52 protein-coding genes, 2 tRNA genes and 4 pseudogenes (1 of these 58 running past the window's edge) are annotated in these 55,493 nt (G+C 70.5%); 21 read left to right on the forward strand and 37 right to left on the reverse strand.

What is annotated here, in order from left to right; all coding sequences use genetic code 11:
* Window positions 1-116: 116 nt before the first annotated feature.
* On the reverse strand, window positions 117-920 hold the full coding sequence (locus ACZ7GZ_RS32090) for an exodeoxyribonuclease III (protein WP_471029546.1): 804 nt from the start codon (window positions 918-920) through the stop codon (window positions 117-119).
* 78 nt (window positions 921-998) lie between these two features.
* On the opposite strand from ACZ7GZ_RS32090, the gene ACZ7GZ_RS32095 reads away from it, so the two are divergent.
* The gene (locus ACZ7GZ_RS32095; RefSeq protein WP_471029548.1) at window positions 999-1,475 is read left to right on the forward strand and encodes a GNAT family N-acetyltransferase; all 477 of its coding nucleotides are present in this window, start codon (window positions 999-1,001) and stop codon (window positions 1,473-1,475) included.
* 49 nt (window positions 1,476-1,524) lie between these two features.
* Here ACZ7GZ_RS32095 and ACZ7GZ_RS32100 read toward each other — a convergent pair.
* From ACZ7GZ_RS32100 to galU, 7 genes are all read right to left on the reverse strand, one after another.
* Window positions 1,525-1,598: transfer RNA gene (locus ACZ7GZ_RS32100), tRNA-Ala, on the reverse strand.
* 91 nt (window positions 1,599-1,689) lie between these two features.
* The gene (gene sepX / locus ACZ7GZ_RS32105; RefSeq protein WP_471029550.1) at window positions 1,690-2,979 is read right to left on the reverse strand and encodes a divisome protein SepX/GlpR; all 1,290 of its coding nucleotides are present in this window, start codon (window positions 2,977-2,979) and stop codon (window positions 1,690-1,692) included.
* A 173-nt stretch (window positions 2,980-3,152) separates the two neighbouring features.
* Complete coding sequence (locus ACZ7GZ_RS32110) at window positions 3,153-3,776, reverse strand: GNAT family N-acetyltransferase (protein WP_471029552.1); 624 nt, start codon at window positions 3,774-3,776, stop codon at window positions 3,153-3,155.
* Window positions 3,777-3,796: 20 nt separating this feature from the next.
* A complete protein-coding gene (locus ACZ7GZ_RS32115; RefSeq protein ID WP_471029553.1) occupies window positions 3,797-4,297 on the reverse strand; it encodes a MogA/MoaB family molybdenum cofactor biosynthesis protein in 501 nt (166 codons plus the stop codon).
* Window positions 4,294-4,773, reverse strand: coding sequence for a cyclic pyranopterin monophosphate synthase MoaC (moaC, locus tag ACZ7GZ_RS32120; protein WP_471029555.1), 480 nt, complete (start codon window positions 4,771-4,773; stop codon window positions 4,294-4,296). The genes ACZ7GZ_RS32115 and moaC overlap by 4 nt, the downstream gene beginning before the upstream one ends.
* 84 nt (window positions 4,774-4,857) lie before the next feature.
* Window positions 4,858-6,180 (reverse strand): molybdotransferase-like divisome protein Glp, encoded by a 1,323-nt coding sequence (gene glp, locus ACZ7GZ_RS32125; RefSeq protein WP_471029557.1) that lies wholly within the window; start codon window positions 6,178-6,180, stop codon window positions 4,858-4,860.
* Entirely contained in the window at window positions 6,177-7,088 is a 912-nt protein-coding gene (galU, locus tag ACZ7GZ_RS32130) for a UTP--glucose-1-phosphate uridylyltransferase GalU (protein ID WP_471029558.1), read from the reverse strand. The genes glp and galU overlap by 4 nt, the downstream gene beginning before the upstream one ends.
* A 132-nt stretch (window positions 7,089-7,220) precedes the next feature.
* Between galU and ACZ7GZ_RS32135 the strand changes: the two genes are divergently transcribed.
* Complete coding sequence (locus tag ACZ7GZ_RS32135) at window positions 7,221-7,802, forward strand: 5-formyltetrahydrofolate cyclo-ligase (protein ID WP_471029679.1); 582 nt, start codon at window positions 7,221-7,223, stop codon at window positions 7,800-7,802.
* 81 nt (window positions 7,803-7,883) lie between these two features.
* Here ACZ7GZ_RS32135 and ACZ7GZ_RS32140 read toward each other — a convergent pair whose 3' ends face one another.
* On the reverse strand, window positions 7,884-10,700 hold the full coding sequence (locus ACZ7GZ_RS32140) for a penicillin acylase family protein (protein WP_471029561.1): 2,817 nt from the start codon (window positions 10,698-10,700) through the stop codon (window positions 7,884-7,886).
* Between the two features lie 212 nt (window positions 10,701-10,912).
* Here ACZ7GZ_RS32140 and ACZ7GZ_RS32145 point away from each other — a divergent pair, with 212 nt between their 5' ends.
* The 6 genes from ACZ7GZ_RS32145 to mscL all read left to right on the forward strand — a co-directional run bounded on the left by ACZ7GZ_RS32145 (window position 10,913) and on the right by mscL (window position 16,718).
* Window positions 10,913-12,418 carry a potassium/proton antiporter gene (locus tag ACZ7GZ_RS32145; RefSeq protein WP_471029681.1) on the forward strand — a complete coding sequence of 502 codons (1,506 nt, stop codon included), beginning with the start codon at window positions 10,913-10,915 and terminating at the stop codon, window positions 12,416-12,418.
* 275 nt (window positions 12,419-12,693) lie between these two features.
* Complete coding sequence (locus ACZ7GZ_RS32150) at window positions 12,694-13,992, forward strand: MFS transporter (RefSeq protein ID WP_471029562.1); 1,299 nt, start codon at window positions 12,694-12,696, stop codon at window positions 13,990-13,992.
* A gap of 67 nt (window positions 13,993-14,059) precedes the next feature.
* On the forward strand, window positions 14,060-14,380 hold the full coding sequence (locus ACZ7GZ_RS32155) for an FmdB family zinc ribbon protein (RefSeq protein ID WP_471029564.1): 321 nt from the start codon (window positions 14,060-14,062) through the stop codon (window positions 14,378-14,380).
* Window positions 14,381-14,479: 99 nt separating this feature from the next.
* A complete protein-coding gene (locus tag ACZ7GZ_RS32160) occupies window positions 14,480-15,313 on the forward strand; it encodes an S-methyl-5'-thioadenosine phosphorylase (protein ID WP_471029565.1) in 834 nt (277 codons plus the stop codon).
* 145 nt (window positions 15,314-15,458) lie between these two features.
* Window positions 15,459-16,121 carry a hypothetical protein gene (locus ACZ7GZ_RS32165; RefSeq protein ID WP_471029566.1) on the forward strand — a complete coding sequence of 221 codons (663 nt, stop codon included), beginning with the start codon at window positions 15,459-15,461 and terminating at the stop codon, window positions 16,119-16,121.
* A 138-nt stretch (window positions 16,122-16,259) separates the two neighbouring features.
* A complete protein-coding gene (gene mscL, locus ACZ7GZ_RS32170) occupies window positions 16,260-16,718 on the forward strand; it encodes a large conductance mechanosensitive channel protein MscL (protein ID WP_471029567.1) in 459 nt (152 codons plus the stop codon).
* 19 nt (window positions 16,719-16,737) lie between these two features.
* Here mscL and ACZ7GZ_RS32175 read toward each other — a convergent pair whose 3' ends face one another.
* Window positions 16,738-16,914, reverse strand: a complete 177-nt coding sequence (locus tag ACZ7GZ_RS32175; RefSeq protein WP_471029568.1) for a hypothetical protein — start codon at window positions 16,912-16,914, stop codon at window positions 16,738-16,740.
* 135 nt (window positions 16,915-17,049) lie between these two features.
* Here ACZ7GZ_RS32175 and ACZ7GZ_RS32180 point away from each other — a divergent pair, with 135 nt between their 5' ends.
* The 4 genes from ACZ7GZ_RS32180 (at window position 17,050) to ACZ7GZ_RS32195 (ending at window position 21,677) form a co-directional block, all read left to right on the forward strand.
* On the forward strand, window positions 17,050-18,288 hold the full coding sequence (locus ACZ7GZ_RS32180) for a low temperature requirement protein A (RefSeq protein WP_471029570.1): 1,239 nt from the start codon (window positions 17,050-17,052) through the stop codon (window positions 18,286-18,288).
* A gap of 40 nt (window positions 18,289-18,328) precedes the next feature.
* Complete coding sequence (locus ACZ7GZ_RS32185) at window positions 18,329-19,360, forward strand: P1 family peptidase (protein WP_471029571.1); 1,032 nt, start codon at window positions 18,329-18,331, stop codon at window positions 19,358-19,360.
* Window positions 19,361-19,555: 195 nt separating this feature from the next.
* Entirely contained in the window at window positions 19,556-20,773 is a 1,218-nt protein-coding gene (locus ACZ7GZ_RS32190) for a L,D-transpeptidase (RefSeq protein ID WP_471029573.1), read from the forward strand.
* Between the two features lie 157 nt (window positions 20,774-20,930).
* Window positions 20,931-21,677 carry a DUF6227 family protein gene (locus ACZ7GZ_RS32195; RefSeq protein ID WP_471029574.1) on the forward strand — a complete coding sequence of 249 codons (747 nt, stop codon included), beginning with the start codon at window positions 20,931-20,933 and terminating at the stop codon, window positions 21,675-21,677.
* A gap of 55 nt (window positions 21,678-21,732) precedes the next feature.
* On the opposite strand, the gene ACZ7GZ_RS32200 is transcribed toward ACZ7GZ_RS32195, so the two are convergent.
* From ACZ7GZ_RS32200 to ACZ7GZ_RS32220, 5 genes are all read right to left on the reverse strand, one after another.
* Window positions 21,733-21,984, reverse strand: a complete 252-nt coding sequence (locus tag ACZ7GZ_RS32200) for a hypothetical protein (protein ID WP_471029575.1) — start codon at window positions 21,982-21,984, stop codon at window positions 21,733-21,735.
* Between the two features lie 123 nt (window positions 21,985-22,107).
* Entirely contained in the window at window positions 22,108-24,357 is a 2,250-nt protein-coding gene (locus ACZ7GZ_RS32205; RefSeq protein ID WP_471029577.1) for a PTS fructose transporter subunit IIABC, read from the reverse strand.
* A 160-nt stretch (window positions 24,358-24,517) separates the two neighbouring features.
* Entirely contained in the window at window positions 24,518-25,465 is a 948-nt protein-coding gene (gene pfkB / locus ACZ7GZ_RS32210) for a 1-phosphofructokinase (protein WP_471029579.1), read from the reverse strand.
* On the reverse strand, window positions 25,462-26,223 hold the full coding sequence (locus ACZ7GZ_RS32215; RefSeq protein ID WP_471029580.1) for a DeoR/GlpR family DNA-binding transcription regulator: 762 nt from the start codon (window positions 26,221-26,223) through the stop codon (window positions 25,462-25,464). The genes pfkB and ACZ7GZ_RS32215 overlap by 4 nt, the downstream gene beginning before the upstream one ends.
* 218 nt (window positions 26,224-26,441) lie before the next feature.
* Complete coding sequence (locus tag ACZ7GZ_RS32220; RefSeq protein WP_471029682.1) at window positions 26,442-27,872, reverse strand: MFS transporter; 1,431 nt, start codon at window positions 27,870-27,872, stop codon at window positions 26,442-26,444.
* A 267-nt stretch (window positions 27,873-28,139) separates the two neighbouring features.
* On the opposite strand from ACZ7GZ_RS32220, the gene ACZ7GZ_RS32225 reads away from it, so the two are divergent.
* Window positions 28,140-29,138, forward strand: coding sequence for a helix-turn-helix transcriptional regulator (locus ACZ7GZ_RS32225; RefSeq protein ID WP_471029583.1), 999 nt, complete (start codon window positions 28,140-28,142; stop codon window positions 29,136-29,138).
* A 63-nt stretch (window positions 29,139-29,201) separates the two neighbouring features.
* On the opposite strand, the gene ACZ7GZ_RS32230 is transcribed toward ACZ7GZ_RS32225, so the two are convergent.
* Window positions 29,202-29,834, reverse strand: coding sequence for a TetR/AcrR family transcriptional regulator (locus ACZ7GZ_RS32230; protein ID WP_471029683.1), 633 nt, complete (start codon window positions 29,832-29,834; stop codon window positions 29,202-29,204).
* A 1,343-nt stretch (window positions 29,835-31,177) separates the two neighbouring features.
* On the reverse strand, window positions 31,178-32,176 hold the full coding sequence (locus ACZ7GZ_RS32235; protein WP_471029585.1) for a sigma-70 family RNA polymerase sigma factor: 999 nt from the start codon (window positions 32,174-32,176) through the stop codon (window positions 31,178-31,180).
* Between the two features lie 214 nt (window positions 32,177-32,390).
* On the opposite strand from ACZ7GZ_RS32235, the gene ACZ7GZ_RS32240 reads away from it, so the two are divergent.
* On the forward strand, window positions 32,391-32,921 hold the full coding sequence (locus ACZ7GZ_RS32240) for a GNAT family N-acetyltransferase (protein WP_471029587.1): 531 nt from the start codon (window positions 32,391-32,393) through the stop codon (window positions 32,919-32,921).
* Between the two features lie 46 nt (window positions 32,922-32,967).
* Here the strand turns inward: ACZ7GZ_RS32240 and ACZ7GZ_RS32245 are convergent, their stop codons facing one another.
* Window positions 32,968-33,783 carry a dioxygenase family protein gene (locus ACZ7GZ_RS32245; RefSeq protein WP_471029590.1) on the reverse strand — a complete coding sequence of 272 codons (816 nt, stop codon included), beginning with the start codon at window positions 33,781-33,783 and terminating at the stop codon, window positions 32,968-32,970.
* Between the two features lie 244 nt (window positions 33,784-34,027).
* Here ACZ7GZ_RS32245 and ACZ7GZ_RS32250 point away from each other — a divergent pair, with 244 nt between their 5' ends.
* Window positions 34,028-34,537 carry a MarR family winged helix-turn-helix transcriptional regulator gene (locus ACZ7GZ_RS32250; RefSeq protein WP_471029591.1) on the forward strand — a complete coding sequence of 170 codons (510 nt, stop codon included), beginning with the start codon at window positions 34,028-34,030 and terminating at the stop codon, window positions 34,535-34,537.
* Window positions 34,538-34,558: 21 nt separating this feature from the next.
* Here ACZ7GZ_RS32250 and ACZ7GZ_RS32255 read toward each other — a convergent pair whose 3' ends face one another.
* Window positions 34,559-36,115 (reverse strand): MFS transporter, encoded by a 1,557-nt coding sequence (locus tag ACZ7GZ_RS32255; protein WP_471029593.1) that lies wholly within the window; start codon window positions 36,113-36,115, stop codon window positions 34,559-34,561.
* Window positions 36,116-36,247: 132 nt separating this feature from the next.
* Window positions 36,248-36,895: a TetR/AcrR family transcriptional regulator gene (locus ACZ7GZ_RS32260; protein WP_471029595.1), complete on the reverse strand. Its 648-nt coding sequence runs from the start codon at window positions 36,893-36,895 to the stop codon at window positions 36,248-36,250.
* A 619-nt stretch (window positions 36,896-37,514) separates the two neighbouring features.
* Between ACZ7GZ_RS32260 and ACZ7GZ_RS32265 the strand changes: the two genes are divergently transcribed.
* The 3 genes and pseudogenes from ACZ7GZ_RS32265 (at window position 37,515) to ACZ7GZ_RS32275 (ending at window position 39,694) form a co-directional block, all read left to right on the forward strand.
* A complete protein-coding gene (locus ACZ7GZ_RS32265) occupies window positions 37,515-38,732 on the forward strand; it encodes a M6 family metalloprotease domain-containing protein (protein WP_471029598.1) in 1,218 nt (405 codons plus the stop codon).
* A gap of 127 nt (window positions 38,733-38,859) precedes the next feature.
* Window positions 38,860-39,544, forward strand: a pseudogene (locus ACZ7GZ_RS32270) (IclR family transcriptional regulator domain-containing protein); the annotation flags it as partial.
* A gap of 74 nt (window positions 39,545-39,618) precedes the next feature.
* A tRNA-Arg gene (locus tag ACZ7GZ_RS32275) sits at window positions 39,619-39,694 on the forward strand.
* Window positions 39,695-39,760: 66 nt separating this feature from the next.
* Here ACZ7GZ_RS32275 and ACZ7GZ_RS32280 read toward each other — a convergent pair.
* From ACZ7GZ_RS32280 to ACZ7GZ_RS32340, 13 genes are all read right to left on the reverse strand, one after another.
* Window positions 39,761-40,909, reverse strand: coding sequence for a tyrosine-type recombinase/integrase (locus ACZ7GZ_RS32280; RefSeq protein WP_471029600.1), 1,149 nt, complete (start codon window positions 40,907-40,909; stop codon window positions 39,761-39,763).
* The gene (locus tag ACZ7GZ_RS32285; RefSeq protein WP_471029602.1) at window positions 40,909-41,109 is read right to left on the reverse strand and encodes a helix-turn-helix domain-containing protein; all 201 of its coding nucleotides are present in this window, start codon (window positions 41,107-41,109) and stop codon (window positions 40,909-40,911) included. The genes ACZ7GZ_RS32280 and ACZ7GZ_RS32285 overlap by 1 nt, the downstream gene beginning before the upstream one ends.
* A 184-nt stretch (window positions 41,110-41,293) precedes the next feature.
* Complete coding sequence (locus tag ACZ7GZ_RS32290) at window positions 41,294-42,442, reverse strand: DUF3631 domain-containing protein (RefSeq protein ID WP_471029604.1); 1,149 nt, start codon at window positions 42,440-42,442, stop codon at window positions 41,294-41,296.
* Window positions 42,439-42,870, reverse strand: a complete 432-nt coding sequence (locus ACZ7GZ_RS32295; protein WP_471029606.1) for a hypothetical protein — start codon at window positions 42,868-42,870, stop codon at window positions 42,439-42,441. Before ACZ7GZ_RS32295 ends, ACZ7GZ_RS32290 begins: the two co-directional genes overlap by 4 nt.
* Window positions 42,867-43,769: a bifunctional DNA primase/polymerase gene (locus ACZ7GZ_RS32300; RefSeq protein WP_471029608.1), complete on the reverse strand. Its 903-nt coding sequence runs from the start codon at window positions 43,767-43,769 to the stop codon at window positions 42,867-42,869. Before ACZ7GZ_RS32300 ends, ACZ7GZ_RS32295 begins: the two co-directional genes overlap by 4 nt.
* A gap of 89 nt (window positions 43,770-43,858) precedes the next feature.
* Window positions 43,859-44,311, reverse strand: a complete 453-nt coding sequence (locus ACZ7GZ_RS32305) for a hypothetical protein (protein WP_471029611.1) — start codon at window positions 44,309-44,311, stop codon at window positions 43,859-43,861.
* Window positions 44,312-44,327: 16 nt separating this feature from the next.
* Window positions 44,328-44,828 (reverse strand): hypothetical protein, encoded by a 501-nt coding sequence (locus ACZ7GZ_RS32310; protein WP_471029614.1) that lies wholly within the window; start codon window positions 44,826-44,828, stop codon window positions 44,328-44,330.
* Window positions 44,829-45,036: 208 nt separating this feature from the next.
* Window positions 45,037-47,160 (reverse strand): ATP-binding protein, encoded by a 2,124-nt coding sequence (locus ACZ7GZ_RS32315; protein ID WP_471029617.1) that lies wholly within the window; start codon window positions 47,158-47,160, stop codon window positions 45,037-45,039.
* A 99-nt stretch (window positions 47,161-47,259) separates the two neighbouring features.
* On the reverse strand, window positions 47,260-47,565 hold the full coding sequence (locus tag ACZ7GZ_RS32320) for a hypothetical protein (protein WP_471029620.1): 306 nt from the start codon (window positions 47,563-47,565) through the stop codon (window positions 47,260-47,262).
* Window positions 47,562-47,879, reverse strand: a complete 318-nt coding sequence (locus ACZ7GZ_RS32325) for a hypothetical protein (protein ID WP_471029622.1) — start codon at window positions 47,877-47,879, stop codon at window positions 47,562-47,564. The genes ACZ7GZ_RS32320 and ACZ7GZ_RS32325 overlap by 4 nt, the downstream gene beginning before the upstream one ends.
* A gap of 2 nt (window positions 47,880-47,881) precedes the next feature.
* Entirely contained in the window at window positions 47,882-48,229 is a 348-nt protein-coding gene (locus tag ACZ7GZ_RS32330; RefSeq protein WP_471029624.1) for an RRQRL motif-containing zinc-binding protein, read from the reverse strand.
* Window positions 48,229-49,374 (reverse strand): conjugal transfer protein, encoded by a 1,146-nt coding sequence (locus tag ACZ7GZ_RS32335; protein ID WP_471029627.1) that lies wholly within the window; start codon window positions 49,372-49,374, stop codon window positions 48,229-48,231. The genes ACZ7GZ_RS32330 and ACZ7GZ_RS32335 overlap by 1 nt, the downstream gene beginning before the upstream one ends.
* Entirely contained in the window at window positions 49,374-49,643 is a 270-nt protein-coding gene (locus tag ACZ7GZ_RS32340; RefSeq protein ID WP_471029629.1) for a DUF6284 family protein, read from the reverse strand. Before ACZ7GZ_RS32340 ends, ACZ7GZ_RS32335 begins: the two co-directional genes overlap by 1 nt.
* 457 nt (window positions 49,644-50,100) lie before the next feature.
* On the opposite strand from ACZ7GZ_RS32340, the gene ACZ7GZ_RS32345 reads away from it, so the two are divergent.
* The 3 genes from ACZ7GZ_RS32345 to ACZ7GZ_RS32355 all read left to right on the forward strand — a co-directional run bounded on the left by ACZ7GZ_RS32345 (window position 50,101) and on the right by ACZ7GZ_RS32355 (window position 53,299).
* Entirely contained in the window at window positions 50,101-50,859 is a 759-nt protein-coding gene (locus ACZ7GZ_RS32345; RefSeq protein ID WP_471029631.1) for a GntR family transcriptional regulator, read from the forward strand.
* Complete coding sequence (locus ACZ7GZ_RS32350) at window positions 50,856-51,533, forward strand: P-loop nucleotide/nucleoside kinase family protein (protein WP_471029634.1); 678 nt, start codon at window positions 50,856-50,858, stop codon at window positions 51,531-51,533. The genes ACZ7GZ_RS32345 and ACZ7GZ_RS32350 overlap by 4 nt, the downstream gene beginning before the upstream one ends.
* Before the next feature lie 173 nt (window positions 51,534-51,706).
* Window positions 51,707-53,299, forward strand: coding sequence for a hypothetical protein (locus ACZ7GZ_RS32355; protein ID WP_471029637.1), 1,593 nt, complete (start codon window positions 51,707-51,709; stop codon window positions 53,297-53,299).
* Between the two features lie 318 nt (window positions 53,300-53,617).
* Here ACZ7GZ_RS32355 and ACZ7GZ_RS32360 read toward each other — a convergent pair.
* From ACZ7GZ_RS32360 to ACZ7GZ_RS32375, 4 genes and pseudogenes are all read right to left on the reverse strand, one after another.
* Window positions 53,618-54,022 (reverse strand): annotated as a pseudogene (locus tag ACZ7GZ_RS32360) (tyrosine-type recombinase/integrase); the annotation flags it as partial.
* A gap of 43 nt (window positions 54,023-54,065) precedes the next feature.
* Window positions 54,066-54,140, reverse strand: a pseudogene (locus ACZ7GZ_RS32365) (SCO3933 family regulatory protein); the annotation flags it as partial.
* Between the two features lie 32 nt (window positions 54,141-54,172).
* A pseudogene (locus tag ACZ7GZ_RS32370) lies at window positions 54,173-54,391 on the reverse strand (helix-turn-helix domain-containing protein); the annotation flags it as partial.
* A 195-nt stretch (window positions 54,392-54,586) separates the two neighbouring features.
* Window positions 54,587-55,493, reverse strand: partial view of an IS481 family transposase gene (locus ACZ7GZ_RS32375; RefSeq protein WP_471029638.1) — the 3' portion only. 905 nt of this gene lie beyond the right edge of the window; 907 of the gene's 1,812 nt are visible here — the last part of the coding sequence; its start codon lies off the right edge, out of view; it ends in the stop codon at window positions 54,587-54,589.

Raw genomic sequence — 55,493 nt, forward strand, 5'->3', positions numbered from 1 at the left:
GCACCCAAGGTGGGGGAAAAGGGGACCTCCCCTTCGCTCTCCCCCTTCCCCCCCCCAGGAAAACAGGCAAACAACCCCCCCCCCCCCCCCCCCCCCCCCCCCCCCCCCCCCCCCGCCTAGAGGTCGTAGACGACGGTCACCGGCGCGTGGTCGGACCAGCGCTCGGCGTGCGTGGCCGCGCGCTCGACGAAGCCCTTGACGGCCTTGCCGGCGAGACGGGGCGTGGCGACGTGGTAGTCGATACGCCATCCGGAGTCGTTGTCGAAGGCGCGCCCCCGGTACGACCACCAGGTGTAGGGCCCGTCGACGTCGGGGTGCAGGGCCCGCACGACGTCGACATAGCCGCCCTCCTCGGCGGCGAGCACCTGGCCGAGCCACTCGCGCTCCTCGGGCAGGAAGCCGGAGTTCTTGGTGTTGGCACGCCAGTTCTTGAGGTCGGCCTGCTGGTGGGCGATGTTCCAGTCACCGCACACGACCACCTCGCGGCCGTCGGCGGCGGCCCGCTCGCGCAGTTCCTTGAGGTAGCCGAGGAACTCGCCCATGAAGCGGACCTTCTCGTCCTGCCGCTCGGTACCGACCTCACCGGAGGGCAGATAGAGGGAGGCGACGGTGACGCCGGGCAGGTCGGCCTCGACGTAGCGCCCGCTGCCGTCGAACTCGGCCGAGCCGAAACCGACGCGGACGCGGTCGGGCTCACGCCGGGTGTAGAGGGAGACACCCGCGCGGCCCTTGGCGGCCGCCGGGGCGTGCACGACGTGCCAGCCGTCGGGCAGCCGCACCTCCTCGGGCAGCTGGTGCGGCTCGGCGCGCACCTCCTGCAGGCAGACGACGTCCGCGGAGGTCTGCGCGAGCCACTCCACGAAGCCCTTCTTGGCGGCGGCTCGCAGTCCGTTCACGTTCACCGAGGTCACAGTCAGCACCAGGGCACGATACCGGCACACTGGTCGGGGCCCGGAAAGCCCCGTACCCGACCTCCGCATAGAAGTACGATGCCCAGCATGCATATACGCCGTGTCCGTTTCGACCACCCCGATGCCTTGAAGCTCAACGACGAGGTCCAGAGCGAGTACGCCGAGCGTTACGGCGACGCCGGGGACGCCACCGTTCTCGACACGGCGGACTTCGACCCGCCCCACGGCGTCTATCTGATCGCGTACGACGACTTCGACCGCCCCGTGGCCACCGGCGGCTGGCGCAGCCAGGACCGCAACGAGGAGGGCAACGAGGACGGCGACGCCGAGCTCAAGCGCATGTTCGTGATCGCGGAGATGCGCGGGCGGGGTCTCGCACGCCGCATGCTCACGGCCCTGGAGGAGGACGCCCGCATGGCCGGACGCGTCCGCATGGTCCTGGAGACGGGCTCCAAGCAGCCGGAGGCCATCGCCCTGTACACCTCCAGCGGCTACGAGCCGTGCGCCAAGTTCGGCTACTACCGCCACCACGAGGAGAGCCGCTGCTTCGCGAAGAAGCTGTAGACACGATGAAGCCCCAGTCGGCTCTCGCCGACTGGGGCTTCATGCTGCGTGGACCTGAGGGGATTTGAACCCCTGGCCCCCTCGATGCGAACGAGGTGCGCTACCGGACTGCGCCACAGGCCCTTGCAACGAGTGAAACTTTAGCATCCCGATCGGGGTGCTTGGAAATCCGCTCCCTGACTGGTCAGCGCGCCTTCCCGAAGTGTGGCGGCCGTCACTCGTTGGCCGCGCGCGGGCGGTCGCCGTCCTCGTACTGGTCGAAGAGGGGCGTGCCGCCACGCTCGCGCGCCCGGCGCGCGGAGGCCGCGCGGCGCGCGTCGCTGCGACCGCCGGCCGGCCTGCCCTCGGCCGCGGGCGCCGGCTCGGCCGCCCCGGCCTGCGGCGCGTGGCTCGCCTCGTGCTCCGGAGCGACCGAGCTGGAGCGCGCCGAACTCCATGTGCCGGGTGCTCCCAGATCCACGTCGGACGTGGCACGCGGCGCGACCGGCGCGGTCACATACGTCGGCAGGGGCACCGGCACCGGGTCCCAGCTGTCCCCTCCGGGGCGCCGCTGCCGCTCGCGCTGCTGGTCGACCCACTCGGCATGGTCCGTCTGCTCGACCAGGGCGCGCCGGTCCGCGGCGAGCGCGGCGAGCCCGGTGTCCGTCTCGGCCTGATGGGCCTCCCCCGTTTCGTCCGCCCCGGGGCCCGTCTCGATGGGCGCGCGCCGACGCGGCTGGCGCTCACGCAGCCGCTGGGCGGCGTCCTCGGCGCGCTGGCGGTCCATCTGGTACGCGAAGCGACGGCGCTCCTGGGAGCGCAGATAGGCGATGTACGCGCTGAGCAGCATGGCCGGTACGGCCGGTGCCCACAGGAAGGTGAGCCCGCCGACGGCGGCGACGATGGCGCCGAACGTGAAGGCGAGGAAGAGCATCACAGTGGTGCGCCGGCGGCGCGCGAGGACCTTCGAGCGCTGGGCACGCGCTGCGGCCGCCTGCGCCGAGGGCGAACGCCGCGCGGGCGGTACACGCTTCTGCGCGGGCACGGTGACGGACGCGGGCGCGGGCGCGGTGCCGGACGGGGACGCGGGCGCGGTGCCGGACGGGGACGCGGGCGCGGTGCCCGGCGCGGGTACAGCGCCGGACGCGGGCGCGGACTTTGGCTTCGGCGCCGGCCCGGCGGCCTTCTCGCGCGCCGGTTCCGCTCTCACGGGCGCGTCGGGTTCGACGTCGGCGTGCACCTGACGGCGAGTCGGAGGCATGGCGAAGGCCCGGACGTCCACCGAGTCGGTGACGGCGTCCGGGTCGCCGGTGTCCGGCTCCCCCTCCTGGGTGGAGCGCGCCCGCAGGTCCTTGGCGTACCGGCGCTCCATTCCCGCCCGTCCGGACAGCAGCCGGATGGCGGTGCTGAAGCGTTCCGTCGGACGGGCCTCGTTCAGCTCGTCCTGCCTACGGAGCCACATCGGCACCAAGTAGGCGGCCCAGGCCCCGACAATGACTGCGTAGATGAGGCCGCTGCTGCTCACGTCTCACACCGTAGAGGGGTTTGCGTGAGGCCATCTGCCAATTGGGCCGGTGTGTCGCACGATCTGGCTGATATTTCCAGCTTCTTTTGCGACCGATGCGATCAGCGGACCGCCGCAGGCACGAATTGAATGACCCTGAGATGGTCAACGGCCGATCAATTTCGAACAGACATTCAATTTCCTGTGCTCTGGGGTTTCTGCCGCACCTGCTGGGATCGTGCCCGCTGCCACCGCGCGAGCAACCCGTCGGGCACCTCTTCCGCGGTGAGCGCGAACACCAGATGGTCGCGCCAGGCCCCGTCGATGTGCAGATAACGCGGCCGGAGCCCCTCCTCCCGGAATCCGAGTTTCTCCACGACCCGGCGGCTGGGCCGGTTCTCGGGGCGAATGCAGACCTCGATGCGGTGCAGTCCGACCGCGCGGAAACAGTGGTCCACCACGAGCGCGACGGCCGTCGGCATCACCCCGCGACCGGCCACGGACTCGTCCACCCAGTAGCCGATGTGCCCCGAGCACATCGACCCCCAGGTGATCCCGGCCACCGTCAACTGCCCGACGAGCTGCCCCTGGTACTCGATGACGAACGGCAGCATCCGGCCCGCGTGAGCCTCGGAGCGCAGGTGCCGGACCATCTGGCGGTAGGTCGGCCGGTGCGCGATCGGCCCGCTCGGCGTGGGCGGCGGAATGGTCGCCTCCCAGGGGCGCAGCCAGTCCCGGTTGCGCCGGTTCACCTCGCGCCAGGCCCGCTGGTCGCGCAGCTTTATCGGCCGGAGGACGACATCGCCGTCCGCCAGCACGACGGGCCACGAAGGGCTGTTCAGCTCGCACCCCCGCTACTGGGTCTGGGATGGTCGCCGCCGCGGATCTGGTCGACGGCATGGACCAGCAGGGGCTCCAGCACGGCGAGGCCGTCCTTCACCCCGCCCGCGGAGCCCGGCAGATTGACGATCAGGGTCCGTCCCGCCACCCCGGCCAGGCCCCGGGAGAGCGCCGCGGTCGGGACCTTCTCCCGTCCGAACGCCCGGATGGCCTCAGCGATGCCCGGCACCTCGTGGTCGATCACCGCGCGGGTCGCCTCGGGCGTGCGGTCGGTGGGCGAGATACCGGTGCCGCCGGTGGTGACGATGACGTCGTACCCGGCGTCGGCTCCCGCGCGCAGGGCCGCCTCCACGGGATCTCCGTCCGCGACGATCCGAGGGCCGTCGACGTCGAACCCCAAGCCCTTCAGGCCGTCGGCGACCAAGGGGCCGCCCTTGTCCTCGTAGACGCCCGCGGCAGCCCTGTTGGAGGCGGTGACCACCAGAGCTCGGTAGGTCATGCCCGGCTCCAGTCGCCCGACTTGCCGCCTGTCTTCTCCTCCACCCGTACGTCCGTGATGACCGCTCCCTTGTCGACCGCCTTGACCATGTCGATCACGGTGAGCGCGGCGACCGTCACGGCGGTGAGGGCCTCCATCTCGACGCCCGTACGGTCCGTCGTCTTCACGGTGGCCCCGATCTCCACGGCGTCGTCCGCGACCGACAGATCCAGTTTCACACCGGACACCGACAACGGGTGGCACAGCGGGATCAGGTCCGGGGTGCGCTTGGCGCCCATGATGCCGGCGATACGCGCGGTGGCGAGTGCGTCCCCCTTGGGCATCCCCTCGCCGCGCAGCAGCTCGACCACGCGGGGTGAGACGAGGACGCGGCCGCTGGCGCGGGCGGTGCGCGCAGTCACGTCCTTCCCGGATACGTCGACCATGCGGGCGGCGCCCGCGTCGTCGATGTGCGTCAGTCGGTCCTCGGTACTCATGGCTGTGGCGCTCCCGGTCCGGGCCCGTCACAGTGCGGTGCACGGGCCTGCTGTGCGCGACACGGTACCGCCAACCAGCAGGGCTCAGCCGAGCAGGACCACTTCCACCTCGGCGCCGGACTCGACGGACTCCACGTCCTCGGGAACGACGATCAGCGCGTCGGCGTGCGCCAGCGCGGCGATCAGGTGCGAGCCGGTACCGCCCACGGGGGTCACCTCGCCGTCGCCGTACGCACCGCGCAGGAACTGCCGGCGCCCGTGGGGCGAGCGCAGCGGCTTGTCCGCCTTCAGGGTGGCCCGGACCCGGGGCCGGTGCACGTCCGTGAGGCCCATCAGGGCGCGGATGGCGGGACGGACGAACAGTTCGAAGGAGACGTACGACGACACGGGGTTGCCCGGCAGAGCCAGCAGCGGCGTGTGGTCGGGGCCGATGGAGCCGAACCCCTGGGGCTTGCCGGGCTGCATGGCGAGCTTGCGGAACTCCACGCCACTGCCCGCCTCGTCCTCGTCACCGGCGTACGACAGCGCCTCCTTGACCACGTCGTACGCCCCCACGCTCACCCCGCCCGTGGTCACCAGCAGGTCGGCGCGGATGAGCTGGTCCTCGATGGTGGAGCGGAGGGTCTCGGCGTCGTCGGCGACGGCACCCACCCGGTAGGCGATGGCGCCGGCGTCCCGCGCGGCCGCGGTCAGGGCGAAGCTGTTGGAGTCGTAGATCTGGCCGCCGGCCAGTTCCTCGCCGGGCTGGACGAGTTCGCCGCCGGTGGACACGACGACCACGCGCGGGCGCGGGTGTACGCGTACCGTCCCGCGGCCGATCGCGGCCAGCAGCGCGATCTGCGGCGGGCCGAGGATCGTCCCGGCCTGAAGGGCGCGGTCGCCGGCCTTCACGTCGCTGCCCTTGGCGCGCACGTGCGCGCGTGCCTCGGCGGGGCGGTGCACGCGGACGTGGCCCTCGGCGCCCTCGGGGGCGAGGCTGCGCGCCCGCATGCCGCTCACCGGGCCTTCGCCGAGTCCGCCGTCGGTCCACTCCACCGGGACGACGGCCTCGGCGCCGGGCGGCAGCGGGGCGCCGGTCATGATGCGGGCGGCCTGGCCGGGGCCCACCCGGACCGGGTCGGCCGCGCCCGCCGCGACGTCACCGACGACCTCCAGGACGGCCGGGAACTCCTCGCTGGCACCGGCGACGTCCGCGACCCGCACCGCGTACCCGTCCATGGAGCTGTTGTCGAACGGCGGCAGGGACACCGGCACCGTGACGTCGTCGACCAGGACGCAGCCCTGGGCGTCGAGCAGTTGCAGCTCGATGGGTTCGAGGGGGTGGACCGTCGAGAGGATGTCCTCCAGGTGGTCGTCCACCGACCACAGCTGGTCCGGCCCGGCGGGGTGGGTCGCGGCGCTGCTCAAGATTGCTGCATCTCCTCGGCTACGTAACTGCGGAGCCAGGACCGGAAGCCCGGGCCCAGGTCTTCACGTTCGCACGCGAGTCTGACGATGGCACGCAGATAGTCGCCCCGGTCGCCGGTGTCATAGCGGCGGCCCTTGAAGACGACACCGTGCACCGGGCCGCCGGCCTTCTCGTCCGTCGCGAGCTGCTGGAGCGCGTCGGTGAGCTGGATCTCGCCACCGCGGCCCGGCTCGGTCTCGCGCAGTACGTCGAAGATGTGCGGGTCGAGGACGTAACGGCCGATGACCGCGTAGTTCGACGGGGCATCCGCCACCTCCGGCTTCTCGACCAGACCGGTGACCCGTACGACGTCACCGTCGGCGGTCGGCTCCACGGCCGCGCAGCCGTAGAGGTGGATTTGCTCGGGCGCGACCTCCATGAGGGCGATCACGCTGCCCCCGTGCCGCTCCTGCACCTCGATCATGCGCTGCAGAAGCGGGTCGCGCGGGTCGATCAGGTCGTCGCCCAGGAGCACCGCGAACGGCTCGTGGCCGACGTGCGGGGCGGCGCACAGCACCGCGTGGCCCAGGCCCCTGGGGTCGCCCTGGCGCACGTAGTGCATGGTCGCCAGGTCGCTGGACTCCTGCACCTTGGCGAGCCGTTCGGCGTCGCCCTTCTTCCCGAGCGCCGACTCCAGCTCGTAGTTGCGGTCGAAGTGGTCCTCGAGCGGGCGCTTGTTGCGTCCGGTGACCATGAGCACGTCGTCGAGCCCCGCCGACACGGCCTCCTCGACCACGTACTGGATCGCCGGCTTGTCCACGACCGGCAGCATCTCCTTGGGAGTGGCCTTGGTCGCCGGCAGGAACCGGGTACCCAGGCCGGCCGCGGGAATGACAGCCTTGCTGATCCTCGGGTGCGAGTGAGTCATGCCCGCAACCTTATCCGGTGCCTTTGCAGGGAATCTGTGGCTCTGGTTGGTTGACCCTTATATGGCCGCATCGGAAGGGTGCAAGGACGAGCCGTGGAACACGACGGACGCGCGAGCGAGCCTGACAAGCGGATGTTGCGGCGGGAGTTCCTCTCGGTGAGGAACAGGTTGACGGCCGATGACGTCGACGAGACGGGCCGCGCGCTGGCGGAGCGCGCGCTGGAACTGCCCGAGCTGGCGCGTGCGCGCACGGTGGCGGCGTACGTCTCGGTGGGCGGCGAGCCCGGCACGGGGGCGCTGCTGGACGCGCTGCGCGCGCGGGGCGTACGGGTCCTGCTCCCGGCGCTCCTGCCCGACAATGACCTGGACTGGGGCGCATACGCCGGCCCGGGCTCCCTTGCGCGGGTCCAACACGGCGGGAAGATGGCGCTTCTCGAGCCCTCCGGCGCGCGTCTCGGTCCGGACGCCGTGACGGCCGCGGACGTGGTGCTGCTGCCCGGGCTCGCGGTCGACGCGCGCGGGATGCGGCTGGGACGCGGCGGAGGATCGTACGACCGCGTACTGGCCCGTCTCGAGCGCGCGGGCGCACGCCCCCGGCTCGTGGTGCTCCTGTACGACTCGGAGGTCGTCGCACACGTCCCTGCGGAGGCGCACGACAAGCCGGTGCACGCGGTGGTGACACCCTCCGGCGTGCGCCGCTTCCCGAGCGCCTGACCGGACGCACGGTGCGCGAAACGGCCCTCCACGCGTGTGTGGAGGGCCGTTTTCCGCCGCCGTGCCGGTGCCGTCAGCAGCTCACGGCTTGAGGACGAGCGTGTCGCTCGTGCTCTTGTCGACCGCCTTGTCCGAAAACGACCAGGGCAGCAGTTCGCCCTTGGCCCACAGGCCCGTCTGGTCCGTGTAGTGCGCGCTGAACGCGTGCCCGGAGGCACCGGTCAGGTTGATCCACCTGGACTTGTCGAAGTCGGCGAGGCTGACGACCATCCGCATGGACGGCACCCAGACGACGTTGTAGCCGCCGGCGGCGTTCCAGCCGGTCGCGTTCACCGTGGCCTCGCCGCCGCTGAGCTTCCACGGGCCGCGGTTGAGGATGTACTGCAGCACCTGGGGGCCGTCGGTGCCGAGCGTCTGGTTCTTCAGGAACAGGCGGTGCAGCCGGCCCCAGCTCCAGGTGTCGATGTCCTTGCCGAGCTTGGCGGTCAGCTCCCAGCGGGCGTCGATCATGGCGCGGGCGAAGAGCTGGTCCACGTTGTTCGCCGCAGGACGCGTGCCCGACTTGGGCGTCTTCCACCAGTCGCTGTTCGGCTTCTCCATCAGGGTGCGCACGACCTCGAACCAGCGGTCGCCGCCGTCCGGCTGCGCCTGGTCGGCGTCACGCTGGCCGCATTCGCGCACCTTGGCGTCGTCGTCGACCGGACCGGTGCTGTCGATCTTGTCGACCCACAGGCACTGTCCCTTGACGCGCAGCTCCTTGGGGAGCTTGTTGCCGAAGGAGAGCTTGAGGATGTTGCGCCAGACGGCGTTGAAGTAGGCGGCTGCCGCCGAGTCGGCGTCCTGGGTGTAGTCCCAGCCCTCCAGCAGCTTCTGCGCGTCGCGCACGTCCTTGTCGTCGAGGTTGATCTTCAGCAGCTTCGGCACCAGGAGCTTGGCGATCTCGCTGCTGTTGTCCAGCTGCATCTGCCGCATGTCGTCGGGCGAGATCTTGCCACCGTTGTTGATCTTGGATTCGATCAGGTCGGCGATGCGCTGGCTGCGGGTGCCGTAGCCCCAGTCGGTGGTGAGGGTGTACGGGTACTTGCCCTTGTCGACCACGGCCTGGTTGGCGGTGACGATGTAGCCGCGCTTGGGATCGAACTCGTAGGGCAGCTCGTCCTGCTTGACGAAGCCGGTCCAGCGGTACTTCGACTCCCATCCCGGCGCCGGGACGGAGCCGTCGTCGGCGGCGGAGCGCGTGGGGATCCTGCCGGGCAGCGTGTAGCCGATGTGGTTGTCGGTGTCGGCGTAGACCAGGTTCTGCGAAGGCACGTCGAACAGGGCGGCCGCCTGGCGGAAGTCGCTCCAGTCCGCCGCCCTGTCGAGGGCGAAGACGGCGTCCATGGAGGTGCCCGGGTCGAGCGCGGTCCACCTCAGGGCGATGCCGTAGCCGTCGCCGCGGTCGGGTGCGGCGGTGTTGACGGTGGCCTTCTTGCCGACCTCGACGAGTTCGTCGTCACGGTCGGACAGCAGTGGCATCCCGTCCTGCGTCTGGCGCACGACGATCGTCTTGGCGGCGCCGCCGGCGACCTTGATGGTCTCCTCGCGGGTCGTGAACGGCCGGACCTTGCCGTCGTACAGGTATCCGTTCGCGCTCACCTTCTCCAGGTAGAGGTCGCTCACGTCGACCCCGGAGTTGGTCATGCCCCAGGCGATGTTCGCGTTGTGGCCGATGACCACACCGGGCATCCCGGCAAACGTGTAGCCGGTGACGTCGTACTGGCACTTGCTGGAGACGCTGCGGCAGTGCAGGCCCATCTGGTACCAGACGGACGGCAGCGACGCCGACAGGTGCGGGTCGTTGGCGAGCAGCGGTTTCTTGGTGATCGTGTACTTCCCGGCCACCACCCAGGAGTTGGAGCCGATGCCCTGGCCGTTCACACCGACGGCGGTAGGAACGTCGTCCAGGACGCTGTAAAGGCCCCCCAGCTGGCTCCTGAGCGTCGATCCGGTCGCACCCGAGGAGGAAGAGCCTCCCGAGCCCGCCGTGCGCCCAGAGGCGCCCGTGGCGCCGCCGGTCGTGCCGGACGCGGCTGTCGTGCCGGCGCCCTGGGAGGTGCCTGCGGCGCCACCCTGCTGGAAGGACTTGGTCAGCGCGTTGTACTGGCCCTCCTGCACGATCGGCTTGTTGCGGCTGTAGGGGTACTCCGGGTACAGGTCCTGGATCTGCTGCGGGCCGAGCCGGCTGGCCATCAGGGCCCGGTCGATCTCGTCCTGCATGTTGCCGCGCAGGTCCCAGGCCATCGCCTTCAGCCAGGAGACGGAGTCGACCGGGGTCCACTTCTCCGGCATGTAGTCGTTGGTGAAGCCCAGGGCGGCGTACTCCAGGGAGATGTCCTTGCCGCCCTTGCCCTGGAGGTAGGCGTTGACCCCCTTGGCGTACGCCTGGAGGTTCTTCTTCGTGGAGGCCGACAGCTTGGTGTCGTACTCCCGCTTGGCGATCCGGTCCCAGCCGAGCGTGCGCAGGAACTCGTCGTTCTTGACCTGGCTCTTGCCGAACATCTCCGACAGGCGCCCGGACGTCATGTGCCGGCGTACGTCCATCTCCCAGAACCGGTCCTGCGCCTGGACGTACCCCTGCGCCATGAACAGGTCCTCGTCGGAGGACGCGTAGATCTGCGGGATGCCGTTGCCGTCCCGCTTGACGTCGACCGGCCCCGACAGGCCGTCGAGCGTGATCGAACCCGTGGTCTGCGGGAAGGAGGCGCGGACGGTGCTGATCGACCAGTACGCCCCGTAGGCGATGCCTCCGATGATGGCCAGTACCAGCACCAGCACGACCAATCGGGCTTTGCGCCCCTTCTTCCTGCCGGACTTGGCGGGCTTGTCACCCGTTGTGGCGGTGGTGTTGGGGGGCATCGCTGTCCTTGCTGTCCTAACGCGAGCGGCAGGTCGGGCTGTGACTTTGAATGAGCGCTGGAGCAACCATAGGCGCAGGGCCCCGTCCCGCTTGACGCGGAGTCGGGAACCAGCGCGCACGAGCGTTCGATCTTGCCTCGCCGAGCGTCAAGAAAGCGTCAAGAGTTAGGTAAGGTAACGAAGTAACCGGAGATCTCAGGGAGGGACCGCCACTGACTGTTCACCACCTCAACCAGCTCCTGCTCGTCTGCTCCGTGGTCCTGCTCGTCGCCGTGGCGGCCGTGCGGATCTCCTCCCGCAGCGGGCTCCCCAGCCTGCTCGTCTACCTGGCGATCGGCGTCCTCATGGGCCAGGACGGCATCGGCGAGATCCACTTCAACAGCGCCGCGCTGACCCAGGTCATGGGGTACGCGGCTCTGGTCGTGATCCTCGCCGAGGGCGGTCTCGGCACGAAGTGGAAGGCGATCAGGCCGGTCCTGTCGTCCGCTTCCGTCCTGGCGACCGCCGGAGTCGCCGTGAGTGTGGGGGTCACCGCGGCGGGCGCCCACTATCTGATCGGGCTGGAGTGGCGGCAGGCGCTCATCGTCGGCGCTGTGGTGTCGTCGACGGACGCGGCGGCGGTCTTCTCGGTGCTGCGCCGAGTTCCCCTCCCCGCGCGCGTGACGGGCACGCTGGAAGCGGAGTCCGGCTTCAACGACGCCCCGGTGGTCATCCTGGTCGTCGCCTTCTCCACGGCCGGCCCGGTCGAGCATTGGTACGTCCTGCTGGGCGAGATAGCCCTGGAGCTGGCCATCGGCGCCGCCCTGGGGCTCGCCGTGGGCTGGTTCGGCTCCTGGGGACTCAAGCACGTGGCCCTGCCCGCCTCGGGTCTCTATCCGATCGCCGTGATGGCCATCGCCGTCACCGCGTACGCCGCCGGCGCCCTGGCGCACGGCAGCGGCTTCCTGGCCGTCTACCTGGCCTCGATGGTCCTCGGCAACGCCAAGCTGCCCCACTGGCCCGCCACACGCGGCTTCGCCGAGGGGCTCGGCTGGATCGCGCAGATCGGCATGTTCGTTGTACTCGGCCTGCTGGTCACCCCGCACGAGCTGGGCGACGACGTGTGGCCCGCCCTCGTCATCGGGCTCGTCCTGACCATGGTGGCCCGTCCGCTGAGCGTGGTGCTCAGCCTGGCGCCGTTCCGCATGCCGTGGCAGGAGCAGACCCTGATGTCGTGGGCGGGACTGCGCGGCGCCGTGCCCATCATCCTGGCAACCATCCCGATGGTGAACGGCGTCACCGGCAGCCGCCGCATCTTCAACATCGTCTTCGTGCTGGTCGTGGTCTACACCCTCGTCCAGGGGCCGACCCTGCCGTGGCTGGCGCGCACGCTGCGCCTGGGCGAGCAGGGCGAGGCCTCCGACCTGGGGATCGAGTCGGCACCGCTGGAGCGGCTGCGCGGGCACCTGCTGTCCATCTCGATCCCGGAGGGCTCCCGGATGCACGGTGTCGAGGTCAGCGAGCTGCGCCTGCCGCCCGGGGCCGCCGTGACGCTCGTCGTCCGCGAAGAAGAATCGTTCGTTCCGATGCCCACGACCGTGCTGCGCCGGGGCGACGAGTTGCTCGTCGTCGCCACCGACCCGGTGCGCGACGCGGCGGAACGGCGTCTGCGCGCGGTCGCCCACGGCGGCAAGCTGGCGGGCTGGCTGGGCACCGACGGGGCGGGCAGCTTGCGTTAAGGGCGCGTTTCGGGCGGTTCACACCCCGTGAAATCACAGGTGACCCCCGCTCGTGGTGCTCGTTTTCACAGCCTTGGGCGGCGCTGATCCCTGTAGCATGAAGGCGCACCCTGATCGAACCAACTCTGCCTGACGCAGAGCTGGCGCGACCGTATGGCGGCCGGGTCCCCCCACCCGCAGTGGGCGCCGGCATCTACCGCAGTCCGCGCAAGAGGACAGCTCTCGGCACCCGGGCCCACACGGCCCGCGCTACCAGGCGGCAGAAAGGCACGGCCGTGGGATCCACGGTCACCACCACCGAACCGGAGAAGACCTCGCCGGCCTCTTCCCGCCCGGGATACGGACAGCTGCTGCGCACCCGCGGCGCCTGGACCTTCCTGCTCCCCGGTTTCGCGGCGCGCCAGCCGTTCGCGATGCTCACCCTCTCCATCGTGCTGCTCGTGCAGCACACCACCGGCTCGTACGGCGCCGCGGGCGCCACGGCGGCCGTCACCGGTGTCTCGATGGCGCTGTTCGCGCCGTACAGCGGTCGCCTCGCCGACCGCTACGGCCAGCGCGCCGTGCTGGTCCCCGGCGTCCTCGTGCACACCCTGGCGGGCCTGTCCCTGACGGCGCTCGCGCTGGCGCACGCGCCCCTGTGGGCGCTGTTCCTGGCGGCCGTGCCCACGGGTGCCTCGGTGCCGCAGGTCGGCCCCATGGTGCGTGCACGCTGGGGCGTGAAGCTGCAGGGCTCGCCCCTGATGACCACCGCGGCGGCGTTCGAGTCCGTCACGGACGAGCTGACCTTCGTCTTCGGTCCGCTGCTGGCGACCGCGCTGTGCACCACCGTGGCTCCGGCCGCGGGTCTGGTCACGGAGGGCGCGCTGACCCTCGTCGGCGGGCTGCTGTTCGCCGCGCAGAAGGGCACGCAGCCGCCGGTGAGCGGTGGGAGCGGGCACGCACGCGTGCAGCACGCCTCCGCCCTGCGCGTGCCCGGCGTGCGCGTCCTGGTGGTGACCTTCCTGGGGATCGGGTCCGTGTTCGGCGGCATGCAGGTCTCGCTGGCGGCGTTCACCGAGTCGATCGGCGAGCCCGGCCTGAACGGTGTCCTGTACGGCGTCTTCGCCGCCGGAAACATGCTGTCCGGCATCGTCTGCGGCGCGATCGCCTGGAAGGTCGCCCCCCAGCGCCGCCTGGTCGTCGGCTACACGGCGCTCGCGATCGTCGCGTCCGCGCTGTGGACGGCGCACTCGGTGCTGCTGCTCGCCGGGCTCGGCCTGCTGGTCGGCATGTGCATCGCGCCGGCGCTGATCACCGGCTACACGCTCGTCGAGGGCCTGGTCCCGGCCGGCGCCCGCACGGAGGCCTTCACCTGGCTGACCGGCGCGGTCGCGCTCGGTCAGGCGGCCGCCGTCACGGTCTCCGGGCAGCTGGAGGACCGGCTGTGGGGCGGTGCGGGGTTCCTGGTGCCGATGGCGGGCACCGTGCTCGCGCTGGTGACCCTGCTGGCGCTGCGGTCGCGGCTGGTCGCGCGGCAGCAGAACCGAACGGTCGCACGTGGCGTCGGTCACCGCGTGCCGGTGACGGTGGACTGATCCCCGGGAATGCGTCACTATGGACCGTCGTTAGCACTCATTGAGTGAGAGTGCCAGGAGGAAGACAGTGCCGACCTACCAGTACCAGTGCACCGAGTGCGGCGAGGGCCTTGAGGCGGTGCAGAAGTTCACCGATGACGCCCTGACCGAGTGCCCGAACTGCAGTGGCCGCCTGAAGAAGGTGTTCTCCGCGGTCGGCATCGTCTTCAAGGGCTCCGGCTTCTACCGCAACGACTCCCGCGGCTCCACGTCGAGCAGCAGCCCGGCGTCGAAGTCGTCGAGCTCGTCCAGCACGTCTTCGTCCGACTCGAAGTCGTCCACGGCATCGTCGTCGACGTCGTCCTCGACGTCGTCCTCGACCGGCTCCACCAGCAGCTCGGCCGCCTGACATCGCTTTCCCGGACCCTGCCGTCGTACGACGGCAGGGTCTTCGGCACTGGTCGGCACCGGCTCCCCCGCGGTTTCGCCGCCCGCTAGTGTGCTGGTCATGGCGAACGCAGAGATCGGCGTAATCGGCGGCTCGGGCTTCTACTCGTTCCTCGACGACGTGACCGAAGTCCAGGTGGACACCCCGTACGGGCCGCCCAGTGACTCCCTCTTCCTCGGCGAGATCGCCGGTCGGCGGGTCGCCTTCCTGCCCCGGCACGGCCGCGGCCACCATCTGCCGCCGCATCGCATCAACTACCGCGCCAACCTGTGGGCGCTGCGCTCCATGGGCGTACGGCAGGTTCTCGGTCCCTGCGCGGTGGGCGGGCTGCAGCCGGAGTACGGGCCCGGCACCCTGCTCGTGCCGGACCAGTTCGTGGACCGTACGAAGTCCCGGGTGCAGACGTACTTCGACGGGTTGCCGCTGCCCGACGGCACCGTGCCGAACGTCGTCCACGTGTCCATGGCCGACCCCTACTGCCCCACCGGACGGGCTGTCGCCCTGAAGGCCGCCCGGGGGCGGGACTGGGAGCCGGTGGACAGCGGCACGCTGGTCGTGATCGAGGGACCGCGCTTCTCTACACGTGCCGAATCGTTGTGGCACCAGGCACAGGGCTGGTCGGTCGTGGGCATGACCGGTCACCCGGAAGCGGCGCTCGCCCGGGAACTGGAGCTGTGCTACACGTCACTGACCCTGGTCACCGACCTGGACGCCGGCGCCGAGACCGGCGAGGGCGTCTCCCATGAAGAGGTGCTGCGGGTGTTCGCGGCCAACGTGGACCGACTGCGCGGCGTGCTGTTCGACGCGGTGGCGGCACTGCCGGAGACCGCGGCACGGGACTGCCTGTGCGTGAACGCGCTCGGCGGAATGGATCCTGGTTTCCAGCTGCCGTAGGGCGCACGCACACCGAGTGGAATTCCCCGTTCGAGTGGGCGAGTTGTCCACAGTCCGTCGGTGATCCACCGGCTCGGGTGGGATTCGGCGCGAGGCCTCATCGTGGCATCGCAAACCGAATTCCTCGTCGCAGGCGGTGATCCCCATGCCCCGGTCCTCGTCGTCCCCCAATCCGCCCTCGCCTCCTCCTCCCCCTCCTTCGCCTTTTCCGTCCATTGCGCCCTCTCCGCGCTCGCGCCCTTCGCACCCGCCGGCCGGCTCGCCCTTCCCGCCTCCCCTCCGGCTCCCGCGTCCGCTGGGCACGGACGCGCCGGCGACCTGTGAGATCCCGCAGTTCCCTCCGGTGCGCGTGCGCGGCGGGCGGTATCAGCTGCAGCGGCTCGTACGGCACCGCAGGCGGGCCATCGCTGCCGGTCTCGCGGTGACCGCGGCCGCGCTCGTCGCCGCAGGGCCGCACAGCAAGGCCGAACCGGACCGCGTGGAACAGTCCCGCGGTCACCGGGTCACGGAGCCCGTACGCCGGCGTGCGGCGGCAAACGTGGTGACAGCGCCGGTGCGGATCGCCGACGCGGCCACGGTCCGCCTCCTACGGCCCGGCGACCGTGTCGACGTCATCGCCGCGGAGGACCCGTCGGCCGGGGGCGTCGCCCGGGTGCTCGCGCGCGGTGTGCGGGTGACCCAAGTGCCCGAGCCCCTGGAGGGCGGGACGGAGAGCGGGGCGCTGGTCGTGTTGTCGGTGCCGCGCACCACGGCGGCACGGCTGGTCGGCGCGAGCGCCACGGCACGCCTGGCGGTGACACTGTGCTGAACCGACTCGGACACTTTCTGCGCGGCTTGCTGCCAAGTCGCTTGACCGAGCGAGGGCACTGGACAGAACGGCGTCACCGTGGCGTAGGTTGCGGAGCGTTTCGTTCCACACCCTGTGCATACGAGGAGAGTCCCCTAGGTGAGCGCGAAGCAGGAACCGAGCGTCTGGCAGGGCTTCAAGGCCTTCCTCATGCGCGGCAACGTCGTCGACCTGGCTGTGGCAGTGGTGATCGGCGCGGCCTTCTCGAACATCGTCAACTCCGTGGTGAAGGGGATCATCAACCCGCTGGTCGGCGCGATCGGCACACAGAACCTGGACAACTACAGCTCGTGCCTGAGCGCCAAGTGCCAAGGGACACACGGCATCCAGCTGATGTGGGGCTCTGTTCTCGGTGCCACGCTGACCTTCCTGATCACCGCGACGGTGGTGTACTTCCTGATGGTGCTGCCGATGTCGAAGTACCTGGCCCGGCAGGCGGCCCGCAAGGCGGCACGGGAGGGCACGAGGGAGGTCGTCGAGGTGACCGAGCTGGAGGTGCTCAAGGAGATCCGCGACGCGCTGGTCGCACAGCGTGGATCGGGGCACGTCGAGCGCTAGCGGCGCTGCTGCGGACGGCTCAGAGGTGGTGGGGCGGCTTCTCGTCGAGGAACCGCTTCAGGTCGGCGGCGCTGTCGCCGTCCGTGCGGTCGCCCCATCCGCGATCGGTGTCGTCCGAGGACTGCTGGTCCAGCGGGTCGTCGAAGACCAGCGCGGGCTTCGGGTCGCGGGGCTCGGATTCCGGGGCGGTGCTCATTCCTCAAGCGTACGGCGCCGGTCCACGCGCCCGTGCACGTCCGGTGCCCCCGGCCGAAGCCGCTTGTGAATGCGTTCACTGTCTGCAGGTGCCTTTACAAGGCCTTCCGGCCGCATTTCTGGTGTGCTGAGAGGCATGACGTCGAGTTCCACTCCGGCGCCCGCCCCCTCGGGCGCGCCGCACTCCTCCGGGCCGCTGCGGCGGCTCACCGCGCGCGGGCGCGACGAGGCGCACCGGGTCTCCTCGCCGCTCGAGCTCTTCTTCGACCTGTGCTTCGTCGTGGCGATCGCGCAGGCGGGTGGGCAACTGGTGCACGCCGTCGCCGAAGGACACGCGGGCGGTGGAACCCTCAACTACGCCATGCAGTTCTTCGCCATCTGGTGGGCCTGGATGAACTTCACCTGGTTCGCCTCGGCGTACGACAACGACGACGCGCTCTACCGGGTCGTCACCCTGGTGCAGATCGCCGGTGTCCTGGTACTGGCGGCCGGCATCTCACGGGCCTTCCAGCAGCACGACTACCTCGTGGTCTGGCTCGGCTACATGATCATGCGGCTGGCCATGGCAACGCAGTGGCTGAGAGTCGCGAGATCCGCCGAGGGCGCGGAGAGAACCACGGCGTTGCGGTACGCCTGCGGCGTGCTGTTGTGCCTGGTCGGCTGGCTCGGACTGGTGCTGTTGCCCGCGCCCGCGCGGCCCTGGGTGTTCCTCGTGATGGCGATCGCGGAGATGTGTGTGCCGCTGTTCGCCGAGAAGGGCCACGGGATCTCCTGGCATCCGCACCACATCGCCGAACGGTACGGTCTGTTCACCATCATCGTGCTCGGCGAGACGATCTCCGCGGCGACCGTCGCCGTGAAGTCGGCCGTGGACGAGCACGACGCACTGGGCGAGTTGCTGCCGATCGCCGCGGGCGGGCTCCTGATCGTCTTCTGCGCATGGTGGATCTACTTCGTGGTGCCCATCCACGGCCACCTGCGCTCCAACAGGCAGGCGTTCCTGTGGGGCTACGGGCACTACCTGATCTTCGCCTCGGCCGCGGCGATCGGCGCCGGCCTGGAGGTGGCGGTGGAACACGCGGTCGGCAAGGCCCACATCTCCGCACTGTCCGCGTCGGCTGCCGTCACGCTGCCCACGGCGCTGTATCTGCTGACCGTCTGGGCGCTGCACTCAAGGCACTTCAAGGTCGGCATCGCCCAGCAGCTGGTACTGCCGGTCACGGCGCTGCTGGTGATCTGCTGCACCTTCCTGGGCGGCTGGGCGGTGCTCGCGGCGGGGCTCGTGGCCTCGGCCGCGGTGGCGACCGGAGTGACGCTGACGGCGCGCATGGTCAACCGGGAGCGTGGGGCGAGCGCCCCCGCTCCGGCAGGCTGAGCCCTCCTCCCCGGTGCCGCGGCAGGCGAGACTGGCCTTCATGACAGTTGACGCAATCACCGACATCGCCGGGGTGCGGGTGGGTCACGCGACCCGCACCGGGGACGGCTGGCTCACCGGCACCACGGTCGTCCTCGCTCCGGAGGGCGGCGCGGTCGTCGCCGTGGACGTGCGCGGCGGTGGCCCCGGTACCAGGGAGACCGATGCACTCGACCCACGCAACTTGGTGCAGCGGGTCGACGCGGTGGTGCTGACCGGTGGCAGCGCATACGGGCTCGACGCGGCGTCCGGGGTGATGGGCTGGCTGGAGGAGCAGCGGCGCGGGGTGCGGGTGGGGGCGGACCCGGCGCACGTCGTGCCGGTCGTGCCCGCCGCGTGCGTCTTCGACCTGGGGCGCGGCGGGAACTTCCGCGCGCGGCCGGACGCGTCCACGGGGCGCGCGGCGGTGGAGGCCGCCGCGGCGAGCGCGCCGGGCGCCCGGGTGGTGCAGGGGTGCGTCGGGGCCGGCACGGGCGCCGTGGCGGGGCGGATCAAGGGCGGGGTGGGCACCGCGAGCACGGTGCTCGACTCTGGGATCACCGTGGCCGCGCTGGTGGTGGTGAACGCTGCGGGGTCGGTGATCGAGCCCGAGACGGGGGCGCTGTACGGGGAGTTGCTTCAGGGGCGCGTGGAGTATCCCGAGGGGCGCGTTCATGAGGACGCACGCCGGCGCCTCGCCGAAGCCGCCGCCGCCGCCAACAGCGCGCCGCCCCCGCTCAACACGACGCTGGCCGTGGTCGCGACCGATGCCGGCCTCTCCAAGGCGCAGGCGCAGAAGCTAGCGGGGACGGCGCACGACGGGATTGCGCGCGCCGTACGGCCGGTACACCTCATGAACGACGGGGACACGGTGTTCGCGCTGGCGACCGGCGCACGCTCGCTGTCTGAGCACCCGTTGGAGCTCAATGACATCCTCGCCGCCGGCGCGGATGTCGTGACGCGCGCGATCGCAGGGGGCGTGCGCGCCGCCGAGTCGGTCGTGGGGCCCGGCGGGACGTGGCCGTCGTACAGCGAGTTGTACGGGGCGCGATAGAGGTGGTGAGGGCGCAGGACCGCGCCCCCATTGCCCGTGCACTCCGCGCGCGTGCCGTGCCGACGGGCTTGAAATGTCGCGGTTCTGTCACGTGATGGCGTTTACGGGGGTTGGAGGGAACCTTCCCGAGCGCCAGTGCGCTCTTTCTTCACGCACTGGAACGGATCACGCACATCACATGAACTGGAGCAGCCCGTGACAACGCCGGACATTGCAGCGCGGCGCGCACTGGGGGCCTGTGCCGCCATGATGGTCGGCGCCCTCACCCTGACCGCCTGCGGTGGCAGCGCCAGCACGACCAGCGACGGCAAGGGTGGCAAGGACTCCCCCAAGACGTCGACGGCGAAGATCGTGATCTCGGCCAAGGACGGTTCGACCGGCGCGTCCATCAACGCGACCGGAGTGAAGGTCAGCGGCGGCAAGCTGACCGACGTGAAGATGACCGTGGCGGGGACGGGGCAGACCGTGGCCGGGGAGGTATCGGCGGACGGCAGCACCTGGAAGCCGAAGCAGCAGTTGGACCGCGGGACGAAGTACGAGATAGGCGCGACGGCGAAGGACGCCGACGGGCGTACCGCTGCGGCCAACTCCATCTTCACCACTGTCACGTCGGCGAACAGCTTCATCGGCACCTACACACCGGACAACGGCAGCACGGTCGGTGTGGGTATGCCGGTGTCGTTCACCTTCGACAAGTCGATCACCGACAAGAAGACCGTGCAGTCGCACATCTCGGTCAACTCCAGCAGTGGTCAGCAGGTGGTCGGGCACTGGTTCGGAGACCGGCGGCTGGACTTCCGGCCGCAGGAGTACTGGAAGGCCGGTTCCAAGGTCACGATGAACATCGACCTGGACGGGGTCGAAGGCGCGAACGGCGTCTACGGGGTGCAGAAGAAGACCGTCTCCTTCACCGTCGGGCGGTCGCAGGTCTCCACGGTCGACGCCAACACGCAGACCATGACCGTGGTGCGGGACGGCAAGACGATCAAGACGGTGCCGATCTCCGCGGGCAGCCCCCAGCACACCACGTACAACGGACAGATGGTGATCGCCGAGAAGTTCGTGCAGACGCGCATGAACGGCTCGACGGTCGGCTTCGGCGGCGAGTACGACATCCCGGACGTGCCGCACGCGATGCGGTTGACGTCGTCGGGGACGTTCATCCACGGCAACTACTGGTACAGCAAGGGCAACCCGCCGTTCGGCCGGGAGGGCACCAGCCACGGCTGCGTCGGCCTCGCGGACGTACAGGGCGCGCAGGGCGCCACGTCCGCCAAGTGGTTCTTCGACAACTCGCTCATCGGGGACGTCGTGATCGTGAAGAACTCCCCCGACACAACCGTCGCCCCGGACAACGGACTCAACGGCTGGAACATGCCGTGGAGCGCCTGGACCGCGGGAAGCTCCGTCTGATCTGCAGACTCTGACACCACGTGAGGCCGCGCGGGAACCTTTCGCGCGGCCCGCGCGTTTTCCCGGCGTACGTTTTCTCGGTTCCCGGACATGATGTCCGACCGAGGGGCTACCGTATGCACCCACAAGGTGACATGCAGCAACGCCGGGAGATGCCGTGAGCGTTCCGTACGAGACAGCAGCGTACGAACCAGCCGAGTCGCCCGAGTCTCCGGAGGAGCATCTCGCGCGGCTCCTCGGCCGTGCCCTGAACTCCTTCGAGCTGCCCGACGAGGTGTTACGGCAGCTCGACTGCGCGCTGGCACAGGACAGTTCGCTGCACTCCGCCTACCACAGCGCGGGGCTGCACCGGGAGACATACCGGCACACCTGGCTCCTCGCCGACGGCTCCGCGGTCACCCTGTGGGAGCTCGTGCACAACCCCACGCCGGGTGGCCCTCCGGAGCACGAGGTGTACGTCGACGAGGAGGAGCTGCAGGCGGCCACCGCGCGGCTCGGAATGGCGCCGGAGACGCCGGAGTTCGAGTTGCCCGCGCTGATGCGGCTGTGGGCGATTCCCGAGCCCCGGCACGTGTTCGCCTCCGACGGCTCGGCGGACCACGCGCGCCGGCTCCTGCGCCGTGCGGAGAACCCGGACCGCCCCGGTGCGGAGACGGCGGCGCTGCTGGCGACGGCGACCGCGCACGAGATCACGCAGGCGTTCGGACGCCCGGGGCGCGCCGGACGCGCGGGACTGAGCTACGCGCTGTACGAGCACGCGTTCCTGCTGCCGGACGACAGCGAGATCTCCCTGTGGGAGGTCGAGCACACGGCGACGCCCGACGGGCGGCACATGTGCGAGGTGTACATGTCGGAGGACGCGGCCCGGGACGCCATGGAGAGGCGCGCGGCGCGGCAGGGGTAGCGCGCGCAGACGGCATGCGCCCGGCGCGAGGGCGCTTCGGCCGCCCTTTATCCGGTCAGCCGTTGGCGAGTTGCCGCGCCAGGCCCGCGAAGGCGGCCTGTTCGGCGGGCGTCAGCTCGACGGACTCCAGTGGCGGGCCGACCCGGTTCTGGCGCGGCAGGGCCGGAAGCGGAGCGGCGGGACGCCGGGCGGGGACCTGGGGGCCGATCCGGCGCAGCAGGCGCGTCAGGACGACGGCCCAGGCGACGGCCGTCACAGCGAGGACGGCCACGCCGATCAGCTGGAGTGTCGGGGCATGCGCAGGCATGCGTCCCAGTACACACCACGGCCCGGGACTTTGGTCCCGGACCGTGACGTATCTCGCAGGTGCCGTGAACAACTCACAGCGAACTAAAGGGACAAGGCGTGCCGGCGGGATGTGTGCGGTGGTTCAGGCCGCCACGGGCTGCTTGGTTCCGTCGGGCCTGTCGGCCGCATGGGCGTTGGGGTCGGTGGCCGTGGCCTCCAGAGCCGGCTTGCGCATGCCCTTGAGGAGGACGACCAGGGCCGTGGTGGCGCAGACGCCGGCCGCGATGGCGATGAGGTACAGGAGCGGGTTGCCGATCAGCGGGACCACGAAGATACCGCCGTGGGGGGCTCGCAGGGTGGCGCCGAAGGCCATCGACAGGGCGCCGGTGAGCGCGCCGCCCACCATGGCCGAGGGGATGACCCGCAGCGGGTCCGCCGCCGCGAACGGAATCGCGCCCTCGGAGATGAAGGAGGCGCCCAGGACCCAGGCGGCCTTGCCGTTCTCGCGTTCGGTCTGGGTGAACAGCTTGCCGCGCACGGTGGTGGCCAGGGCCATCGCCAGCGGCGGGACCATGCCGGCCGCCATCACCGCCGCCATGATCTTCATCGCGGAGTCGCTGGGGTTCGAGACCGCGATACCGGCGGTGGCGAAGGTGTAGGCGACCTTGTTGACCGGGCCGCCCAGGTCGAAGCACATCATCAGGCCGAGCAGGGCGCCGAGCAGGATCGCGTTGGTGCCGGTGAGGCCGTTCAGCCAGTCGGTGAGGCCCTTCTGGGCGGTGGCGATGGGCTTGCCGATCACGACGAACATCAGGAATCCGACGATCGCCGAGGAGATCAACGGGATCACCACCACCGGCATGATGCCGCGCAACGCCGCCGGGATGTGCACCCTCTGGATCGCCATGACCACGCCACCGGCGACCAGGCCGGCCGCCAGGCCGCCGAGGAAGCCCGCGTTGATGGTCAGTGAGATCGCGCCACCCACGAAGCCGGGGACCAGACCGGGCCGGTCGGCCATGCCGTAGGCGATGTAGCCGGCCAGGACCGGGACCAGGAAGGCGAAGGCCACGGCCCCGATCTGGAACAGCAGGGCGCCCCAGCTGTCGGCCTGGGTCCACACGAAGTGGTCCATCACCGACGGCGCCTTGTTGATCTTGTAGCCGCCGATCGCGAAGCCCAGGGCGATGAGGAGGCCGCCCGCTGCGACGAACGGGACCATGTAGCTCACGCCGCTCATCAGCCACTTGCGGAGCTTGGTGCCGTACCCCTCGGTGGAGTCGCCGGCGCGCTCGACCGGCGTGCTGCCCGACGCGGGGGCCGGCGCGCTCCGTTCGCCGCGCGCCGCCTTCTCGCGTACCTCCGTGATGAGTTCGACGGCTCGGTTGATGCCCGCCTTCACCCCTACGTCGACGGTCGGCTTGCCGGCGAAGCGGTCCTTGTCGCGTACGGGGACGTCGTGCGCGAAGATCACGGCGTCGGCCGCCGCGATCACCGCAGGGTCCAGCCGCGTGAATCCGGCCGAACCCTGTGTCTCGACGACGAGTTCGACACCGGTCTCGCGACCCGCGTTCTCCAGGGACTCGGCCGCCATGTAGGTGTGCGCGATGCCGGTCGGGCAGGAGGTGACGGCGACGATATGGAAGGGGCGCTCGCCGGAATCCGAGGTGGAGCCGGCGCCCGCGGGGGTTGCCTGCGCGGGGGCGGATGCGTTCGGTGCCTGCGCCGCGGTGCCCGCTGCGGCGCCGGCGGAGGCCGCCACCGGCGTCGCAGCGGAGTCTTCGGAGGCGCCCGCAGCGCCCACGGCGCCTTGAGCAGCGCCCGCCGCAGCGTTCGCACCGGCGCCCGAGTGCACGCCCCCGGCGCTCGCGGCGCTGGCCGCGCCCGCACCCGCGTCGTCCTTCGCGCCCTCGCCCGAAGACGCCCCCGGCGCCTGCGCCGAGCTCGGTGCCTCGTCCCCGCGTATCAGTACCGCCGCGGTCCCGGCGTCGGACACCGCGCGCAGCGCCGAGGTGAATTCGGCGTTCATCAGCTGGCGGGCCAGTGAGGAGAGGATCGTGAGGTGGGCGTCGTCGGCGCCGGCCGGTGCCGCGATCAGGAAGATGAGGTCGGCCGGGCCGTCCGCCGCACCGAAGTCGACGCCGGCGGGGCTGCGGCCGAAGGCGAGGGTCGGCTCGGTGACGTGGCTGCTGCGGCAGTGCGGGATGCCGATGCCGCCGTCGAGGCCGGTCGGCATCTGGGCCTCGCGGGCGGCCACGTCGGCGAGGAAGCCTTCCAGGTCGGTCACCCGGCCCTTGGCCACCATGCGCTCGGCGAGGGCGCGCGCCGCCGCTTCCTTGGTGTCGGCGGACAGGTCGAGGTCGACCAGGTCCGCGGTGATCATGTAGCTCATCGCGGGCTCCTATGCACGCGTATCGCCCGGGGGGAGGGGTGGGCGGAGGTGGGGACGGGGGTGCTGTGGGGGGAGGCGGTGGGGAGGGTGGCCGTGGTGAGTGACGGGGAGTCTCGCCAGGGCCGGACCTGGATGGTCGTACGACGGCGGATCGGGGGGGTCATGACACCGGCTCCGTCAGTTCGCGGTCGAGCGGGATCTCGGCCGTGACGGTCACTGCCGCCGGGTCCAGGTCAGCGGGGGCCGGCATGACGCTGCCGGGGAGCTGGACGGCGGCGGCGCCGTGGGCGACGGCGGAGGCGAGGGCCTCGGGGCCGGTGCCGCCGGCGATCAGGAAGCCGGCGAGGGAGGAGTCGCCGGCGCCGACGTTGCTGCGGACGGTGTCCACGCGGGCGGCGGCGAACCAGGCGCCCGCGCCCTCCACGAGGAGCTGCCCGTCGGCGCCCAGGCTCGCGAGCACGGCGCGTGCGCCCATGCCGCGCACCTCCTCGGCCGCCTTCAGCGCGTCGCCCACCGTCGCCAGGGGGCGCCCGACGGCTTCCGCGAGCTCCTCGGCGTTGGGCTTCACCACGTCCGGCCGCGCGCGCAGCGCCTCCCGCAGCGCATTCCCCGAGGTGTCCAGCGCGATGCGTGCGCCCCCGGCGTGCGCCCGCGTGACGACATCGGCGTACCAAGAGGGCGCGAGCCCCCGGGGCAGGCTGCCGCAGCAGGCGATCCAGTCGGCGTCCCGTGACTGCTCGCGGACGGTGTCCAGGAGGAGTTCCTGTTCGGCCGGGGACAGTTCGGGGCCGGGGGCGTTGATCTTCGTCAGCACGCCGTCCGCCTCGGCGAGCGCGATGTTGGAGCGGGTGGCTCCGGTGATCGGGACGGGCGCGACCTCGATGCCCTGCGCGTCGAGCAGGTCGGCGACGAGCGCCCCCGGCGCACCCCCCAGGGGCAGGACGGCGACCGTGCGCCGTCCGGCGGCCGCGACGGCGCGCGAGACGTTCACGCCCTTGCCGCCCGGGTCCATGCGCTCGGTCTCGGCGCGGATGACTTCGCCGCGCTTCAGGCGGAGGACCTCGTAGGTGCGGTCGAGGGACGGGTTGGGGGTGACGGTGAGGATCATGCGCGCACTACTTCCGTGCCGCCGTGCTCGATGACGGCGGCGTCTTCGGGGCTCAGCCCGCTGTCGGTGATCAGCAGGTCCACGTCGATCAGGGCGCCGAAGCGGGCGAAGTGCTCCTGGCCGTGCTTGGCGGAGTCGGCCAGGAGCACCACGCGGCGGGCGGCGGCGACCGCGGCCCGCTTGACCGCGGCCTCGGCGAGGTCGGGGGTGGTCAGACCGTGCTCGGCGGAGAAGCCGTTCGCCGCGACGAACAGCACGTCGGCGCGGATCTCGCCGTACGCGCGGAGCGCCCAGGCGTCCACGGCGGCGCGCGTGCGGTGCCGTACGCGCCCTCCGACCAGGTGGAGCTGGATGCCGGGGTGGTCGGCGAGGCGGGCGGCGATGGGCAGGCTGTGCGTGACGACGGTCAGGGAGGCCTCCAGCGGGATCGCGGCGGCGACCCGGGCGACCGTCGTACCGGCGTCGAGGATCATCGTGCCCTCGGTCGGCAGTTCGCCGAGGGCCGCCTTGGCGATGCGGTCCTTCTCGTCGGCGGCGGTGGACTCGCGCTCGGTCAGGTCCGGTTCGAAGTCCAGGCGGCCGACCGGGATGGCTCCGCCGTGCACCCGGCGGACGAGGCCGGCGCGGTCGAGGGCCTTCAGATCGCGACGGATCGTTTCCGCGGTGACCTGGAACTCCTCGGCGAGCGACAGCACGTCCACCCGGCCGCCCTCACGTGCGAGCCGGAGGATCTCCTGCTGCCGTTCCGGTGCGTACATGTCGCTGGCCTCCGACCGATGTCCGTCCGCTTCCGCGTGATGCCCGAACGTGTGGTTTCGGTCGAGGCTACGCCCGAATTTCCCGAAAGTAAACAGATGCAGATGCCAATCGGGCATGAACGGACTTCCGGTGCTGTCCGGAGCAGTAGTGCGGCACGTCGTCACGGACAACACGGAGGCCCGGCACCTGGTCCGGTGCCGGGCCTCGTCGTGGCCGGTCAGGGGACCAGCTCGGGCTCCCTCTGCCTCACCGACGGTTCCGTCTCGGCCGTCTCCTGCGCGGGCCGCTTCGGCAGGGCGGTCATCAGCAGGAAGATCACGCCCATGATCGCCGCGACCCACCACAGCGCGTGCTGGAAGGCGTTCACGAACGCGGGGCCGACCTGGGCCGGGGCCAGCCGGTCGCCGATCTCGCCGAAGAACACCACGGACACGAGCCCGAGACCGAGCGCGTTGCCCATCTGCTGCACCGTGTTGATCAGGCCGGACGCGGAACCGGCGTGCTCGTGCGGAACCTCCGAGAGCACCGCGTCGGTCAGCGGGGCGACGATCAGCCCCATCCCGGCACCCATCACGACGAGCGGAAGGGCCATCTGCCAGGAGGCGATGGACAGGCCGTACCGGTGCGCCTCCCACAGATAGAGCAGGACGCCCGCGCCCATCACCAGGGCGCCCGCCTGGAGCACCTTCCGCCCGAACCGCGGCACCAGCTGCTGCACCGACAGACCGGCCGCCGTGGACACCGCGAGGGAGAACGGCACGCCGGTCAGGCCGGCCCGCAACGGCCTCCAGCCCAGGCCGATCTGCATGTACAGCGTCCAGACCAGGAAGAAGATGCCGAGCGCGACACCGAAGACGGTCTGCACGGCGATGCCCGCTGCGAAGCTCTTCACCCGGAAGAGGGACAGTTCGACGAGCGGGGAACCGTCCTTGGCGGCCTTCCGTTTTTCGTACGACACCAGCACCACGAAGACGACGAGCGCGCCGGCCATGCACACGTACCCCCACAGCGGCCAGCCCAGCTCCCGGCCGCGCGTGAGCGGGTAGAGCAGCATCAGCAGGCCCAGCGAGACCAGGGCGACACCGACGAGGTCCAGCTTCAGCGCCTTCGGGGCCTTCGACTCGGTGATGAAGCGACGGCCCAGTAGACAGGCCAGGACACCTACGGGGAGGTTGATGAGGAAGATGGGCCGCCATTCGAGGCCGAACAGGTTCCACTCGGTCAGCAGGGCACCGAGCAGCGGACCGGAGACCGCGCCCAGACCGACGATCGCGCCGAACAGACCGAACACCTTGCCGCGTTCGTGGGCCGGGAAGGTGGCGTGCACGATCGACAGCACCTGCGGCACCATCATCGCCGCCATGCCGCCCTGCAGGATGCGGGAGGCGACCAGCATCTCCGGGTTGGCGGCGAAGCCGCACAGGGCCGAGGCGAGAGTGAAACCGCTGATACCGATCAGGAACAGCCGCTTGCGGCCGTGGATGTCACCGAGACGGCCGCCGGTGATGAGACCGGCGGCGAAGGCCAGGGCATAACCGGCGGTTATCCACTGGATCTGGCTCACCGAGGCGTGGGCGCTCCGCCGGATCGACGGGATGGCGATGTTGACGATCGTCACGTCGACCAGGTCCATGAAGGCGGCGGTCATGACGATGGCCAGGGCCAGCCAGCGATGCGCTCCGCCGGCGGGCGCAGGTGTGGAAGGCCTGGAAGGAGCAGAGGTGGAGAGCGCCGTCGGGGCCGGTGTGGCGCCTTCTGTCCCGGTTCGCTGGAGCTGGTCGCGTCCCGCGGCGGAGCCGCTGGTGGATACGGTCCCGCGCTCCTTGGCGGCGTTGCCGTCGATGTCGTTCATGTCGTCCAACATAGGAGGCCATTAGGTCAGATCATGTCCTAGTGCTACGGCATTCTCGTACTCATGACCACGGACACGCCGGCACGGCTGCTGCAGCTCCTCTCGCTCCTCCAGACGCCCCGCGAGTGGCCCGGCGGGGAGCTCGCCGAGCGGCTGGCGGTGTCGCGTCGTACCGTGCGGCGGGACATCGACCGGTTGCGGGAGCTGGGCTATCCGGTGCAGGCCACCAAGGGCTCGGACGGCGGGTACCGGCTGGTCGCGGGCAAGGCGATGCCGCCGCTGGTGCTGGACGACGAGGAGGCGGTGGCGATCGCGGTGGGCCTGCGGGCCGGTGCCGGGCATGCCGTGGAGGGCGTGGACGAGGCGTCCGTGCGGGCCCTGGCCAAGCTGGAGCAGGTGCTGCCGGCCCGGCTGCGCCACAGGGTGTCCACGCTGCAGGCGGCGACCACACCGCTGACCAGCGGGGACGGACCGAGCATCGCGCCGGAGACGCTGACCGTGATGGCCTCGACGGTGGCGGGGCACGAGCGGCTGCGGTTCGTCTACCGCGACAAGGACGGCAGCGAGTCGCGGCGGCTGACCGAACCGCACCGGCTGGTGTCGACCGGGCTGCGGTGGTACCTCGTCGCCTACGACCTCGACCGTGCCGACTGGCGCACCTTCCGGGTGGACCGGGTGAGCGAGCCGTTCGCGACCGGAGCCCGGTTCGCGCCGCGGGAGCTGCCGGCGGGGAGCGCCGCCGAATACCTGAGGCAGTCCATCCGACGACGGCAGGAGACCTACGCGTTCGTGGTGCGGTTCGCTGCGCCGGCGGAACAGGTCTCCGCGCGGCTGCCGGCCTGGCTCGGGGCACTGGAGGACGACGGCGAGGGCGGTTGTGTCCTGCGGGGCACCACCGGCGATTCCGTGGAGTGGCTGGCCGTGCGGCTGGTGATGGCGGGTTACGACTTCACCGTGCGGGAACCCCGTGAACTCGCGGCGTCGGCACGGGAGTTGGGCGGGCGGCTGAGTCGGGCGGGGGAGGGTGGTGCCGGGGAGGGCAGTGTCGGGGAGGCGCCCTAGGGTGAGCGCCTTGCCTTGCCCTGTTTCACGCCTCCTTCGGTGGCGGCCCGGCTCTGCCCGGCCTCACATCCCTTCGCCAACGCCCTTGCCTTGTCCGCAGGCCCACTCGAAGTCCCGCAGGGAGCCGAGGTTGCGCAGGGCCAGGGCTGCGGGGCCGTTCGGGCCGGCGGGCGGCGAGGATGCGGCGGCCCAGGACTCCACGGCCACGCGGACGGCGGCGCCGGCCACGGCGGCGGCGAAGCGGAGGTCGGGGGTGACCGGTACGGGGGCCGCGGGGCCGGCGCCGAGGGCCGTCGGCGTCGTGCGGGCCGCCAGGATCTCGGCCAGGGTCTGTTCCGATGCCTGGCACACCTCGGCCCAGACCTTGCGCAGGGCGGGGCTGTCGCCGGCCAGCCGGATCAGGGTGCGGACCCATTCCCAGGACGCCGCCGAGACGCCGACGCCCGGGGTGAGGGTGCGGTGGACGGCGTGTTCCAGGGCCTCCGGGACGGTCAGGTGGGCCGGGGCCGAGCGGAGCGCTTCCGCCCAGCGCTGGGCGCCCGCGGCGTAGAGAGGGGCGACCGCTTCCTCCTTGGAGGCGAAGTAGCGGTAGAACGTCCGCGGCGCGATGCCCGCCGCCTGCGCGATGTCCTCGGCGCGGGTGGCCCGCAGGCCCTGGCGGACGAACAGGGCGGCCGCCGCGCGGGCGATCTCCATCCGGGTCTCGGCCTTCCGGCGTTCGGTCAGCGAGACCGGGGGAGAGGCGGAAAACAGCTGGTGGGCGGCGCTGGGGGTGGTGCTCACCCCGGCAGGCTATGCCCATGTGGCAGAATCTGCCATCCGGCGGTCCACCCCGGGGTTCAGGTACGGGGTGGGCCGTCATTCCAGGATGCGCCGGAGGCAGATTCCGTCGCCGCACCCTCGCCGCACCCTTGTTACCCGGTTACCCGGTTACCCGGTCGCCTCCCTCTCCTGGCCCCCCCGCCCCGCCGCACGAGTGGCTGCTCGGGCCTAGGGAAGCCGCGCGCGAACCCCGCGGGACCACATATGCCCGCCTGCCGGCCCGCGTCTACCGATGGCCGGCGCCGGAGCCGGTGTCACCGGTGATCGACGGGGCGGCCTCGGCGCCGCTGGAGCGGGCGGCGGCCTGAGGGGATGCCCGGGAGAGCCGAGCGGTTGGCCGAGATGGCCCTCAGGCGAGGCAGGAGGACGGGCGGCCGGGGTCCGTAACGGGCCTAGGGCGCCTGCCACTCGGGCAGGGCCGGATGTCGGCGGGTTCGTCGCCGCTGAAGCCCAAGTGCCGAGACGGTGCTGGCAGTTGACCGGCCTGCGGACGCAGATGGAGCCGGGCTTCGGCACCCAGGGGGGAAGGGTGCCGAAGCCCGGCTCGGGAAGGTCCCGGCGCCGGGGGGGATTGCGTCGGGACCTGGCTCTGTGGTGCGGCGTGGGCGCGTGGGGTCGGCCGGTCTGTACGGTGTGTGGGGAGTGCGGTCCGGGGGTTGGCTGCTGCTGGGCCCGGAAGGGTTGTTCCCGCGGGCCCGGGAGTTGAAGCGATGGGGCAGCGCCATGTTTGCGCCGTCTTTCGCCACCGGCGTGCGCGCTCCCGGGGCACCGTACGCCCCCAAGGCACCACACGTCTCCGCGCACCGGACGCCCACAGGCACACACCACAGGCTGCCGGAGACCCTGCACCCGGCAGACCGCGCGCGCCCCGGACAGCCGGACACGCATCCGACACACCCGCGCCCGACACGCCTGGGTACACCGCCTGACACGTCCCGGGTACACCGCCGGGCACCGCCCAGCCGCACCGCCAGCCCCGCACACCTGGGAGTACCCCAAGCACACCCGCGCACCGCCCGCCCCGCATGCCCAGGCACCCCAAGCACACCCGCGCACCAGGCACCCAGGCACCCCCTGGCCCGTCCCGCCGGCGGCATACCCAAGCAGCCGCGGGCCCGCAGCCGCGGCCCCCACAGCCGCAGCCCCCCGCAGCAGCCGCAGGTCATGGCCGGCCATGACCGGGCCCAGGCCCGCCACCCGCATCCCCCGGAACCCCCTTACGCCGCCGCGTCGAACCCGGTGTCGCGGGCCAGCTTCTTCAGTTCGAGGAGGGCGTGCTTCTCGATCTGGCGGATGCGTTCGCGGGTCAGGCCGTGCTCCTTGCCGACCTCGGTCAGGGTGCGCTCGCGGCCGTCCTCGATGCCGTACCGCATCTTGATGATGGAGGCCGTGCGCTGGTCCAGACGGCCGATCAGGTCGTCCAGTTCCTCGCTGCGCAGGAGAGTGAGGACAGACTGCTCCGGGCTGACCGCCGACGTGTCCTCCAGCAGGTCGCCGAACTGGGTCTCGCCCTCGTCGTCCACGGACATGTTCAACGAGACCGGGTCGCGGGCCCAGTCGAGGACGTCGATGACGCGCTCCGGTGTGGCGCCCAGCTCCGCCGCGATCTCCACGGGCTCCGGGTCGCGGCCGTTCTCGCGGTTGAACTCGCGCTGGACGCGGCGGATGCGCCCCAGCTCCTCCACCAGGTGGACGGGGAGCCGGATGGTGCGGGACTGGTCGGCGATGGAGCGGGTGATGGCCTGACGGATCCACCAGGTGGCGTAGGTCGAGAACTTGAAGCCCTTGCGGTAGTCGAACTTCTCGACGGCGCGCACCAGGCCGGCGTTGCCCTCCTGGATCAGGTCGAGCAGGGGCAGGCCGCTGCGCGGGTAGCGCCGGGCCACCGCCACGACCAGGCGGAGGTTGGAACGGATGAAGATGTCCTTGGCCCGCTCGCCGGCGGCGACCAGCGCCTGAAGCTCCTCGCGGGTGGCGTCCGTCGTGGACTCCTCCTCACCGTCGAGGACCTGCTGCGCGAAGACACCCGCCTCGATGGTCTGGGACAGCTCGACCTCCTTGGCGGCGTCGAGCAGCGGCGTACGCGCGATCTCGTCGAGGTACATGCCGACCAGGTCGCGGTCCGCGATCTCGCCGCCATGAACGCGAACACTGCTTGCCGAGTCGGCCGTCTCGCCGGTGGCGGACTGACGACGGGCGACGGCACGGGTTGCCATGCGTGCTCCCTTGCGATGGTGGGCTGGCGGGTGGTCCTGCGAACGCTCGGCACGGGCGGGGACCGTCGCCGGGACTCCTTCCGAGTCCCCTGCGACTCTCTCCGGGTGCCCTGCATCCGTGGGAAACAACGACTGGAATCCGGACAGAATTCCCAACCCGCCCCCCAATTTTTCTGATCATGCAGTACCCTGTTCCGCCAGGCTGGGAGGCGAGATGCCGACGCAACGTACAGAGGTGCAGGTCAGACCGGGAGTCGAGGGGGACCTCAACGCCCTCACGGTGATCTACAACCACTACGTACGTGAGACGGCCATCACATTCGATACCGCGATCTTCACTCCGGAAGAGCGCCGTCCTTGGCTGCTCTCCCACCCGGAAGACGGCCCGTACCGCCTGATGGTTGCCACGGAAACGGAACCGGAGGGCGACTCACAGCGAATTCTGGGGTACGCCACATCCAGCCCCTACCGGCCGAAGCCCGCGTACGTCACGTCCGTGGAGGTTTCGGTGTACGTCGCCCCGGACACGGGCCGGCGCGGCATCGGCACACTGCTCTACGACGCCCTCTTCACGGCGCTGGCCGAGGAGGACGTGCACCGCGCCTACGCCGGGATCGCCCAGCCCAACGAGGCCTCCGAGCGGCTGCACGCCCGCTTCGGCTTCCGGTACGTCGGCACGTACCGCGAGGTCGGCCGCAAGTTCGGCCGCTACTGGGACGTGGCCTGGTACGAGAAACGGCTTTAGCCCAGCCGAACACCGATTTAGCCCAGCCGGACTGCACCGATGCAGCTCAGCCGAACTGCACCGACCGCTTCGCCATCCCCATCCAGAAGCCGTCGATCACGGACCTCTGCGCATCCAGTTCCCCGCCCGCCTCGGCCGCGCCCATGGTGACGAACAGGGGGGCGAAGTGCTCGGTGCGCGGATGGGCGTAGCGGCCGGCCGGCGCCTTGTCGAGGAAGTCCAGCAGGGCGTCCCAGTCGCGGCCCTCCAGGGCGCGGCGGCCCCAGTCGTCGAACTCCGAGGACCAGCTGGGCACGTCGCCGCCGGTGTGCCGCAGGGCGGCGAGGTTGTGGGTGAAGAAGCCGGAGCCGACGATCAGTACGCCCTCCTCGCGCAGGGGGGCGAGTTTGCGGCCGATGTCCATCAGACGCACGGGGTCGAGGGTGGGCATGGAGATCTGCAGGACGGGGATGTCGGCGGCCGGGAACATCTCGACGAGGGGGACGTAGGCGCCGTGGTCGAGGCCGCGGTCGGGGATGTCCTGGACGGGGGTGCCGGGGGCGCGCAGCAGCTTACGGACGGATTCGGCCAGCTCGGGGGCGCCGGGGGCGGCGTAGCGCACCCGGTAGTAGTGCTCGGGGAAGCCCCAGAAGTCGTAGACGAGGGGGACGGTCCGCACCGCGCCCAGCGCGAGCGGGGCCTCCTCCCAGTGGGCGGAGACCATGAGGATCGCCTTGGGGCGGGGCAGGTCCGCGGACCAGGCGGCGAGCTGACCGGGCCAGACGGGGTCGTCGGCGAGCGGCGGGGCGCCGTGGCTGAGGTACAGGGCGGGCATGCGGTCCGGCCCGGCGGCGGCGGACTTCTCCTGTGCGGTGGTGGACATGACGGCGGCTCCCATGGACTCAGGTGCTCGTGAGCAGCGCATCGGTGCTCGTGGGCAACACATCGGTGCTGTGAGCAGCGCATCGGCGCTCGTGGGCAACACATCGGCGCTCTGGGCAGCACCGCGGTGCTCGTGAGCAGCCCGTTGCTTCAGCTCATCGGTTTGCTTTAACTCTCAAGTTCCACTGGGAACCATACGCCCGACTTGTTCAAGTTTCAAGGAGCTGACTCGTACAGTGGGATCCATGAACACGGCATCAGACTCCGCCGCACAGCCCCGCTGGCTCACCGGCGAGGAACAGCGCGTCTGGCGCGCCTACCTGCACGCCACCACCCTGCTGGAGGACCACCTCGACCGGCAGCTGCAGCGCGACGCGGGCATGCCGCACATCTACTACGCCCTTCTCGTCGGCCTCGCCGAGGCCCCGCGCCGCCGGCTGCGGATGACCGAGCTGGCGATGCAGGCGAAGATCACCCGCTCCCGGCTGTCGCACGCGATCGCGCGGCTGGAGAGGAACGGGTGGGTGCGCCGCGAGGACTGCCCCTCCGACAAGCGCGGCCAGTTCGCCGTGCTCACCGACGAGGGCGTCGAGGTGCTGAAGCGCACCGCGCCCGGCCATGTCGCCGCCGTGCGCCAGGCGATGTTCGACCGGCTCAGCCCCGAACAGCAGAAGGCCCTCGGCGAGATCATGGAGATCGTCGCCGAGGGCCTCCAGCCCAACGAAGCGGGTGCGGACCTGCCCTGGCTCCGCTAAGTCACCTCACCGCAGGCCCGGTCAGTGGGCCACCACCGGCACCGGCACCTCGTCCTCGACGCCCTCGCCGGAGATCACCTCGGTGGTGCCCGGCCGGCCGGCGTTGACGAAGGTGAACGCGATCAGGGCGGCCACGCCCAGGATGCCGACGGCGAACCAGATCGCCGTGCTGTAGCCGTGCACCATGGCCTGGAGCCCGACCAGCCGCTGCTGCGGCTTGCCCGCGGCGCTCGCGATGTGGTCCTTGAAGTACGACGTCTTCGCGGACGCGGCGATGGTGTTCAGCAGGGCGGTGCCGATCGCGCCGCCCACCTGCTGCGAGGTGTTGACCATGGCGGAGGCGACACCGGCGTCCCGGGGCTCGACGCCCTGGGTGGCCAGCGACATCGCCGGCATGAACGCCGTACCCATGCCGAGGCCGAGCAGCACCATCGCGGGCAGCAGCAGGGTCAGGTACGACGAGCCGGTCTCCAGCTGGGTCAGCAGCAGCATGCCGAGGCCGGCCACCAGGAAGCCGGGGCCCATCAGCAGCCGGGCCCGGATCCGGGTCATCAGCCGGGTGCCGATCTGGGTGGAGCCGGTGATCATGCCGGCCACCATCGGCAGGAAGGCGAAGCCGGTCTTGACCGGCGAGTAGCCCTTCACGACCTGCAGGTAGTAGGTCAGGAAGAGGAACAGGCCGAACATGCCGATGATCGCGAGGCCCAGGGAGAGGTAGATGCCGCCGCGGTTGCGGTCGCCGACCACGCGCAGCGGCAGCAGCGGGGCCTTGACCCGGGACTCGACGGTCACGAAGGCGAACAGCAGCACCGCGGACGCGACGAACATGGCCACGGTGACCGCGTCGCCCCAGCCGTCGGACTCGGCGCGGGTGAAGCCGTAGACGAGGGCGACCAGGCCGAGGGTGGACAGCAGGACGCCCGGGATGTCGAGCGGGTTGCGGTTGCGGCCGCCCTCCGGCTCACGGATGACGAACCAGGCGCCGAGCGCGGCGACGACGGCGAACGGGACGTTCACGAAGAAGGTCCAGCGCCAGTTCAGGTACTCGGTGAGGAAACCGCCGAGGATCAGGCCGACGGCACCGCCGCCGCCCGCGATGGCGCCGTAGATGCCGAACGCCTTGGCGCGCTCCCTGGCGTCCGTGAACATCACGGCGAGCAGCGACAGCGCGGCCGGGGCGAGCAGGGCGCCGAAGACACCCTGCAGGGCGCGGGCGCCGAACATCATCGGGCCGGTGGTCGCGGCACCGCCGAGCGCGGAGGCGAGGGCGAAGCCGGCCAGGCCGGTGACGAAGGCGCGCTTGCGGCCCCACTTGTCGGCGATACGGCCGCCGAACAGCAGCAGACCGCCGAAGGCGAGGGCGTAGGCCGTGACGACCCACTGCCGGTTGCCGTCGGATATGCCGAGGTCCGTCTGGGCGGAGGGCAGGGCGATGTTCACGATGGTGGCGTCGAGGACGACCATCAGCTGGGCGAGCGCGATGAAGACGAGCGCTTTCCAGCGGTTGGCGTCGCCGGCGCGTGCGGCGAAGCCGGTCGGCGCGGCGGCGCCGGGAGCCTTGCGGGCTGTTTCGGACATGGAGGTACCCACTTCGGAACTTCGTTACGGAAAAAATCAAGAGCGGCTCTAAGGCAGCCGCAGGGGTGGACCGGGATCGGCAGCGGAACTAATCGGTGAGGTGATCGGTCAGGGACTCGCGCAGCTCATCTGTCAGCAGTCGCGCAGCTCCCTGATGGTCACGGCCGTGCCCGGCAGGGCGGAGCGGGCGGGTGCCCGCAGGCCGTCGAGGAACAGCTGGAGGTGGCGGTGGACGAAACGGTCGCCGCGCAGGCAGTCCGTGCCGGCCGGGGGCCGGCTCAGCTGGGCCACGACGATCATCAGGTCGCCGACGCCGACGTCGGGCCGGAGCTGCCCGGCCGCCCTGGCCCGGCCCATGACCTCCTCCACGAGCTCTTCCACGCGCTCACGGGAGGCTTCCAGGTCGGGGTGGTGCTGGTCGAACGTGTCGGAGATCATCGGGCACAGCGCGCTGATCCGCTCGGCGGCGGTGGCGTGCACGAAGCGCTCCAGCGCGGCGAAGGCGTCCCCGGTCTCGGCGAGGGCCACTTCGGCCGCCTCGGCCGTACGGTCCATGACGGAGCAGACGACCTCGCGGACGAGGGCCTCGCGGTCGGGGAAGTTGCGGTACACCGTGGCGTTGCCGACGCCGGCCCGACGGGCGATCTCGTCGAGTGGCACGTCCGGGCCGTGCTCGACGAACATCTCCCGGGCGGCGGTGACGATCCGCTCCCGGTTGCGCAGGGCGTCGGCGCGGGGCCGGTGCACCTTGCGCGGTGCGGGGGTGGTCGCGGTCGGCACGGTGGACTCCTCGGTGCTGGTGGCTCTGACCGGCGCCGGTGCTCGTCTGGTGGCGCTGGTGCTGGTGCTGGTGCCGCTCGGGTGGCAGGGGTGCCGCTCGGGTGGCAGGGGTGCCGCTCGGGTGGCAGGGGTGCCGCTCGGGTGGCAGGGCTGCCGGTCGGGCGGGCGCGGCGATCCGGGGAGACAGTCCCCGTTCCGCTCGGACACAGGGCTAAACGGGGAAACGCTCCCCGGTTATTTCCCTCCCACGAAAAGAACCCCTGTGACCTGAGGCACATGCACCGCCCCACTCCTCGACCACCGGGATTCACCCCCGTGCCGACCGGCATTCCCACGATCGGTCTCCTCCAGCGCGCGGCCCCCACCCCGCCGACACAGGGTGATCGCAAGGGTGCAGCCGGAGACCGGCGGCTGCCGTGGAGCGAAGGGCCCATGCATGCAGCCGCAGCCGCCCCGCCGCATCTCCCTTCCCCACGGGCGCCTCCCCGACGGAGGCCGCCCCCGAAGCCGCCCGTCCGGCGGGGGTTCCTCCCAGGGATCGCGGGGCCGCGCTCCCCGCACGGGCCGCAGCCGCATACGCCGCCGCATACGCCCGCGCCGGGCGGCCGCCCTCGCCGCGGTGACCGCACTGACCTTCGCGGTCAGCACCTCGGCCGGGACCGGACACCTGACGGCGCCCACCACCGCCGGGCCCATCGGCATGGCCCGCTCCTCCGCCCTCGCCCCCTGTACGGTCCGCGGCGGTCTCGACGTACAGATGACCGAGGGCCTGCCCACCCCGCACGGCTACGCCCGCTCCACGGGCACGGTCCACGCCCTGACCCTGATGGTCGACTTCTCCGACGCGCCCGGGCAGGGCAGCGCCATGGACCGCCTCCACGAGTTCTTCCCGCAGACCCGGGAGTGGTTCCGCACCGCGTCGTACGGCCGGCTGGACTACCGGCCGGAGACGCCGATCCCCGGGTGGCTGCGGATGCCCAAGCCCTTCAGGGAGTACGGCATCGAGCGCGGCGCGCCCTTCGATCCCGGCTACCGGCAGCTGGTGCAGGACATCGTGGACGCGGCCGACCCGGCCGTCGACTTCCGCTCGTACGACCTCTTCGACATCCTGATCACCCCGAACGCCGGCCCCTCCGCGCTGGACACCGTCCTGTCCGTGACCTTCGCCGGGAACACCGACGCCCCGGTCGCCGACGGCGTCCCCATCGCCAACGCGTCCTTCGTCTACTCCCGCCAGGACGACGGCTCCGGTTCGTACGGCCGCACCGGCTACCGGGTGCTGCCGCACGAGAACGGCCACACCTTCGGCCTGCCCGACCTGTACACGCAGGAAGGCGGGGGCGCGGTCGGGCACTGGGACATCATGAGCGAGGACTGGGGGGCCAACAACGACCTGCTCGCCTGGCACAAGTGGAAACTGGGCTGGCTGGACAGCTCCCAGGTGGGCTGCGCGGCGACGCGGGGCAGCGTCGAGTACCTGCTGACGCCGCTGTACAAGCCCGGCGGCGGAAAACTGGTCCTCGTCCCCGTCAACTCCCAAAGCTCCTACGCGCTGGAGGTGCGCGAGCAGGGCGGCAACGACGAGGCGATCTGCCACCCGGGCCTGCTGATCTACAAGATCGACGGCACGATCGACACCGGACGCGGTCCGGTCAGGGTCTACGACAGCCACCCCAACAGCGGCGGCTGCACCCGCAGTCCCAACGTCCAGGCAGAACTCTCCGACGCCCCCTTCTCCCCCGGCACCGCCTTCAAGGACCCCCGCCACGGCATCACCGTCGAGGTGACCGGCAAGGACGAGGACGGCGCCTATCGGGTGCGGGTCACGCGGGCGTAGGGATTGTTCGCGCGGGGGCTCTTTGCCGGGGCCCATTGCCGGGAGCCCATTGTCTGGAGCTCTCTGCCAGGGTCTCTTCGCGCAGGTGGGGCTGGTCGGGCCAGGGGGGTGCCGTGAGGGGCTTACCGTCTCCCTGGCCGAGGTGGCACGGGCGACCGGCCTGGCCCCGGGCCACGGCCCGCCGCGCGCTGCTCACCCACGAACACCTCGGCCTGGTGCTCGCGCACCCCGACCGCACCTTCGCCCTCACCCCGCGCGTCCTGGACCTCGGCTTTCCCTCGCTGTCCCGCACCACGCTCCCCCGCCTCGCCGAGCCCCACCTCCGCGCCCTGGCGGACCGTCTGCAGGAGCCGACGGCACTCGCGGTCCTCACGTCCGACGGCACGGAGATCCAGTACACCGGCGGGGCGGGGGCGAGCCGCGTCCTGACCGTGCACAGCAGGGTCGGCGCCCGCCTGCCCGCCGCCGCGACGTCCCTGGGCCGCGCCCGCCTGCCCGCCGCCGCGACGTCCCTGGGCCGCGTCCTCCTGGCGGACACCGCCGCCCCGCTGCCGCCGCCCCTCGCCGAGGTCCGCGCCCAGGGCCACGCCCTGGCCGACGAGGAACTGGAATCGGGCGTCCGCTCCATCGCCGTACCGGTACGGGACCGGACCGGCCGGGCGGTCGCAGCGCTGAACATCGCCACGCACGCGGCCCGCCGCAGCCTGGAGGACTGCGTCCACGGCCTCCTCCCGGAACTCCGCAGAACCGCCGACCGCATCCAGACCGACCTGCACACCGCGTCCCGCTTCACCCACGTCCCCCTGTCCTGAACCCCAGCACCCCACCCGCCCGCCCCCTGATCCGGTACCCTGTGGACCGAGCGCCCCACCAGGCGCCCGACCACGCCTTCGTAGCTCAGGGGATAGAGCACCGCTCTCCTAAAGCGGGTGTCGCAGGTTCGAATCCTGCCGGGGGCACCAGGCAAAACGGCCCGGACCGATCATGGTCCGGGCCGTTTTGACGGCACCATTTGACGGCAGTCGCCTTCAGGCGGCCGGTAGGCGGCGCTTGAGCAGCCGGTCCATGTGGCTGATCGCCTCCCGCTGGGTGTCGTGCACGACGTGCGTGTACACGTCCATCGTGATGCTGATCTGGCTGTGTCCGAGGATCTCCATGATGACTCGCGGCGCGACGCCGGCCACCGTCAGCAGCGTGGCGCAGCCGTGCCGCGCGTCGTGCAGTCGGACGACACGCAGCCCGGCATCTGCCGCGACCCGCGTGAAGGAGCGGTAGACGTTCCGAGGCTCGACCGGCCGGCCGTTCCGCGTGGCGAAGACGTAGCCGGTCTCCGACCAGGCGACACCCGTGCGCGCGAACGCCTCGCGCTGCCTCAGTCGGTGCCAGCGCAGCGGCGCGATGCACAGCGCAGGCATCGGCACCACGCGGCTGCGGCGGCTCTTGGGGTCGTCGTCGTACAGCGTTCCTCGGCGGCGCTGTGTCTGTTGGCGAACGTGCACGACGCGGCTATCCAGGTCCACATCTGACCAGCGCAGACCCACCAGCTCACCGCGCCGCAGCCCCATGGCGACGGCCAGCACGAACGCGGCGTACAGCGGGTCTCGGCGCGCAGCTTCCAGGAAGGACAGCGTCTCTTCCAGGGTCCACGGCCGGATCTCCCGCTGCTTGACGCGCGGTGGCTCGACCAGCGACGCGACATTCCGTGTGATCAGTTCTTCTCGCACGGCCGCCGTGAGCGCCGTGCGCAGCACCCGGTGCGCTTCCTTTGCGGTCGCGGCCGTGTGGACGTTCTGCACCCGGGTGATGAAGCGGCGCACGTCGGCGACGCTCAGCGACTCCAGCCGCTTCGTGCCCAACAGGGGCGCGAGGTAAAGCCGCACGTGCGCTTCGTACTTGTCGTACGTGCTGAGCTTGCGGCGCGGCTCAACGTAGTGCTCCAGCCAGTACGGCAGCCACTCGGAGAGCTTGGCGGAACGGGTCGGTGTCGGGATGCCCTGGCGGTCACGGCGCACCAACTCCTGACGCTTGGTGTCGCACTCTTCCCACGTGCTGCCGTAGACGGTCTTTCGCTTGCGCGTGCCGTCCGGCTGGGGAACGTATACCCGCGCTTCGTAACGGCCGTCCTTGCGCTGCCAGATGCTGCCAGCGCCGTTGGGGTTCCTCTTACGGGGGGCCATCAGGCTGCGTTCTCCTCGATCTGTGCCTGGATGAAGGCGCGCAGGCTGTCGGGGGCAACACGACGCGCGCGCCCGACGGTGAAGCTCGCCAACTGACGGGATCGGATGAGGTCATAGACCTTGCTGCGGCTCAGCCGCAGGGCGGTCATCACTTCGGGGACGGTGAGGGCTTCAGGTGCTGTGGGCATGGCGGTGCGCACGACGAACCTCCTGAATGCGGGGGCGTCCTCGGCCCCCCCTCTGGGAAGTCCGCTACTTCCGCTACCGCCGCTACCGTGCAGGTCAGGGGCCTGCTTGAGGTAGCGGGACGGGGTAGCGGTAGCGGATGAGTAGCGGCGGGGTAGCGGCTCGCGGTGGTGCTTGCCGCTACCCCGTTGTTGCTGGTCAGGCAGCGTTTTCGATGCCGGGTAGCGGAGGTAGCGGACTTTCCGGGGGTGGGGGGCAGTAGCGGGCCCACGCGTCCCAGAGATCGGCGGCGTAGTAGCCCTTGAGGACGCTTCCGGCGGCCTTGATGTTGCGGGAGGCGATGGGCTCGTTGTCCGCCGTCATGTACTCGGCGAGCATCTTGGACAGGCGCCGGCTGTCGAGCGGCTTGCCGCCCAGGTCGGCCCACGGGGCGTCGTCCATGGCGTTGAGCCGGTCCAGGATGGCGACGGTCGGCAGGCGGTCGATGCCGACCATGACGTGGTCGCGCAGGTCGGTCAGCAGCCGAACGCCCAGGCTGCCCTTGTCGTTGGCCTTGGACGCGGTGACCAGGCTCACGCAGGCGGCGCGGGCGCGGTCGGGCCAGTGGCCGCCGGCGGCGTCGGCGACGGCGAGCAGGGGTTCCCACACGTCCGCCGACCGGTCGGTCACCCCGTCCGGCATGTCCGGCCACGCCCCCAGCACGAACCCTCGTGCCTGCTCTGCCCACGTGGCGAGTCGGTCACGGAGCTTGTGCCCCTCCGCCTCGTGGATGCGGGCCCGGAAGGGCTCGACCTTCTCGTTCCTCGCCCGGCGCCGCATCCGGATGATGACGGAGCGGCTCAGGATCGTGTCGGGCAGGGAGCCGAGACCGGCGACCGCGACCGCGCAGTACGAGGGGAAGGCCTGCACGGTCTGTTGCCCGCCGTCGCCGATGCACCGGTACGTGACTCCGGTGCGGCGGTGTCCGGCGTTGAGGAACCCGCGCAGTTCCTCGTTGTCCCCCGCCTTTGGACCGAAAACCGTGTCGATCTCATCGAACAGGATCGTCGGCTTGCCGTTGCCTGCCGAGACGGACCGGAACAGGGCGGCGGCGGAGGCGTTCACGGCCGTCATGGGCTGCGGCACGAGGGTTTCCACGATCTCCAGCGCCCGCGTCTTGCCCGACCCCGGTTCCGGGGACAGGAAGGCGATGCGGGGCGTGGAGTCGAAGCAGTCGAGCAGGTGGGCGTGCGCGTCCCACAGGGCGACCGCGACGAACGCGGCATCGGTGGGGAAGACGTTGAAGCGGCGGTGGAAGGCTTCCACCTCGTTGAGCAGCGCGGCCCCGTCGATGGGCGTGGGGGTCATGCGGCGGCCCTCCCTTCGGTGGGTACGGCAGGCGTTCCGGTGCAGGCGGACTTGTGGGCGTCGTACTCGGCGACCAGCGCCGTCACGGCGCGGGGGCCGGTGGCGGTGCCGGTCTGCCCGCAAGCGCAGGTGTAGGCGGCGGTGGGGGTGTCGCCGGGCCGGGTGGACCAGCGGGCGCCGTCCCAGTGGTGGCGGTAGACCGGTGGGGCGTAGATGCGGATACCGGGCCGCTCCGGGGTGGGGTCTTCCGCGGTGTGGCGTGCCTCGTCGCTCTGGAACCGGTCAGAGCGAAAGGCAGTTACGACGCCCTTACGGGCGGCGCCTTTCGGCTCGCCTACGGCCGTCGTGTCCACAGCCTGTGGAGCGGCCTGCGGGCCGGTGGGTGCCGGGGGTTGGCCTTCCAAGGGAGGAGCGGCGGGGGCGGTCATGCCGCGCCCCTGGGTCGGGCCTTGCGGATGGAGCTGTCCAGGGCGCTGCCGATGGTGGTGCGGCACTCGGCGGCGGTGAGTCCGGCCGCCTCGCCGATCCCTTGGAAGGCCTCCTCCGCCACGTGCCGGGGGAGGTCGCCCCATGCGACGAAACGCCCCACCTTGAACGCGCACCGGTTCAACGTGGTGTTGCGCTCCCCCTCCGGGGCGGCGGCCACGACCGCGCATTCGGCTTCGAGCGCGGCAAGGGCGGCGCGGCTGCCGTCGACCGCAGGCAACCTCAGCGGGCCCGCAGGGCGCGCGGGGGCCGGTTGCAGGATGGTTTGCAGCCACGACGGCAGAGGGGCGGCCACAGCGCCGCATAGTGCTTCGTACTGTCCGGCCGGGGTGGTGCTGCCGGCGGCGACGACGTACCCACCCCACGCCCGGGTGTCGACCGAATCGGCCACCGTGCCCGCCGTGTTGCCCAGCCGCAGGCCGGGCGGGGCGGTGAAGTACAGGTGCGTTCCGCCGCTCGGGGTCCGGGTCCGGTAGGTGGTGGGGACGGCGTGCCCGGCGCGCTCGCAGAGCGCAGAGAAGGTCGTCGCGCCGTCAGGCGCGTCCGAACTGCCCTTGTGCTCTGGGGTGTCCAGGTCGACCACGATCAGCCCGGACGGGCCGGTGGCGATACCGACGTTGAACGGCGCACGGCTCCAGGCGGCCCGGATGCGGTCGGCGTCGGTGGTGGCCCGCTGCTCCCACTTCACGTGCCCACCCGCGCACACGCCGGTGCGGGTGCAGGTCTTCTCCCCGTGCAGCGCCGGGGGCTTGCCGCCGGGACGGAGCGGGAAGACGTACCAGCCGCGTTCAGCGGCCTCCAGCGCCGCACGGAGCAGCGCAGAGCGAGGGTCATGGGTCATGCTGGATGTCTCCAGTTCCTTGGATGGATGCTGGCTGACAAGGGCGGCCCCGGTTCTTTGGCGAGATGCGGGGGCCGCCCTTGGCGTAGCTAGGGCTGCGTCGCCCAGCTGGCGTACTGCTGGCGGACGTAGGCGCGCGGGTCGCAGAGAGGGGCTGCGTCGTCCAGGTCCATCAGGCGGCGCGCCACCTGCACGGCCTGCTCCTCGGTGGCGGTACAGCCGGGAGCGAGGCCGGCGGCCATGCGGTCGGTGACGGCGGCGCGTCGCAGCCACCACTCGCGGTCGCGTTCGTGCGGCTCGCGTCCGCACAGCCAGTTCAGTTCGGTGGGCGCGTCCGGCGCCGTGGCGTACACCTCGTATCCGGGCCACTGTGCGGTGTTCTCTTCCGAGGCCTGCTTGTGGTCGGCGTAGAGGTAGAGGCGGTTCTGCTTGCCGTCACGGGTGGGGAAGACCGTGATGGTTCCGGCGTTGAAGGCGTCGTCCAGGGCGGCGACGACGTGGTCGGTGTCGGCGGGGTCGCAGATGATCCGGATGGCGAACACGCGGGCTCCTGTCGGGTCAGTGGCGCTCGTTGCGGGTGCGGGCGAACAGGCCGCGCGTGTGGGTGGTGGTGTTCTCCTGCCGGACCGGGCCGGCGTAGTGGTGGTGGTGCTCGGTGTGGGTGTCCTTGAGGGAGCGCAGGGCCGATCCGACGGCCGTGACGACGGTGGCCACGGCGGCGATGGGCAGGGTGACGAACAGGACGTCGGTGAGGGAGATGGCGGCCAGTCCCCGGCAGGCGAGCCAGACACCGCAGCCGATGCCGACGAACGCGGCGCCGACGCCGATGCCGGCGACGATGGTTCCGGCGGCCCACACGGGCACGATCCGGCGGTCCGGCTGGAGGACCGGGGGCGTGCTGCCGTAGGCGGGCAGCGGGGTGGTGTCGCGGTAGGCGGTGGGCGTCTCGGGGGCGGGCCGGTAGGCGTCGGCGATGATCCGGCGGGCCTCGGCGGCGGCCACGTCGTCGCTCATGCCGGGGGCCGGCTGGGCCGTGCCGGGGGTGGTCTCGGAGGACATGCGGAATCCCTTCCGGTGCTGGGTGAGGGAGGACGCGGCACCCCCTTGGGGGTGCCGTGTGGAGGGGGTTTCAGGGGGGTCTGAGCTGCGGGCCTCCCTGACTCCCTGATGGATCATTCGTGCTGGTCAGAGCCAGGGAGGCGGGTCACGGAGGGGTTCAGGGAGTTCTCCCTGCCTCCCTGGCCCGCCGGGGGTCGGCTCCCTGGGATCAGGAGACGGAAGCGGAACCGTCCGCGTCGCGGTCGGCGAGGGCGCGGGCTAGGCGGTCACGACCGACGACCATCACGCCGTCGGACTTGTACGGCTCGGCCCCGGTGCCGTCGAGGACGCGCTTGAGGTCGATGAACGACCACTTGCCGTAGGCCTCGGCGTTCAGGGTGGCGAGCCGGGTGATGACCTCCTGCGTGCGCAGGCGGGCGGCGGTTCCGACCACGGCGGCGATGTCGGCGAGCGGGTCCCGTTCCTCGTCCCGCTCGACGGCATGCAGGGTGGTGACGCCGTCGCGCAGGGCCTTGGCCCGCTCCGCGATGGTCTGCGCCGCCTCGTCATCGATGAAGTGCGTGCGGACGGTGATGGAGGCCTGGCCGGCGGGGATGGTGATCCCGTCGGAGGCCACGACCAGCGTGCCTTTGTCCAGGCCTTGGCGGAGCAGGTGCGGGGCGGCGCCGCCGTTGACGGCCTTGTCCCCCAGCGCCATGCGCGACTGCTGCTCGGTGCCCAGCGCGAGCGAGGCACGCGTGTGGGCGCCCTCGCGGACCAGCTTGGGAAGGTTCTGGTCGGTGGGGTCCTGCGTGCCCTGCCACATGAGCACGTCGACCGCACGACCCTGGTTGTGGATCTTCCGGACGGCCATGAAGTACCGGGACGTGGCCTTGGAGCCGCCGTAGGGGCGGCCGTCCTCGTCCTTGGCCGGGCACATGAACGCCACCTGGGCTTCGTCCACCAGGACGATGAGCGGCGGGAACTTCGCGGTCGGGTCCTTCTGCCGTACCTCCAGGCGCCGGTTCATCTCGGTGACCGCGTCCTCGGCCATCTCGGTGGCCTGGATGACGTGGTCATCGGTCGGGCCCTGGATGAGGACGGAGGCGATGCCGTCGAAGTACCGCCAGTCGCCGGCGCCCTTGAGGTCGGCGAGCCAGAACTGCACCGACTTATCCAGGGACAGCCACAGGGCGAGCGCCCGCAGTGCGGCCGTCTTGCCCTGGTTGGACAGGCCCGTGACCAGCAGGTGCCGCTGATACAGGCTCAAGGCGGCGGCGTCGCCGCGCAGGTCCTGACCCCAGGGGGCCTTGCCCTTGGCGTAGTCGGCGGTCAGCGTCTCGTCCGTGGTCAGCGGGGACGGGCCGATCGGCTCGTCCAGCGCGCCGGAGTCGGCCACCCACAGCCGCACCGTCCGGGCAGCGGCGGGGATGGTGATGAACACCTCGTGCTCATGCCGGGACAGGTTCTCGGCGAGCTTGCGCCGCTTGCCCTGCACCTCGTTGGTCGACACCCCGGACGGCAGGGTGACGTCCACCTCGACCCCGCACCCGGCGATCACGATCGGGGACAGCATGGAGGCGCCGGCGTCGCCCATCTCCTGAATGGCCTTACGCAGAGCGGGGATGCCCAGGTCGCGCAGGGCCTTGACGACGATGGACGGGGTGATCGGCTCCCCCTCGCCATTGCGGACCCGGTCGGGCATCGCCCACTGGGGTGCGGCTTGCTGGTGGGCGCCGACCGACCACAGGGCGAGCAGCGCGAGGAACGGGCCGATCGTGATCGCGGGGCCCCACACCACCCGCACGATCGTGATCATCAGGTTGATGAACTTGATGACCGCCATCAGCGGCGTGACCACCTCGGTGGGGTCCTTGGTGGCGACCGCCATCGCGATCCCGAGCAGGACCAGAGAGCCGACACCCATGCCGGCGCTCACCGCCGCGCCCTTGGCGGCGTCCAGCGGGGAGTGCAGCAGGTCCATGCGGCGGCGGTGGCGGGCCTCCCGGTAGCGCTGCCCGCGCTCTTCCCACTCGGCAGCCGCCTCGTGGTTCCCCGCGGCTTCCGCCGCGCGGATCATGCGCTCATACCGGGCGGCGGTCCGGCCGTCCCACGCACGGCGGGCCAGGATCCGGGCCCCGCCGGCGACGTAGAGCGAGTGCCGGGCCACCCCACGGGCGGCCGTCCGCGTGTTCTCGTGCGTGACGGCCGTCTTGATGGCGCGGCCGGAGCGGATCCATAGCGGGACCGGGGGCGCCGCCGGCGGATCGGGGACCACGGTCAGCGTGGTCACGGTGGCCGCCTCAGCAGGCGGTTCGGTGTCCTTGTGCAGGTGAACGACGGTGTCACCCATGGTGGAAAAACTCCTGACTGCCCCATCGGGGGCGGCAAGTTGAGGGGGCGCCCATCCCTGCCCGGCATCGGCGCGGACGGGGGGCGGGGCGGCGCGGGATCAGCGGTCGTGCCGGGCGCGGTTCTCGGCGTGGCTGAGGTGGGACGGGTCGGTGCGGGGGCCGTCGAGCCAGCAGAAGGGGCGGATGCCGTCGGCGGCCTTGAAGACACGGAGGGCGGCACCGGGCGGGGCGTCGGGCAGCGCGTAGACGCGGCCACCGTCCAGGGACGCCAGCAGCCGGGCAGCGTGGTGCTCGCACCCGTCGGCACCCGCGTCGAAGCGGTCGAGCACGGTCACGACGACGGGGCCCACGCACGGGGTGGGGTCGTCGGGGTGGGCGGCGGGACAGCGGCGCTCCACGCTCACCACCAACCGGACGACTTCTTCGCCGCGTTGGCCTTGGCGGCCTCGGTCACGATGCGCTGCCGCTCCATCTGCAGTGCCGTGATTTCCGAGGTCAGCCGGGTCTCGGCGCTCTGCCAGGCGGTGTCCAGCTTCCGGTCCGCGCGGGCGGTGCCATTCCCCCGGTGCAGGCTGTAGGCGCCGGAACCGATCGCGGCCAGCACGGCGCGGCGCTCGCGGCCGTTCAGCGGCCACATCTCGCGGTTCTGGACAGCCTCCAACTTGCGAGTGGTCTGCTGGATCGCCTTGTCCAGGCGGCGGGTGTCGGGCTTGCCCATGGTCAGGCACTCCTGAGGTCTTGGGAGGGTTCGGGGAAGGCGCAGGGCACGCACGTGCCGAGCGACGGCGGGATGACGTAGCCGGCGTCGCGGCGGCATGCGGGGCAGGTGCGGCGCGCGCGGTTGGCCTTGGCCAGCGCCGCCCACCTGGCCGGGGTCATCGGCCGTACGGGCATGGCGAGGTCGACGCGGTACAGGTAGGCGACCAACGGCCCGCGCCGGCGGCGCGGGCGTTCGAGCTGGGCGACCACCGGCTGACCGCCGGGGCGCAGACCGCGCGCCCGCAACTGTCGGTAGGTGGCGTATCCGTCCGGGGCCAGGCGCCACCGGAACACCGGCAGCGCCCCCATCAGAGGGCCCGCTCGGCGAGCAGGGCGTCACGCAGCTTGCGCGCGTTGGCCGGAGAGGTGTGCAGGGCCCGGCGCAGGCCTTCACCGGTGATCTGTGCGTCCGGCCATTCGGCCGTCACGGTGCGGGCCTCGGTCATGAGCTGTTCCGGAGTGCGCCGGGTCCGGGGGGCCTTGGCGGCGTCCGGAACCCGGTAGGTCGCCCGGCGCGGCTGGGTCGACTCAGCCGCCACCGACCGTAGTGCCGCCGCCCGGGGCGCGGTCGGCTCAGGGGTCGACTCGATCGGGGCGGGCAGGGCGGAGAGGGGCTTGAGTGGAAGGCTCGACTTGCCCACGTCCGCCGGGACCGGGTCGGGTACCGGGAGACGGGTCAGGGTGATCGTGACCGGGGTCGATCCCGGCTGGTCAGCCGTAGACCGAATCCTCTCCGTCTCGGACGATTCCTCCGCATTCGTGCTCACGGTGGTCGCCGGGCCGATCGGGTCGACCGACGGCAGCGCCGGCGGATCGGTCGGGGTGGTGAACATGCCCGCCAGCGCGGCATCCGCACCCGCGGTGACGCGCTCGCGCTGCACATCGAGCAGCCGCGTTCCCAAGGCGTGGTCGCCGGTGCCGACCCTGCGGGCCAGACGCCACGACTTGCGCTCCGACCACTTCTTCACGCGGTCGCTGGGGTGGTTGGCGGCCACAGCCCGGTGATAGGCCAACTGCCGTACCACGGCCGCCGCGCGGGCTTCGGCTTCGGCGTCGCGGCCGTCGGTGTGGACGACGATCCGCCGGGCCAGGAACGCCATGCCCTCCGCGGACACGCACATGCCCATCGGGGTCACGGCGTAGATCACGGTACGGCCGGCGTCCGGGCCCGCCATCGCCGCCATGACGGACGCGGCGGCGGGCAGCGCCCACAGCCCCAGCCGGACGACGCAGGGTGAGGACTGGCCCAGCATGGTCAGCCCGAGCAGGACCAGGCCGAGCACGGCGGTCGCGCCCTCACCGGCGGCGACCGCACCGAGCGCGGTACCGGTGCCGTAGGCGTGGCCGATGTTGCTGAACGTGCCGTACCCGCCGATGCCGCCGACGGCGGCCATGATGACGAACGCGGCCCCCAGCACGATGCGCTGCGGAGTGGTCAGTTCCTTGTGGTTCATCACGCCGCACCGCCCGGCAGGCTCGTGCCGGCCGCACGGTTGGTCAGCGCGACCCGCGCGGCGAGCGCCCGGCGGCGGGCCCGGCGGATGCGGCGGGCGTCCAGCTCGGTCGGGGTGCGGTCAAGGATGATGATCTGCGCGTCGAGCAGCTCGACGTCCGCGAGGATCGCGGGCATCTCCAGCTCGATCGCATCCAGTTCCGCATCCGTCGGCTCCATGAAGTCGGCGAACGCGGTAACAGCGTCCTGAACAGTAACGATGTGGCTCATTGGGTCTGGTTCCTCTCACACAGGAACGGCCCGAACAGCGGCCCCGGTGTTCCAGCACCGGGGCCGCGCGCCGTTGAGGTCGGACTGTCCGGCTCCCCTCAGCGCTGCTCGTGCGAGACGAGCAGCGGAGGCAACCGGCCGCAGCGGTGAGCACTGCGGAGGCGTGGTCGTGCGGGTGTCTCCTTCGGGAACACGGGCTCCCGATTCAGGCGTATGGAGACGTGACCTTGCGGTCTAAGCCCTCCCGAATGACCAGGGTCGGGTGCGCCCTCAGCCCGCTCTGTCCCGGGCCCCTTACCTCCTCCACGCCCCTTTGAGCACAGGCGTGTTGAGGTCTTGCACCCGCTGTTCGGACGGCCGACCAGCGGGCACATCCCTAAGGTTCCCTAGGGTTCCCTGCGGTGTCAAGCGGTAAGCTAGGGAACCGCAGGGAACCGCAGACGAGGGAGCTAACGACATGGCCGGTCAGGCCGACAATCGGGCGCCGTACGCCAAGATCGCCGCCCACTACACGGAGCTGATCGAGTCGGGCCAGCTACTGCCGGGATCACTTCTGCCGAGCATCAAAAATCTCTCGGAGGAGTGGGGCGTGAGCACCGCAACGGCCGAGAAGGCGCTGCGCAAGCTACGCAACGAGGGTCTAGTCAGAGGGATTCACGGGATCGGGACGGAAGTTCTAGACCGACCCGCTCCCATGTCTTCAGGATCTCAGCGTCAGGACCGGGGCCGCCGTACTGGCTCAAGTTGGGGATCCGGCGAAAGGTCCGACTCACACCAGGCCTCTGTCGTGCCTGCGCCTCCGGACGTAGCCCAGGTTCTGAGCATTGAGCCGCGCTCCGACGTGATCCGTCGGCGCCGGGTGTACAGGGACCGACACGGCATCGTGGCGCACAGTACGTCTTGGATCCCGACTCGGTATGGAAAGCTCATCCCCCAGTTGGCACTGAGCGAGCGACTGACCGGGGGCACATCGCTCCAGCTCATCGCCGAGGCGACCGGCCTCCCGATCACTCATCGGATCGACACCGCCTCAGCGCGCCTGCTAACAGCGGAGGACGCGCAGCTCCTGGAGTTGGATCCTGAGAATCCGCCGGCCGAACCCGTGGTTGTAATGACAGCGAAGTTCATCGACAGCGAGGGCAACGTCGTGGAGTACGGCGTCGACCTCGGAGGCCCTGGTCGAACCTGGCGGACGGAATCAGAGGTCTTCCAGTGACGACCATCGACGACACGCTCATGAGCGTGCTTGAAGGCCGCATGGGCACTCTGCTTGCCGCTCGCCGTACTGGCCAGTTCACCCCCGAAGCCGAAGCGGAGATGTCTGTGATCTCCCAGACCCTGACGAGACCGATGCCCGCACGCCCTCCGTTCTGCGTCCTTATGGCCGGCCTCCCCGGCTCTGGCAAGACCACTCTTTCCCGGACCCTGACCGATCGCGGATTCGTGCGCCTGTGCCCGGATGAAGAGATGTACCGGCGTCATGGCGTTTACGGGGTGGACTTCCCGCGAGGCACCTTCCCCACCCTTGAGCGTCCGGTCCTTGAGGACGTGGCGGTCGAACTGCGGGAGCTACTTCAGGCAGGGCACGACGTTGTGGTTGACCACGGCTTTTGGACACCAGACGACCGCGCCCGGTGGCGAGCCATCGCTAGCGACGCTGGCGCAACCCCAGTGCTCGTGTATCTCGAAGCGAGCCACGATGAACTCTGGTCAAGGATCAGGAAGCGCAACGAAGCCCACGCGCACGATCCCAACTCGATCTACTTCTCAGAGAGTGATCTCCAGCGGTACCGCACTCGCTTCGTACCCCCCAAGCCTGACGAACCGCATCTCACGTATGACGGCGATCCTGCGGCCGTGATTGCTGTTTTGGACTCCGCCGAACACTGACTCTCGCCGTCTCGAACAGAAGACCACGCGGATTGCTCCGCGAGGTCAGAAAAAAACTCTCCATCCGAGCTCGCGTAACGCAATAATGACGGCTACACCCGGCATGGGAACGAATTGATACGGAAACAGGGCTCTTCGTGGTAGCCCTGACTTGAGGGTAGGGGTGGGGTCTCATGTCAGACGTCAAACAACTGCTGGTTGCGGCGTTCGGAGAAGAGTTCGTACGGTACGTCCTCAATATCCCGGAGCCAGAGAGCCTGGACAACCTAACAGAACGTACCCCCATGGGCGTTTTGAACACCCTATCCTCTCTGGCCTTGCAATCAGTCCATACGGGCTTCATTGATATCAACCTCATTGCCTCAGGCCAACTGAGTGCCTTCATGCCTGAAGAGGGTACGTCCGTCGTTCACTTCCTGCGCAAGCTTTGCGGTGGAAGCGTGCAGGCAGAGGTAGCGGACACAGAGGACGAGATGCTTTTCGCGCTCCGCTCTATAGCGCTGGACATCTGGCCTGTGCTTCTGATGCCACCACCAAAGATCCAGCGAGGGGCTGGGTTCTTCATGGCCAGCCCTGCTGGCTTGATTCAGCATCCCAAAGCGGCAGAAGCAGCTGAAATATTCATGCATGATCCGTCGCTAAGTAAACTTTTCCCTCCTGCCACTGGCAGCGAGCAAGGAGAACTCCAGCCATTGATGGACTCGGCGGAATGGGTGGTAAATGTCGGTTCCAGCGGCACACGGCAACTAGTTGGCGTTCTCTCCGGACTAATCTATGACGCCAGACTACGCGTGGCCCTAAACGGACACCAACTCACCTACGAGCGCCTTTCCGAGTCCTTGAACGACTCCCTGAAGGCTCTCCGTTTGCTGGCAGACGGGAAGGATGTAAAGATCCCAGCCGTCATCGGCTATAGCGGCCTTAGTCTGGAGGACGGACAGTCCATCGACTTTACAGATGGCGTTCTTCGTGGCGTACGTCCTGCCGAGCGAGGGATTCTCCTTAACAACAGCGGCGCAACTGGAGCTGTTTACGAGACGCACTACGCGGTACGAATCCTCCACGTATACAGGGGCAACCCCGGGAGCGACGATTGGGCTAAGCCGTTCATGAAGTACAGAGCGCGAATTGAAGAGTCTGCCAGGTCCTTCGAATACAGTCTTGACAAAGTGAGGCTGGCACTCCTTCTTTGCTCCGAGGAGGGGACGCTACTCGCACCAAAAGAAGAGTCTCGACTCGTCATCGACCCCGCAAATATGGGAGGCGCAAGTTATTGGAGCGCTAGCGAGCATACACCTGCCAACAATCAGCTTCTCGCAGACAAGCACGGTGAAGTTGTTGCCATGTATGACGTGATCAGGAAAAAGCACCCGGAATCGCTGAACATCGCCATGAAACGGCTTCTCTCTGCGGCCTCCTCCCGTTGGAATTCCAACGATGCACTGATCGACGCCCTGATCGCCTGGGAGAACATGTTTGGCACTCGGACTGAAACCACATTCAGGGTGACGGCATCTCTCGCTAAAATTCTTGAAGAAACCACAGAAAAGCGCCTAGAGCTACAGAAGGAACTCAACAAACTCTACGGTGTGAGAAGTTCGATGGTGCACGGCGCCAAAGAGCCGGACCCCGACACCGCTGCGAAAAACAGAGAGAGAGTAATCCGCGTGGCCATCGATGGGCTCAAGGCTCTATATAACGAGCGGCCGGAACTACTCTCCATGCCACCTGAAGACCGCAGCAAGACCGTGTTGCTTGACGGATAACGCACGGGTCGTGCGGCTCCCTTCAGGAGCGGCACCCAACCGCAATCGCCAGACAGCAAGCTACTGGCGTACGCCAATCCGTGCCTCCGGCTGACGGCACTAGCTGACGGCAACACCAGCGCACGTTGCCGTACCTGGAGGACCGACCGCGCACCCGGCAGAGCAGGCTGAGCGTGCCAAACAACCGCTCACCAGATTGCCCGGATGAACTCCTAAAGCGGGTGTCGCAGGTTCGAATCCTGCCGGGGGCACCAGGCAAAAGGCCACCTACCGATCTTGGTAGGTGGCCTTTGACATCTAGTTCATCAACGGGGGCGGTCACTCCCGACCGGGGCGCCGCTTTCGCAATAGCCGGTCCATGTGGCTCATGGCCTCTCGCTGGGTGTCCTGGACGACGTGCGTGTACACGTCCATGGTGATGCTGATCTGGCTATGCCCGAGGATCTCCATCACGACGCGGGCGCGATCCCAGCCGCTGTGAGGAGCGTCGCCGTGCCGGGCGTCGTGCAGCCGGATGACCCGGAGGGCGGCCGACTCGGCAACGCGGGTGAAGGAGCGGTAGACGTTCCGCGGCTCGACCTGGCGGCCGGTGCGGGTGGTGAAGACGTGGCCGGACTCCTGCCAGTGCTCCCCCGCCGTGGCACGAGCAGCTGCCTGCCGCATCCGGTGCCAGCGCAGAGGCGCGATGCAGAAAACAGGCAGCGGGACGGCTCGGCGACGACGGCTCTTGGGATCGTCGTCGTAAAGGACGCCCCGACGGCGCTGCGTCCTTGACCTTCGGCTGCGGGTTCTTGGCCACCATCACGGTGGCGGCGGACGTGTCGACGGGAATCTGACGCACAGCAGATCACTCCTCTATAGAGGCTGGACTCCGTCACACACCAGAGCCTCCACCTCCCCGGCGATCCGGTGCGGACACGACGCCGGCCGGTGCGACCGGTCCGCCAGACCCGGCAGACCCGACTGCTCGTACTTGCGCACCCAGGAGTGCACCGACTGCCTCGACACCCCATACCGGGCGGCGACTTGAGTGACCGGAACCCCCGCGGCGACCTCCATCACCGCGTGATACCGCTGCTCGACCACACTCAGCTCCACCAGCACGGCCCCGGCCCTCCCTGCACACGCCGATCAGACGCGCACAGCCAAGCCGAGGCAAGCGGTGTCAAGCATCAGGTGAAGCCACAACGTCAAGCATCAACCGAGACAAGACAAACGACACCTCATCCCTGTCGGATCCCAGCTGATGCCTGACGTTCCGGTCCCGGGTGATGCTTGACGGTGGGCCTAGACAACGTAGGGAGCCCCGTGGGGCTTGTTCGCTTTCACGTTACGGACCGGGACGTCGGTCGTGCGCCGGCTCACCCGGATCTGGCCGTCCAGCTCGATGCTGATCGTCGTGTCGGACACGTGGACGGTCACTGTCTGGCCTGCGTAGGGGCGGCCGAGGGAGACGACCTGGCGGCAGACCATGACCGTGCCTACCGCGCTGACCCGCCGCTGCACCCGCACGGGCTCGGTGCCCGGACGCGGCGGCGGTCCGGCCGGACGCAGGCCCCGCAGCCTGCGGACTTCCTCACTGGTCAGCGGGTTGGGCCGCACCCGCAGCAGTTCCCGCGAGGACGGATCGAAGAACGACAGCGTCTCCTCGTCGATCCGGATGCCCACCTGGCGGCCGCCGAGGATCTCCGCCGCCAGCACCTGGTGGCCGCCCAGGCCGACCAGGCCGCTGTTGTTCACGACCCGGTCCACCTCGAACGCCGCCCCGTCGCCGGCCGGAAGCGGGGCCGGTCCGGCCACACGTCCGCCCCGGGCGGCCAGCCGCCCCAGATCCGCCACCGACAAGTGCGAGCGCACGGTCTTGATCCGCGCTCCCGCGATCAGCAGATGGATCACCGAGGTGTCCGCCCAGAAGGTCACCGTCAGTCCTGAGCGGGCCGGACCGAGCCAGAACTGCTTGCCCGCGACCTGCAGATTCCCACTCGCAGGCACCACCCGCTCGAACTCCACCGGCCCGCCGTCGTCCACCTGCACCACCTCGGGAAGAGGGGCAGGGGCAGGCGGCGCTTCGGCCGGGTCCGACGTCACCGCGGGGGCCGTCCGCTGCTGCGGCACCAGCGCGAGCACTCCGGGGATCTTCAGGCCCAGGACGTCCCGTTCCTGCTCAGCAACCGGGGTGAACCGGTCGCCCGGA

The sequence above is a fragment of the Streptomyces sp. NPDC037288 genome, from assembly GCF_055603265.1.

Excerpts from the sequence above, each read along its gene's own strand:
- ACZ7GZ_RS32245 (WP_471029590.1), bottom strand. The coding sequence starts at position 33,783 with ATGTCCACCACCGCACAGGAGAAGTCCGCCGCCGCCGGGCCGGACCGC.
- ACZ7GZ_RS32295 (WP_471029606.1), bottom strand. The coding sequence starts at position 42,870 with ATGACCGCCCCCGCCGCTCCTCCCTTGGAAGGCCAACCCCCGGCACCC.
- ACZ7GZ_RS32115 (WP_471029553.1), bottom strand. The coding sequence starts at position 4,297 with ATGACCTACCGAGCTCTGGTGGTCACCGCCTCCAACAGGGCTGCCGCG.
- ACZ7GZ_RS32215 (WP_471029580.1), bottom strand. The coding sequence starts at position 26,223 with ATGTACGCACCGGAACGGCAGCAGGAGATCCTCCGGCTCGCACGTGAG.
- ACZ7GZ_RS32230 (WP_471029683.1), bottom strand. The coding sequence starts at position 29,834 with ATGGAGATCGCCCGCGCGGCGGCCGCCCTGTTCGTCCGCCAGGGCCTG.
- ACZ7GZ_RS32235 (WP_471029585.1), bottom strand. The coding sequence starts at position 32,176 with ATGGCAACCCGTGCCGTCGCCCGTCGTCAGTCCGCCACCGGCGAGACG.
- ACZ7GZ_RS32300 (WP_471029608.1), bottom strand. The coding sequence starts at position 43,769 with ATGACCCATGACCCTCGCTCTGCGCTGCTCCGTGCGGCGCTGGAGGCC.
- ACZ7GZ_RS32290 (WP_471029604.1), bottom strand. The coding sequence starts at position 42,442 with ATGACCCCCACGCCCATCGACGGGGCCGCGCTGCTCAACGAGGTGGAA.
- ACZ7GZ_RS32315 (WP_471029617.1), bottom strand. The coding sequence starts at position 47,160 with ATGGGTGACACCGTCGTTCACCTGCACAAGGACACCGAACCGCCTGCT.
- ACZ7GZ_RS32095 (WP_471029548.1), top strand. The coding sequence starts at position 999 with ATGCATATACGCCGTGTCCGTTTCGACCACCCCGATGCCTTGAAGCTC.
- ACZ7GZ_RS32255 (WP_471029593.1), bottom strand. The coding sequence starts at position 36,115 with ATGTCCGAAACAGCCCGCAAGGCTCCCGGCGCCGCCGCGCCGACCGGC.
- ACZ7GZ_RS32240 (WP_471029587.1), top strand. The coding sequence starts at position 32,391 with ATGCCGACGCAACGTACAGAGGTGCAGGTCAGACCGGGAGTCGAGGGG.
- pfkB (WP_471029579.1), bottom strand. The coding sequence starts at position 25,465 with ATGATCCTCACCGTCACCCCCAACCCGTCCCTCGACCGCACCTACGAG.
- ACZ7GZ_RS32200 (WP_471029575.1), bottom strand. The coding sequence starts at position 21,984 with ATGCCTGCGCATGCCCCGACACTCCAGCTGATCGGCGTGGCCGTCCTC.
- ACZ7GZ_RS32340 (WP_471029629.1), bottom strand. The coding sequence starts at position 49,643 with ATGAGCCACATCGTTACTGTTCAGGACGCTGTTACCGCGTTCGCCGAC.
- ACZ7GZ_RS32310 (WP_471029614.1), bottom strand. The coding sequence starts at position 44,828 with ATGTCCTCCGAGACCACCCCCGGCACGGCCCAGCCGGCCCCCGGCATG.
- ACZ7GZ_RS32135 (WP_471029679.1), top strand. The coding sequence starts at position 7,221 with ATGTTGCGGCGGGAGTTCCTCTCGGTGAGGAACAGGTTGACGGCCGAT.
- ACZ7GZ_RS32205 (WP_471029577.1), bottom strand. The coding sequence starts at position 24,357 with ATGAGCTACATGATCACCGCGGACCTGGTCGACCTCGACCTGTCCGCC.
- ACZ7GZ_RS32355 (WP_471029637.1), top strand. The coding sequence starts at position 51,707 with ATGTCAGACGTCAAACAACTGCTGGTTGCGGCGTTCGGAGAAGAGTTC.
- ACZ7GZ_RS32180 (WP_471029570.1), top strand. The coding sequence starts at position 17,050 with ATGACGTCGAGTTCCACTCCGGCGCCCGCCCCCTCGGGCGCGCCGCAC.
- ACZ7GZ_RS32225 (WP_471029583.1), top strand. The coding sequence starts at position 28,140 with ATGACCACGGACACGCCGGCACGGCTGCTGCAGCTCCTCTCGCTCCTC.
- ACZ7GZ_RS32175 (WP_471029568.1), bottom strand. The coding sequence starts at position 16,914 with ATGAGCACCGCCCCGGAATCCGAGCCCCGCGACCCGAAGCCCGCGCTG.
- ACZ7GZ_RS32250 (WP_471029591.1), top strand. The coding sequence starts at position 34,028 with ATGAACACGGCATCAGACTCCGCCGCACAGCCCCGCTGGCTCACCGGC.
- ACZ7GZ_RS32220 (WP_471029682.1), bottom strand. The coding sequence starts at position 27,872 with ATGACCGCCGCCTTCATGGACCTGGTCGACGTGACGATCGTCAACATC.
- galU (WP_471029558.1), bottom strand. The coding sequence starts at position 7,088 with ATGACTCACTCGCACCCGAGGATCAGCAAGGCTGTCATTCCCGCGGCC.
- ACZ7GZ_RS32280 (WP_471029600.1), bottom strand. The coding sequence starts at position 40,909 with ATGGCCCCCCGTAAGAGGAACCCCAACGGCGCTGGCAGCATCTGGCAG.
- ACZ7GZ_RS32325 (WP_471029622.1), bottom strand. The coding sequence starts at position 47,879 with ATGGGCAAGCCCGACACCCGCCGCCTGGACAAGGCGATCCAGCAGACC.
- moaC (WP_471029555.1), bottom strand. The coding sequence starts at position 4,773 with ATGAGTACCGAGGACCGACTGACGCACATCGACGACGCGGGCGCCGCC.
- ACZ7GZ_RS32185 (WP_471029571.1), top strand. The coding sequence starts at position 18,329 with ATGACAGTTGACGCAATCACCGACATCGCCGGGGTGCGGGTGGGTCAC.
- ACZ7GZ_RS32165 (WP_471029566.1), top strand. The coding sequence starts at position 15,459 with ATGCCCCGGTCCTCGTCGTCCCCCAATCCGCCCTCGCCTCCTCCTCCC.
- ACZ7GZ_RS32140 (WP_471029561.1), bottom strand. The coding sequence starts at position 10,700 with ATGCCCCCCAACACCACCGCCACAACGGGTGACAAGCCCGCCAAGTCC.
- ACZ7GZ_RS32330 (WP_471029624.1), bottom strand. The coding sequence starts at position 48,229 with ATGGGGGCGCTGCCGGTGTTCCGGTGGCGCCTGGCCCCGGACGGATAC.
- ACZ7GZ_RS32335 (WP_471029627.1), bottom strand. The coding sequence starts at position 49,374 with ATGAACCACAAGGAACTGACCACTCCGCAGCGCATCGTGCTGGGGGCC.
- ACZ7GZ_RS32345 (WP_471029631.1), top strand. The coding sequence starts at position 50,101 with ATGGCCGGTCAGGCCGACAATCGGGCGCCGTACGCCAAGATCGCCGCC.
- ACZ7GZ_RS32160 (WP_471029565.1), top strand. The coding sequence starts at position 14,480 with ATGGCGAACGCAGAGATCGGCGTAATCGGCGGCTCGGGCTTCTACTCG.